The 57,671-nt window shown below is 39.0% G+C and carries 53 protein-coding genes (2 of these 53 running past the window's edge); 41 read left to right on the forward strand and 12 right to left on the reverse strand.

Annotated features, from left to right (window positions below; all coding sequences use genetic code 11):
- Window positions 1–2,999, forward strand: partial view of an AAA family ATPase gene (locus QOL76_RS07790; protein ID WP_219956993.1) — the 3' portion only. 166 nt of this gene lie to the left of the window's left edge; 2,999 of the gene's 3,165 nt are visible here — the last part of the coding sequence; its start codon lies off the left edge, out of view; the stop codon is at window positions 2,997–2,999.
- 167 nt (window positions 3,000–3,166) lie between these two features.
- Here QOL76_RS07790 and QOL76_RS07795 read toward each other — a convergent pair whose 3' ends face one another.
- From QOL76_RS07795 to QOL76_RS07810, 4 genes are all read right to left on the reverse strand, one after another.
- Complete coding sequence (locus QOL76_RS07795; protein WP_219956992.1) at window positions 3,167–4,765, reverse strand: hypothetical protein; 1,599 nt, start codon at window positions 4,763–4,765, stop codon at window positions 3,167–3,169.
- A gap of 880 nt (window positions 4,766–5,645) precedes the next feature.
- Window positions 5,646–7,025, reverse strand: coding sequence for a Fic family protein (locus QOL76_RS07800; RefSeq protein ID WP_219956991.1), 1,380 nt, complete (start codon window positions 7,023–7,025; stop codon window positions 5,646–5,648).
- A 204-nt stretch (window positions 7,026–7,229) separates the two neighbouring features.
- Window positions 7,230–9,410 carry a TonB-dependent receptor family protein gene (locus QOL76_RS07805; protein ID WP_219956990.1) on the reverse strand — a complete coding sequence of 727 codons (2,181 nt, stop codon included), beginning with the start codon at window positions 9,408–9,410 and terminating at the stop codon, window positions 7,230–7,232.
- Between the two features lie 55 nt (window positions 9,411–9,465).
- Window positions 9,466–10,029: a hypothetical protein gene (locus QOL76_RS07810; RefSeq protein WP_219956989.1), complete on the reverse strand. Its 564-nt coding sequence runs from the start codon at window positions 10,027–10,029 to the stop codon at window positions 9,466–9,468.
- 1,208 nt (window positions 10,030–11,237) lie between these two features.
- Between QOL76_RS07810 and QOL76_RS07815 the strand changes: the two genes are divergently transcribed.
- The 7 genes from QOL76_RS07815 (at window position 11,238) to QOL76_RS07845 (ending at window position 20,769) form a co-directional block, all read left to right on the forward strand.
- Window positions 11,238–12,167, forward strand: a complete 930-nt coding sequence (locus QOL76_RS07815) for a phage integrase SAM-like domain-containing protein (protein WP_283412421.1) — start codon at window positions 11,238–11,240, stop codon at window positions 12,165–12,167.
- Between the two features lie 6 nt (window positions 12,168–12,173).
- Entirely contained in the window at window positions 12,174–12,494 is a 321-nt protein-coding gene (locus QOL76_RS07820; protein ID WP_283412422.1) for a tyrosine-type recombinase/integrase, read from the forward strand.
- A gap of 2 nt (window positions 12,495–12,496) precedes the next feature.
- The gene (locus tag QOL76_RS07825) at window positions 12,497–13,177 is read left to right on the forward strand and encodes a hypothetical protein (RefSeq protein ID WP_184495497.1); all 681 of its coding nucleotides are present in this window, start codon (window positions 12,497–12,499) and stop codon (window positions 13,175–13,177) included.
- 75 nt (window positions 13,178–13,252) lie between these two features.
- On the forward strand, window positions 13,253–13,561 hold the full coding sequence (locus QOL76_RS07830; protein WP_184495498.1) for a hypothetical protein: 309 nt from the start codon (window positions 13,253–13,255) through the stop codon (window positions 13,559–13,561).
- A 268-nt stretch (window positions 13,562–13,829) separates the two neighbouring features.
- The gene (locus QOL76_RS07835; protein ID WP_283412423.1) at window positions 13,830–14,852 is read left to right on the forward strand and encodes an AAA family ATPase; all 1,023 of its coding nucleotides are present in this window, start codon (window positions 13,830–13,832) and stop codon (window positions 14,850–14,852) included.
- 199 nt (window positions 14,853–15,051) lie between these two features.
- Window positions 15,052–16,074: a toprim domain-containing protein gene (locus QOL76_RS07840; RefSeq protein WP_184495500.1), complete on the forward strand. Its 1,023-nt coding sequence runs from the start codon at window positions 15,052–15,054 to the stop codon at window positions 16,072–16,074.
- A gap of 351 nt (window positions 16,075–16,425) precedes the next feature.
- Window positions 16,426–20,769 carry an NACHT domain-containing protein gene (locus tag QOL76_RS07845; RefSeq protein ID WP_184495502.1) on the forward strand — a complete coding sequence of 1,448 codons (4,344 nt, stop codon included), beginning with the start codon at window positions 16,426–16,428 and terminating at the stop codon, window positions 20,767–20,769.
- A 259-nt stretch (window positions 20,770–21,028) separates the two neighbouring features.
- Here QOL76_RS07845 and QOL76_RS07850 read toward each other — a convergent pair whose 3' ends face one another.
- Complete coding sequence (locus QOL76_RS07850; RefSeq protein WP_184495503.1) at window positions 21,029–21,415, reverse strand: helix-turn-helix domain-containing protein; 387 nt, start codon at window positions 21,413–21,415, stop codon at window positions 21,029–21,031.
- Between the two features lie 623 nt (window positions 21,416–22,038).
- On the opposite strand from QOL76_RS07850, the gene QOL76_RS07855 reads away from it, so the two are divergent.
- The 26 genes from QOL76_RS07855 to QOL76_RS07980 all read left to right on the forward strand — a co-directional run bounded on the left by QOL76_RS07855 (window position 22,039) and on the right by QOL76_RS07980 (window position 42,418).
- Window positions 22,039–22,608 carry a GNAT family N-acetyltransferase gene (locus QOL76_RS07855; protein WP_184495504.1) on the forward strand — a complete coding sequence of 190 codons (570 nt, stop codon included), beginning with the start codon at window positions 22,039–22,041 and terminating at the stop codon, window positions 22,606–22,608.
- Window positions 22,605–23,525 carry a helix-turn-helix domain-containing protein gene (locus QOL76_RS07860; RefSeq protein WP_184495505.1) on the forward strand — a complete coding sequence of 307 codons (921 nt, stop codon included), beginning with the start codon at window positions 22,605–22,607 and terminating at the stop codon, window positions 23,523–23,525. Before QOL76_RS07855 ends, QOL76_RS07860 begins: the two co-directional genes overlap by 4 nt.
- 152 nt (window positions 23,526–23,677) lie before the next feature.
- Window positions 23,678–24,043 (forward strand): plasmid mobilization relaxosome protein MobC, encoded by a 366-nt coding sequence (locus QOL76_RS07865; RefSeq protein ID WP_184495506.1) that lies wholly within the window; start codon window positions 23,678–23,680, stop codon window positions 24,041–24,043.
- Window positions 24,040–25,359 (forward strand): relaxase/mobilization nuclease domain-containing protein, encoded by a 1,320-nt coding sequence (locus QOL76_RS07870; RefSeq protein WP_184495507.1) that lies wholly within the window; start codon window positions 24,040–24,042, stop codon window positions 25,357–25,359. Before QOL76_RS07865 ends, QOL76_RS07870 begins: the two co-directional genes overlap by 4 nt.
- Before the next feature lie 10 nt (window positions 25,360–25,369).
- Entirely contained in the window at window positions 25,370–26,017 is a 648-nt protein-coding gene (locus tag QOL76_RS07875; RefSeq protein WP_184495508.1) for a ParA family protein, read from the forward strand.
- A complete protein-coding gene (locus tag QOL76_RS07880) occupies window positions 25,996–26,346 on the forward strand; it encodes a hypothetical protein (protein WP_283412424.1) in 351 nt (116 codons plus the stop codon). Before QOL76_RS07875 ends, QOL76_RS07880 begins: the two co-directional genes overlap by 22 nt.
- The gene (locus QOL76_RS07885; protein ID WP_184495510.1) at window positions 26,343–26,714 is read left to right on the forward strand and encodes a hypothetical protein; all 372 of its coding nucleotides are present in this window, start codon (window positions 26,343–26,345) and stop codon (window positions 26,712–26,714) included. Before QOL76_RS07880 ends, QOL76_RS07885 begins: the two co-directional genes overlap by 4 nt.
- On the forward strand, window positions 26,711–27,031 hold the full coding sequence (locus QOL76_RS07890; protein ID WP_184495511.1) for a DUF4134 family protein: 321 nt from the start codon (window positions 26,711–26,713) through the stop codon (window positions 27,029–27,031). Before QOL76_RS07885 ends, QOL76_RS07890 begins: the two co-directional genes overlap by 4 nt.
- A gap of 27 nt (window positions 27,032–27,058) precedes the next feature.
- Window positions 27,059–27,397: a DUF4134 domain-containing protein gene (locus tag QOL76_RS07895; RefSeq protein WP_283412425.1), complete on the forward strand. Its 339-nt coding sequence runs from the start codon at window positions 27,059–27,061 to the stop codon at window positions 27,395–27,397.
- Window positions 27,397–27,681, forward strand: a complete 285-nt coding sequence (locus QOL76_RS07900; RefSeq protein WP_184495513.1) for a DUF4133 domain-containing protein — start codon at window positions 27,397–27,399, stop codon at window positions 27,679–27,681. The genes QOL76_RS07895 and QOL76_RS07900 overlap by 1 nt, the downstream gene beginning before the upstream one ends.
- Complete coding sequence (locus QOL76_RS07905) at window positions 27,678–30,185, forward strand: TraG family conjugative transposon ATPase (protein ID WP_221444496.1); 2,508 nt, start codon at window positions 27,678–27,680, stop codon at window positions 30,183–30,185. Before QOL76_RS07900 ends, QOL76_RS07905 begins: the two co-directional genes overlap by 4 nt.
- On the forward strand, window positions 30,182–30,847 hold the full coding sequence (locus tag QOL76_RS07910; protein WP_246388425.1) for a hypothetical protein: 666 nt from the start codon (window positions 30,182–30,184) through the stop codon (window positions 30,845–30,847). Before QOL76_RS07905 ends, QOL76_RS07910 begins: the two co-directional genes overlap by 4 nt.
- On the forward strand, window positions 30,844–31,497 hold the full coding sequence (locus QOL76_RS07915) for a hypothetical protein (RefSeq protein ID WP_184495514.1): 654 nt from the start codon (window positions 30,844–30,846) through the stop codon (window positions 31,495–31,497). The genes QOL76_RS07910 and QOL76_RS07915 overlap by 4 nt, the downstream gene beginning before the upstream one ends.
- Window positions 31,494–32,162, forward strand: coding sequence for a hypothetical protein (locus QOL76_RS07920; RefSeq protein ID WP_184495515.1), 669 nt, complete (start codon window positions 31,494–31,496; stop codon window positions 32,160–32,162). The genes QOL76_RS07915 and QOL76_RS07920 overlap by 4 nt, the downstream gene beginning before the upstream one ends.
- The gene (locus QOL76_RS07925) at window positions 32,159–32,941 is read left to right on the forward strand and encodes a TroA family protein (protein ID WP_184495516.1); all 783 of its coding nucleotides are present in this window, start codon (window positions 32,159–32,161) and stop codon (window positions 32,939–32,941) included. Before QOL76_RS07920 ends, QOL76_RS07925 begins: the two co-directional genes overlap by 4 nt.
- Window positions 32,938–34,092: a TraJ family protein gene (locus QOL76_RS07930; protein WP_091692301.1), complete on the forward strand. Its 1,155-nt coding sequence runs from the start codon at window positions 32,938–32,940 to the stop codon at window positions 34,090–34,092. The genes QOL76_RS07925 and QOL76_RS07930 overlap by 4 nt, the downstream gene beginning before the upstream one ends.
- A 2-nt stretch (window positions 34,093–34,094) precedes the next feature.
- Window positions 34,095–34,703: a conjugative transposon protein TraK gene (traK, locus tag QOL76_RS07935; protein WP_184495517.1), complete on the forward strand. Its 609-nt coding sequence runs from the start codon at window positions 34,095–34,097 to the stop codon at window positions 34,701–34,703.
- Complete coding sequence (locus QOL76_RS07940; RefSeq protein WP_139235862.1) at window positions 34,681–35,118, forward strand: hypothetical protein; 438 nt, start codon at window positions 34,681–34,683, stop codon at window positions 35,116–35,118. The genes traK and QOL76_RS07940 overlap by 23 nt, the downstream gene beginning before the upstream one ends.
- The gene (traM, locus tag QOL76_RS07945) at window positions 35,108–36,331 is read left to right on the forward strand and encodes a conjugative transposon protein TraM (RefSeq protein ID WP_283412426.1); all 1,224 of its coding nucleotides are present in this window, start codon (window positions 35,108–35,110) and stop codon (window positions 36,329–36,331) included. The genes QOL76_RS07940 and traM overlap by 11 nt, the downstream gene beginning before the upstream one ends.
- Before the next feature lie 6 nt (window positions 36,332–36,337).
- Window positions 36,338–37,174, forward strand: a complete 837-nt coding sequence (gene traN, locus QOL76_RS07950) for a conjugative transposon protein TraN (protein ID WP_283412427.1) — start codon at window positions 36,338–36,340, stop codon at window positions 37,172–37,174.
- Between the two features lie 9 nt (window positions 37,175–37,183).
- Window positions 37,184–39,175 carry a type IV secretory system conjugative DNA transfer family protein gene (locus QOL76_RS07955; RefSeq protein ID WP_283412428.1) on the forward strand — a complete coding sequence of 664 codons (1,992 nt, stop codon included), beginning with the start codon at window positions 37,184–37,186 and terminating at the stop codon, window positions 39,173–39,175.
- A gap of 11 nt (window positions 39,176–39,186) precedes the next feature.
- Window positions 39,187–39,816, forward strand: a complete 630-nt coding sequence (locus tag QOL76_RS07960; protein ID WP_283412429.1) for a M23 family metallopeptidase — start codon at window positions 39,187–39,189, stop codon at window positions 39,814–39,816.
- A gap of 7 nt (window positions 39,817–39,823) precedes the next feature.
- The gene (locus tag QOL76_RS07965; protein ID WP_283412430.1) at window positions 39,824–40,753 is read left to right on the forward strand and encodes a DUF4099 domain-containing protein; all 930 of its coding nucleotides are present in this window, start codon (window positions 39,824–39,826) and stop codon (window positions 40,751–40,753) included.
- Window positions 40,719–41,390 carry a hypothetical protein gene (locus tag QOL76_RS07970; protein WP_283412431.1) on the forward strand — a complete coding sequence of 224 codons (672 nt, stop codon included), beginning with the start codon at window positions 40,719–40,721 and terminating at the stop codon, window positions 41,388–41,390. Before QOL76_RS07965 ends, QOL76_RS07970 begins: the two co-directional genes overlap by 35 nt.
- A 57-nt stretch (window positions 41,391–41,447) precedes the next feature.
- A complete protein-coding gene (locus tag QOL76_RS07975; protein WP_283412432.1) occupies window positions 41,448–41,942 on the forward strand; it encodes a hypothetical protein in 495 nt (164 codons plus the stop codon).
- A gap of 254 nt (window positions 41,943–42,196) precedes the next feature.
- Window positions 42,197–42,418 carry a hypothetical protein gene (locus QOL76_RS07980; RefSeq protein WP_283412433.1) on the forward strand — a complete coding sequence of 74 codons (222 nt, stop codon included), beginning with the start codon at window positions 42,197–42,199 and terminating at the stop codon, window positions 42,416–42,418.
- 139 nt (window positions 42,419–42,557) lie between these two features.
- Here QOL76_RS07980 and QOL76_RS07985 read toward each other — a convergent pair whose 3' ends face one another.
- Genes QOL76_RS07985 through QOL76_RS08000 form a run of 4 tightly spaced genes read right to left on the reverse strand, consistent with a single transcriptional unit; the run spans window position 42,558 to window position 45,559 of the window.
- Entirely contained in the window at window positions 42,558–43,622 is a 1,065-nt protein-coding gene (locus tag QOL76_RS07985) for a hypothetical protein (RefSeq protein WP_283412434.1), read from the reverse strand.
- A 17-nt stretch (window positions 43,623–43,639) separates the two neighbouring features.
- Window positions 43,640–44,290 (reverse strand): hypothetical protein, encoded by a 651-nt coding sequence (locus tag QOL76_RS07990; RefSeq protein WP_283412435.1) that lies wholly within the window; start codon window positions 44,288–44,290, stop codon window positions 43,640–43,642.
- Window positions 44,283–45,215, reverse strand: coding sequence for an ATP-grasp domain-containing protein (locus QOL76_RS07995; protein ID WP_283412436.1), 933 nt, complete (start codon window positions 45,213–45,215; stop codon window positions 44,283–44,285). Before QOL76_RS07995 ends, QOL76_RS07990 begins: the two co-directional genes overlap by 8 nt.
- Window positions 45,212–45,559 carry a hypothetical protein gene (locus QOL76_RS08000; protein ID WP_283412437.1) on the reverse strand — a complete coding sequence of 116 codons (348 nt, stop codon included), beginning with the start codon at window positions 45,557–45,559 and terminating at the stop codon, window positions 45,212–45,214. The genes QOL76_RS07995 and QOL76_RS08000 overlap by 4 nt, the downstream gene beginning before the upstream one ends.
- 459 nt (window positions 45,560–46,018) lie before the next feature.
- On the opposite strand from QOL76_RS08000, the gene QOL76_RS08005 reads away from it, so the two are divergent.
- Window positions 46,019–46,489, forward strand: a complete 471-nt coding sequence (locus QOL76_RS08005) for a JAB domain-containing protein (protein WP_283412438.1) — start codon at window positions 46,019–46,021, stop codon at window positions 46,487–46,489.
- Window positions 46,490–46,562: 73 nt separating this feature from the next.
- Here the strand turns inward: QOL76_RS08005 and QOL76_RS08010 are convergent, their stop codons facing one another.
- Window positions 46,563–47,129 carry a DUF6933 domain-containing protein gene (locus tag QOL76_RS08010; protein WP_283412439.1) on the reverse strand — a complete coding sequence of 189 codons (567 nt, stop codon included), beginning with the start codon at window positions 47,127–47,129 and terminating at the stop codon, window positions 46,563–46,565.
- Between the two features lie 796 nt (window positions 47,130–47,925).
- On the opposite strand from QOL76_RS08010, the gene QOL76_RS08015 reads away from it, so the two are divergent.
- On the forward strand, window positions 47,926–48,834 hold the full coding sequence (locus tag QOL76_RS08015) for an ArdC family protein (protein WP_283412440.1): 909 nt from the start codon (window positions 47,926–47,928) through the stop codon (window positions 48,832–48,834).
- A 253-nt stretch (window positions 48,835–49,087) separates the two neighbouring features.
- Here QOL76_RS08015 and QOL76_RS08020 read toward each other — a convergent pair whose 3' ends face one another.
- Window positions 49,088–49,288, reverse strand: a complete 201-nt coding sequence (locus tag QOL76_RS08020) for a hypothetical protein (protein WP_139235860.1) — start codon at window positions 49,286–49,288, stop codon at window positions 49,088–49,090.
- Between the two features lie 103 nt (window positions 49,289–49,391).
- Window positions 49,392–50,159: a hypothetical protein gene (locus QOL76_RS08025; protein WP_283412441.1), complete on the reverse strand. Its 768-nt coding sequence runs from the start codon at window positions 50,157–50,159 to the stop codon at window positions 49,392–49,394.
- A gap of 289 nt (window positions 50,160–50,448) precedes the next feature.
- On the opposite strand from QOL76_RS08025, the gene QOL76_RS08030 reads away from it, so the two are divergent.
- The 5 genes in view from QOL76_RS08030 to QOL76_RS08050 are tightly spaced (at most 24 nt apart) and all read left to right on the forward strand, a layout consistent with a single transcriptional unit that may run on beyond the window.
- Entirely contained in the window at window positions 50,449–50,658 is a 210-nt protein-coding gene (locus tag QOL76_RS08030; protein WP_091692286.1) for a helix-turn-helix transcriptional regulator, read from the forward strand.
- A 24-nt stretch (window positions 50,659–50,682) separates the two neighbouring features.
- Window positions 50,683–52,668, forward strand: a complete 1,986-nt coding sequence (locus tag QOL76_RS08035) for a site-specific DNA-methyltransferase (RefSeq protein ID WP_283412442.1) — start codon at window positions 50,683–50,685, stop codon at window positions 52,666–52,668.
- Between the two features lie 3 nt (window positions 52,669–52,671).
- On the forward strand, window positions 52,672–53,685 hold the full coding sequence (locus QOL76_RS08040) for a PDDEXK nuclease domain-containing protein (protein WP_091692285.1): 1,014 nt from the start codon (window positions 52,672–52,674) through the stop codon (window positions 53,683–53,685).
- Window positions 53,682–56,336, forward strand: coding sequence for a restriction endonuclease (locus tag QOL76_RS08045; protein ID WP_283412443.1), 2,655 nt, complete (start codon window positions 53,682–53,684; stop codon window positions 56,334–56,336). The genes QOL76_RS08040 and QOL76_RS08045 overlap by 4 nt, the downstream gene beginning before the upstream one ends.
- A 24-nt stretch (window positions 56,337–56,360) precedes the next feature.
- Window positions 56,361–57,671, forward strand: partial view of a hypothetical protein gene (locus QOL76_RS08050; RefSeq protein ID WP_283412444.1) — the 5' portion only. The gene runs 342 nt beyond the window's last position; only the first 1,311 of its 1,653 coding nucleotides appear in the window; the start codon lies at window positions 56,361–56,363; its stop codon lies off the right edge, out of view.

The raw sequence follows: 57,671 nt of genomic DNA on the forward strand, positions 1-57,671 counted from the left end.
ATACCAGCAATATCCACCGTTTCCTGAGAAAGCAGAAATTCAACCAGGAAAGCAGCAAGTCTCAAAAAAACATTAACAGCGAGGAAGGTAGCCCTGAGCACAAAAGCAAGTACCAGATTCTGCGCAACCACAATGCCGACGATGCCACCCAAGGATATGTAAAGCTCTTTACCACAAATTCTGATAAACCAACCGTCCGCAACATCCCCATACCCCGGAGTGGTATGGTCGATTATAAGTTCGACAGCAAGGAAACAGAAAACGATTTTTTCCAGAAAGTTATCCTTTCCCAGGAATGGATTGATGCATTTTTAAAAGAAGATGATGCAGCAGAACGTTACAAAACCTTTATTAGCTATTTTGGCAACCAGCAGCTCGATAAGTACTATACTTCGATAGTCAGCCTGATCAAAACCACAGATGCGAAGATCAAGCAGTTAACCACAGATCTTAAAGGTGTCCAAAAAGAAATCCAGTTCAACGGCGACCATGAAATCCTGAAAAAGGTCAACGATAAAATCACCGGCCTTAGAAGCATTTATAGTGAGCTAACGCTGATCGATTCTGACTTTAGCGATAAAGATTTTGTGCACTATGATAGCCAGTTGATCGAATTACAGCACGCCCTAGTCTTCCAGCTCAACAAAAATAACGGCGTCCTGAATGTGATAAAACTTGCTTTTCAAGGTAACGAAGAGGTATTAGGCCTGAACCAATACGAGGCCCAGCAGGCAAGAATGCCGGAAGTACGAAAACTATACGAAACCTACAAATCCCGCCTGAATAGTCTCGACGACTTGAGCAAATTGAATGACGAGCTGAACGTCCTGCTTGATCAGGTGGCAGAAATCCAGAAGAGCCAGGCAGAAGTAAAGGAAATCCAGCGCATTTTTCCTGGATACGTCCAGACCCAAAAAGAAATTGATGCAGAAAAAACCAATGCCCGAAATGCAGCGGATCAACGTGATAAGGCTGAGGCTTCGCTTGCTGAAGCGAATAATGCAATCCTAAAGGCTGCAGAAGCGGAAAACAATAAACTGAACCAGATTTCCGCGACTCTGAACCGAAAAAAAGATGCCCAGTCTATCGAGCAAAAAGTAAAACAGGATCAGTCAGAGGAAACTAAGCTGTTCAACCAAAAAAGCAATGAGCAGGACAAGTTAACGGAGATCGGTCAAAAAATCGTTACCACGCAGCAACACATTAAACGTGTCGAGGATAATTTAACCGGCCTTTCCATCGGAAAATACCCAAATACCGCGGATCAACAATACGCCAGTTTTGTAGAACGTATTGAAAAAGCCGAACAAGAGCAGAAACGAGACGATCAAATCCGCGCACAACTCATCAACCTGGACACGCAGATCCAAAGCAGGGAAGAATTCAACAGTGAAATTGAAAGACTGGTAGCCTTGGGATCACAGATCGTTAACAGAACCCAGACCAGCGAATGCCCGTTGTGCAACCATGATTTCAAAACTTATTCTGATCTAGCCAGCAACATTGCCGGAAATACACTGCTAGCTAAAGACCTCCAGATAATGCTGGAACAGCGTACCATTCTTCAGCAGCAGCAAAACCAGACGCTCGAAACGATCAATCAGCTGCGTCAAGAAATGGAAGCTGATTTCAGGAATGAATTGGACGGCTTTGACGATAAACTGAAAAAACAGCTTGCCGAAGAGTCTTCGATGAAAAGAGACTTGGAAACTATCGATAGAGCTCTTGCGGAGATCAACCAGACCAAGCTTGATTTTAAAGGACTTTTAAACAATAACACATACACTGACTACCTGTCCGAATTAGATCGCCAAATCGGACAACAGGAAAAAGAACTGACAACAGCCAAGGAAAATACGATTGAGGCTAAAGCCAAGGCAGACCTGGCCAGAGAAAAATTCGAAACCACAAAAAAACAGATCGAGCTCTTTGTAAGCCGCCAGGAAGAATTGGCCGAGCGGCAGGACTATCTCCGTGTACTGGAATATTCCTTAAAAAACCTAGAGCTAGGAACTCCAGACCCGGAAGAGTTAGAAGCCTTTTCAACAAAACTCGACCATGCAAAAGATGATCTGGAAAAACAGCGAGCAGAAAAAGCTCTAATGGTAGCAGAAACCTCTGCACCCATCATTGGCATGAACCGGGAAGACGTGGACGCACAGGTGCGACAGGCAAGAAAATCTTTAAACCAGGCAGAAGAAGCCATTAGTTCCTTCGAATCCTTCCTAATTAGGGAATTCAGTTACTTTCCAGATGAACCAAATACTGCAAAAGATTTTCTTCTGGAATTCGACAGACGCCTGAAAAGCGATATAGAAAAAGACCAAAGGACACAGCTAGATCTCCAGGTGCTAAAAGAGCAGCTCAAAGCAGTATTGCCATATTTGAAATATCAGATGTCCGTACGGGAAGAGCGGGATCTCAGGGAACAGCTCGGATTTCTGAAAGATACCGTCAGAAAAAGGCTAAACACCGAAAAGAATAAAGTAGCAACACACCTGGACAAAGAGATCAGTTCATTCTTCTACCAGGACCTGATCAACGACCTGTACGAAAAGATCGATCCGCATCCAACTTACCGCAAAATCCGCTTCCTGTGTGATTTTAAGGACGATAAGCCCAAGCTCAATGTTTGCGTAGTTGGAGATACCGGAGAAGAAATGCTCATCCCGAACCTCTATTTCAGTACCGCCCAGTTGAATATTCTCAGCCTGAGCATATTTTTAGCCAAAGCGCTAAACGTAACCGATAAGAGTGGCAAGTACGTGGACTGTATTTTTATCGATGATCCCATCCAGAGCATGGACAGCATTAATATTTTATCTACAATCGATTTGCTCCGAAGCCTGGTTCACAATAATAAAAAACAAATCATTCTGTCAACACACGATGAGAATTTCCATAATCTATTGCAGAAAAAAATACCGACAAATCTCTTTGATTCCAAATTCATAGAACTAGAAACCTTCGGTAAGGTGAAACGAGATGAAATTTATTAGAAAAATTTTAATAATGTCGATAGGTCTCAGTTCGCAGAAGACCTAGTGTGATTAAGCCTGTATTCATAGCAATTATGGAATCCGAAAAAAAACGGATTATGTCATTGGGCTGATCCTAGTTCGCTTCGCCAAGTTGACTTTCGTCAAATCTCGCAAAATACCATTCTTCAGTCTTCCCAATTTTTGAAATGTTTTTCCTTAAAGCTGTCAAAAGCTGCTCGCGCTCTTTTAAGTTGAGCTGTACTTGTTTCGAGATCATGGAGTGATTTCCATCCTTGAATAGTTGGGTTATTGCTTGAGGATAAGAGTTCAGATCTTTCGAATTCTTCAGAATCCATTCTTTTAATAAGGTCTCTTCTTCTTGTTTCAAATTCTCTTCCAATTTGTTCCTCAAACTCCCTTGTGCTTTTAATGATTCCATTTCTTCGTTCGTCAATTGACTCCTCTTCATTTTTAAACTGCTTGCTAATTGATTTAAAGTCGCAGAGTTCTCTTGCTTTATTTTGCTCAAACTCATTTGGAAGCTCTTCTCTTCTTTTAGTATAGTTTTTAATAAGGTTTCTTTCTCCGTCGATATCTTTTGATACTCGTTCTGTAGTTCTGTTATTTTCAGATCTTCTTCCTTCAATGCTAAGTCGACTTTGTTCTTCTGCTCCGAAAAGATTTCTTGATTCTTCATCAACTTTTCTTTGCTCGTCATCAATTTTGCCTCTTTTTGTATAATATCTTGTGACCAAGTCTTCAGATTTTTTTCTAAAGTCTCGTTCTTCTCTCTTAAATTTTGCCTCTTCAGTTTTAATTCTCTCCAGTTCGACGCTATTTCTTGATTCCCAATCTGCTCTACTGAAACTTCGATATTCTTCTTGTTCTGATTTAATTCGCTCTGTAGAACTCTCAACCCTTTGTATTTCCGATTCAAGGTGTTGTTTAACTGTTCTATATTGTTCTGATTCCAAGCAGACTCCAATTCTCCGTATAAGGTCTCTAATTTGCGCTGCTCTACACTTAAAAGATTCTTTGAAAAAGTAATCCGGGATTTCATCAGTAGATAATATTCCCGTTCCATTTGATGGGGGTAGTTGTATATACTCGCTTTTTTGCTCGACATGATTATAGACCCATTTAATGTATTTGATATGTTTATTGAAATTTCTAATGTCCTCTATAGATGCTTTTGGGATTACAACTTGAACCGTGTCGATTCCTAATCTCTGAAGTTTTAAAAATTTCTCTTCATCAATTTTATGGGTTGCGACGATTTCTATTAGTAAAGTAGGCTTTCCCTCTTTGTCAAAAAATGAAATGTCAGGTTTGATTAAAAGATTTTTTTCTTTAACATTTTCATTTTTGCCCCATCTTATCTCGCAATTTTCATCTTCGTAAAATGTCAGTTCTGTTTTTGCGATTTCTGCGGAAATTACATGAGATGCCTCAATCAGGTTTGGAGGAGAGTTTATTCCAATAGGAGGATGCTTTAGGATATCTGGAACTTTGATTTGTTTTTCAATTTGAAGTATGTCTTTGGCTAGCTTATGCCTGAAAGTTTCATCTTTGTAGGTGCATTTTGGTAGTCCTTTACTCGCGCTGGCATCATGCCTAAAATAGGGAAAAAATGTCCCTTTCTTAGATTTTACTGCTTGCATAACTCTATTGCAACCCATACAGAAATACCCATTTCGTCCACTTTCCGCGTCTGGAGCAAAAACAATATCTCCTTTTACATTGAATGCAAATACGTTTTCATTTTCCTTGAGCCAATTATTCATAGTTGAATATAAGTATTCCTCTATTTTGAGGTATTACAAAGAACTTGATTAATTGAGAAAGTGACACATAATGTCGGTAATGCAAGGAGGAGAGGTCGAAAAATTCTGTGCAATGCCGATTTTTGAAACCTCCTAATGATTTTTCCTAGGCGAAGAAAATGGGTCGAGGATTGAAGGAGTCAGATAAATAAGAGGATAGGAAAATCAATCCCTTACTTAGGTTCTATTGACAAACGATATCAATAATGGTGAGAAAAATGAGCTAGTGATTCGTACACCTCGTACGCTTCGTACCTCTCGTACCATACGAATTGTTCGAGGATTGAAATTCGAAATCATACAAATCTGTTAAAACCATAGTACCCAAAATTTGACTTACCGCGGAAAGAATCAAAAATGAATGTTCGATTTTGGCAAAAGGTTAGCAGAAGTCTTTAGGTTTCCAGTCCTTATCACCAAAACGAAAAAAACCGTCCAACTTTCTAGCCTTTAGAATGGCTTAGGGATCTTAGTTTTAGAAAGAATTCGATAGCATGATTGAAATAAGTTTAAATGAATTTGAAATTTTTTGACCAAAATGAACCTGTTCCCCTATTTGTCTCGCCTGAAATATAAGATTCAGTAAATCAACAATTTACAACAGTACTGCTCAAACTAATAAACAGGTGATCGTTCTGTGGTCAACTTTTTGGTTTTTTTAGGGATTTTGATCCAGCTTGTAATTTCAAATCGATTCCATTTGATTTAAATTGTCCCCAAATCTGTCCTACGATTTGTCCCGCTTTTTCCTTTTTTGGATCTCATAACTTTATATTTAAAATGATTTAGCGGTTGGGAATTAGAATTTCTATGGGTTACGATTTCGACTTGACTGCTTTTTTTAAGAATCCCATTTCATTTTCCAAGCAGTAAATTCGGAAGGTCTGATTCGGTAGCGGACAAAATTTCCTTCATGTAATCCCAAGAGTTCTGTTTCTACTACTTCGGAGAGCCTGGATTGGTCTGGTTCTGGTAATTTTTTGACTTCGGATTTTATTGCTTCGGATGCTGCTTCTTTATCCATTGCATTGCTTACAATTTGGCTGACGATCCCGCGTATTTCTTCTCGGTATTTTAAGCGAAAAGGATCCGGCTCGCCAAGAGATTGACGAATGGCTGCATACCTTAGGGCTGACCGCTCATAGGCCCACAAAAAAACATCCTTGAATAATTCGATGCGGTTTAATTCATAAATGCCTAGCATTCCTTTGATATAGCTTTCTTCCGGTACGTCTATAAATGAAAGAGGAGCAAGGTTGTGTCGGTTCAAAGGAATATTGGCAGCCAATCTGGATACTCGCTTATTGACATCATCAAATGGTTGGAGATAGGGAAGCTGAACCAATACAAAAAAAGCCTGCTCAAATGGATTTTGGATTTGGCTTGCCTTTGCTAGTATTAGGTCAAAAGATTCTTCGATGAGTTGTGGAATTCCCAACGGAGTAAATACCGAATTGGTGATTCCCACGCCAAATGTTCTAAGCCTGCCGGATGCAGCCGGATTTGGCAACAGGTTGTTTGAAAGCAGGGCATGGAGATTAAGAAAAGTGTAGCGATTGAAGCCCACCTCATCAGACGATTCTACCAAAAACTCGATAGCCTCCTTGTGATTGAGAATCATCTGGGTTTCCATCGGAGACTTGTTCGAGGGGGTTTTCCCGTTATGGATTAACAGCTCTGTATCCAACAAGGAATAGGTGTTCCCTTCCAGTCTGCTTGAATTCCAAGAAAGGTCGATCAAAAGGCGATTTAATATTTCTCTGGCATAGGTCCCTGCTGGCTGTTCTCCATTCCTAGTATTTCCCCATTCAGCCAGTTTTTGTTTTTCTTCTTTGCTGAGAAAGCTGTCGATGTTGGGACGGTAATTTTCCAAGAAACTTCGTTCGTATCCGACAGGTTTCCTTTGTGCAACAAGACGTGAGACCAAGGCCCAAACGTCTTTGCCTTCTTGTGAAAGCGGAATGGTCGATTGTAGCTCCTCTTCTGATTTTATCTTTCCAGAATCCTGAGTTTGTTCAGGGACATTTGTATAATACTTTGTTGATCGAGCTTCTCCTTTTATTAGAATCAGATTCTTTTCTCTGAGGCTTTTTAGTCGTCTTTGAAGTGCTCTCTTTTCAATTTGAAATGGGAGCAACCTAAGAAGTTGTTCTATTCCTAAGCCATCAGATGATGATGCAATTATTTCTTTAATCAGTTGTAGCTCATCTCGATTTTCCATTTTCAATCCCATTTGTATCGCGACAATAATAGCATAAAAATGACGCAATAAAAAGAATCGTGTCACGATAATTGACGCAATATTTAAATCGCGTCATTCTTTGGAAAGAATGTCGATTCTCTATTTCTCCGCTTTTGTCGAGTCGTTTTGAAGAATTGTCTCTGAGTTTAATCCCTAAGTTATAATATAAGAAGGTGGAATTGATCAGATTCTAAAACCAAGGGAAATAACCAAACTTCTTCCATCAGACGACCATATGCCTGGTCCCGGATACATTTGAGGTCTTTTTGTGAAATAGGAGTTGTCGAAAATATTCTGAAAACTTGCCCGCAAAGTCAGGTTTTCATAGGTATAAATTCCCTGAAGATCCCAAATGTGATAAGAAGGAACCAAACCCACTGCACCTGATGGAGGTGGACTTTTTGTATTGAGTGCGTCGGAAAAAGATTCGCTTACAAACTGATGCTGTAGAGCCAATTGTAAAGAACCATAGGAAGCGGTTAGCCCGTTTCTGCTGATCCACTCGGGAACAGCCTCGACATGATTTCCCTCGATTTCTTCATTTCCTTCCGAACCAGCCACAAACCCGTTTAGATATCTTGCCCGCATCCAACTTGATGAGGTATAGAATGAGAGTGCAAAGCGATCTTTTTTCAAGAATTCCCAATCCCAAAGGAGCTCAACCCCGGCCGTTCCGCTGTCTCCGATATTGCTTTTTTGAATCAGGGTATTATCATCTTGCTCCACTAAAATACTGCCGATGCGTTTGCCTATAAATGTGTAAAACAGGGTAGCGTTTAAATGCATCGATTCCTTGGGGCTGAGTTCCCAGCCTATTTCCGAATTGTATCCAAAGCTGTGGGTAAGGTTTGGGTTGATTATAGTTAGAGGATTTCCGGGAATTATATCCTGAAACAGAACCGGTCTGTTGGCTTGGGAAATTCCTGCATAGAGGCGATTGGAAGGCGAAAACTGATAATTGGCGTTGATCCCCAACGTCACAAAATCATATTCAATTTCCTGAGGCACTTGCTCTGCTTCCACATAACTGATAGTTCCGCTCATTGCTGAACTTCCATTCTCTATCCGTAATCCAGGTGAAATTGAAAATCGGTCATTTAAGTGAAATTGGTTTTCCAGTGATGCTGCAATGCTTTGACTTTTCAAGTTGATATCTCTGGGAAAATCTCCTACAACAGACAGGTCGTAGTCTGTGCCAGTCGTCCCTTTACCCCTTTGCCTGCGATCAAAGGAATTATTGAAATATCGAACTGAAATTGAGAGATCATTTTTAACAGAACCTAATGTATATCCATGTAAAATTCTAGCCTCAAAAGTCCGGGTATGGTAATTATCAATATCCACATTTCTAGGAGCGTACTCAGAAGTTGCACTATTGATGGTGTCGGGCACGTTTGCAAGTGCATCAAAAGTGACTGAACTTCTCTGACCAAATATCCCGCTTCCCACCAAACTGAAACTTGTATTAGCTGCCAATCTGCCTTCCAGTGTCAATACCGGTACCCAGATTTCAGGACTGTAATAATTGCGTGACCGGGTGGCTTGTGTTGGATCCTCCTTAAACTGGGCGTCAGTGAGTGGACCCGGAATTCGGTAAAGAAAGATACTCCGACTCAGTTCTGCTTTAGCTTTCAGGCGGTCGTTAATCTGATAGGAAATTTCCGCATGCTGGGCATCAGATTCGGATTTTCCGCCATCCCGATATCCGTTGGAATTCCTCTTTTGATAGTATCCAAAGTAGCTGAACTTGCCAATCGTGCCTCCCACCGAAGTGTAGTTGGACAACAGTCCAAAAGACCCTACTGAACTGATGTTTTCAAGACTGAACTTTTTAATTGGATCGGGCTTTTTGAGCACATAATTCAGCATCCCACCAAACTGCTGACCATACTGTAGCGCTGCAGTTCCACGAATCAGCTCGATCCGTTCCACTGCTTCCATGGGCATGGAATAGTGGCTGGCAGGATATCCATAGATATCTGTATTGATCATGACCCCATTTTGCCTGACATTGAATTCCCAACTGCGATGCCCATCCAATCCCCTCACAGAGACGTTGATTTGGTTTCCGGTACCATCCATGTCATAAATGAATGCTGAGGGAATTTTTGCAAACAGGCTTCGGCCTGTCTTTTCTGCAAGATTCGTAGCTAATCCACTCAGGGAAATCACTTCCGATTTCCTTCCCCCGACTACCATCAATCCATGCGTCGACGGAAGACTGGTGACAGGGTTTTGAAGTCGAAAATTCTGGATTTTAATCTCTTCGAGAGTAAGTGTTTTAACAGTGTCTTGCTGCGCAAATGCATGGTTTGATAGCCAGTAAAAGCCCATAAGCAAGTAGATATAATACTTGTATTTCATAGAAAGAAGTCATAATTAATGGGGAAATTCAGGGATTATTTCCCTGAAAAAAGATTCAGGACAACTGGAGTCCTTGGGGAGGAAGCAGTATGATATCCTTGATTCCCATCGGAATGGTGATTAAAAAAGGAGAAGAATGCCGGATTAATATTTCGGAAAGTTTTGGTGCAAAGGAGAAATCGTGAATGCGTAGGACAAAGTCTTTTACGAAAGATTTTAAAAGTACTTTCTGTAAAGGCGGACCCTCAAAATCTCCCTGATCAGATGCGAGAGAAACTATCCAGAGTTTCACCTGTTCATTAAGTTTCGTTTGGAGCTCATCCTTCACCACGACTACCTCTAGGTGATCTTCAAAATACCGTTGTTTTATTACTCGGTTCATTTTTCCCTCAATTTCCATTTGGAAATTCACCGTTTGAAAGTTTTCCTGATTCTGTCCATACGGCATGGCAAAAGGAATTCGGATCAGTTTACCCTCAAGAAAGTCTTCGTCATTTTCCCAAATCTGATTTTCCCAATGTTGATGTATTGCCATAGGCATAAGGAACTGCACCGCAAAAAATCCCAGGTGATACAGTCCAAAGCACGTAAGGAGAAAAATGGCAGCTGATTTTCTCATGATTAAAGGCTAAAGTAAAGTTAAAAAAGAATGGAAATGAACTTAATATCCCAAGGATAAAAAATAATGATTTAACGCCATTGGAATTGATGGGTGGAAAATTATGAGGTTGACATTAAATTGAGTTTAGTAGAATTGTCTTTTAAAAATTGAACAGTTTACATGTTCCCTCTTATAGAGAAATCCTTTTTTTGTTCTTTCTCCGTGGCATCGATCTAAATTAGCCAACTGGAAATGATTAATTTTTCCGGTTGGATTGGGCTATCGGATCAAATCATTTGAAAATTGAGTTTGACTTTTCAACTGAGACACTAAAAGACATAGATAAGTAACCCAATCGTGTCAAGGAAGGCCATCCACTGTTGATGCTCAGTAACGAATTATAAACTGATCTATTCCAAGATAGTAGAAGAAATAAAGATTTTGGATATTAAAATTTAATTTAGAGGAACCTTTCTTGAAAAGGGAGAGCAGCCACTTTTCATAAAAATCCTGCTTCATAGCCTTTTCATGAATTATACCTCAATGGAAACTTTGGAATTTACTTTGTGAACACAGATTGTGCACAAAGTGATTGGTGAAGCGCAAAAACAATCAGTGGTGTTTTTGCCACAAAGAAAGATTCTCAAACAGCAAAAAGAAAAAAGGCTTAATTCGTACGGTTCGTACACTTCGCACACCTCGTACAGTACGAATTATTCGAGGGCTGAAATTAAAATCAATTCAAATGAATTTAAATTTCGAATAAAAAATGAAGATTCGATTTCTGATTAGCCTAGCTGAAGCCTTGGACGTTTTTTGTTCTTAACATCAAAAAGAAAAAAATATCATTCAAAACTGAACCCCCTCATACAGACCAAAAACCCAGATTTTGCAAAAAATCCGAGATTTAGACAAAAATCAATTCAAATGAATTTAATTTTTTTGGTACAAAATGAACCTGTCCCCCGATTTGTCCTCTTTAAGTCGTAAACTATTAGTAAACAGTAATTTAAAATAGTCCTGTTCCCGCTACTTGGTAACTCCGGACAATGTAAAAATTGTTCGGAGTTTTTTGTTTTTCAGGGGTTTAGCATTATTTCGAATCTATTTGATTCTGTTAAATTCGGATGATTTTGTCCCAGTTTTTGTCCCAGATATTGTCCCAGTTTTTGTCCCAGTTTTTTATAATCTTTTTGCTTCGCTCTTTATTGTGACTATTTTGGGGCATGATTGACATCAAAATTTCTGCTGTGTTGAATCCTAAAGCGATTCCCTCTTCAGGTGGACAGGGGATTTATTTGTGCATAAATTGGAAAGTTCGACATTACATTAATCTCAAACTTGAGAAAATTCCTAAAAATGCTTGGTCAGGCAAACCAACCAAATGGGTGAATAGCCAATATCAGTATGCTGAGTTTCACAATAGGGTAATCGCTCGGGAGATTCATAGACTCAAAGGGATTATCCAGGATTTTTATAAACGAAACGAAGTACTGACTGCGGAAAAGTTGAAGAATATTTATCTGGTAAAATATCAAGGGAAAAAGTTGAAGGGTGTGAATGGTGTTCATGCTCCTGGTGCTAGTGATAAAGTTTCCGAATTCATTGATTATTCGATCAACTTTGGAGCTACTTCCAAAAAGGTAGCTGGAACAAAGAAAGTATATGTAACTCTGAGAAAACTTATTGAATCTTACAAAAAGACCTCTGTCATGGCAGATGTTGACGAAAACTATGTGTTGGAGTTTGTGGATTTCATGAGAAGTGATCAGACAGAAATCAATTCAGATACCACGTTGGCGAAGTATGTAGATCGCTTGAAGGTTATCTATCGAGAATACTGTGACCAGTATGCAATCCCGTTTAGAAAGAGAATTTTTGAAGGAATTGATATAGATTCCAATAAAAGACCTGAAAAGATCATCTATGTGAATGACGAGCAGTATAAGAAGCTGTTAGAGTTGAAATTCGACCGAAAAGAAAGAAGGCTTGAAATCACCAGAGATATTTTCATTTTGCTGTGTAATACCGCTCTCTATTACAATGATTTGATCGCAATTAGTAATGAAAAGGGATTTGACCGTAATTTGCTGAAGGAAAATCCCAACCACCTTGTGCTTCAGGGTGAGCGAAAGAAAAACGGTGAGGAATTCTAGATCCCTTTGAATGACACTGCTAAGAAGATCGTCAAAAAGTATTCTGTCGAGGATGATGAAATGATTTTCCCAAAGAGTGTTGCAATATCTGAACAGAAGTTCAACCAGCATTTAAAAGTCCTGGCAGAAATGATTGGCTTTACAGATGTGCTTTCCAATAAAGTAGGAAGGAAGACCTTTGGTACCTGGACTGATCGATTGGGAATGGATGATAATGATATTAGGATGATTTTTGGTCACTCGCCGGGATCGGTTTTAAAAAAGTATTATACTGAAAGAAGGACGGTTGAATCCTACAACAGAATTCTTTCTTTGATTCAAAGGTGATTATGCAAAAGAAGAGCAAGCTGGCTATCAAACATTATCATGGTAATGAGCTGGAAAAGATAGGCAAATCTGCCACCGGATTTCCGCTGTACGTCATGGTTCGATACAAGAATGTCAAAACCAAATTTGCTTCTAGAATCGGGATGAAATTTGTAAAGGATCATGATGGTGATCTTAGTGCTTTAGATCGAGAAGTATCCAGAATCATTGAGGAGGAAGTTAAGTATATTGAGATGCTTCGGGATTACTTTGAGGATTCTTTGGAAGTAGAATTTACGCCGTCTATGATAGTGAATGAAGCCTATGAAAAGGTCACCTTGGAAAGGGTCGTTGACTATTTTGATTCCATTTTTGAGGATAGAGAGGTAAAGGAGATCCTTTGGAATATCAATCAGGATTTAGCTGAGTTGTATGAAGTGGCTGGTCCCGTTCGGTTCTTGTCTGCTTTACGTCATTTGGATTCGGAGCTTTTTAGTAGGATTATGAATATCCCAGAGGTTAAGGAGGTCTTTGACTATTATTTGGAGTACAAGTCCCTTAATTGGCCAGAGGTGACTAGGCTGCAAGTCAGGATGGCAGATGAAGAAGGAGAAAGAGTTTCTTCTAAATTGAGAAAATGGCTAGATGAGAAATTTGATGCAGAAATGCACCATTTCTATCATTTGAAGCCTATAAATATTTAAATGTTAAAAAATCGGACACTAGTGACCGATTTTATATTTTTTGCTTATATTTGAGTAAATCAAACTCAAATCAAGATGAATCAAGACACTTTTATTCCGTTTTCAGCTGTTAGCCAAAAATGGCTTGAAGAGAAGTTCAACAAGCTGGAAGAGAAAATTGCAAATATGAGTTCGGGGACTTCCGATAAGTCCATAAAAAACGAATGGCTCTCACTTCAGGAATTCATGGAGGCAACAGGTGTGAAATCCCATTACTCCATTTCCAAAATGGAGTCCGTTTCTGAATCTAGGGGAGAGGAATTCCGCTCCATGTTCAGAGGGAAAAGACGCTTTATCCACCAAAGAGAGGTGGAAAGATTTTATGCTGGAGAGTTTGAAAATTAAAAAGGAAAGGACAGCCATCCTTTCCTTTTGTTGAAAAAGCCAGTGGGCAGTTCCAAGTTGTCTTTTAACCTTCTGTTATTAAAAGTGTGTACTAAATTGGTAAAACTTTCAATCAAAGTCAACTTAGGCAAGACTGATCTCCCAACTTTTTCATCTCTCCCGACTCAGCACCAACTCTTGGTGATCAACTGATCTAATCAATTTATTCTTAAACAATTAATTGCAGCATTGGATAATAATGTTGCCTGGAATTTTAATGCCAAAAAGTATGACTTTATTAAATCAAGAATCTAATTCTAATGCACCCAGAAATGGTGAATTTTTAACCATCAAATCCGCTAACCAGTGGATTGATGAGGCCAAAAGTAAACCAATCCCCAAAAAGATATTTGGCCCATTTTGGTATGAAGAAGAGCTATGTATCCTCTTTGCCGATACGAATCAGGGTAAATCTCTGCTTGCTGTTCAGATCATCGACAGTGTGACAAAAGGAACTTCGACGCTAGGCCTGGAAATGGAGCTTCCTAAGTCCAAGGTAATTTACTTTGACCTGGAATTGACGGCCAAGCAATTTGAAATGCGATATGCACAACACGATAAGGATAAAGACATCCTGTTTGACCATTTCGAATTCAGTGAACAATTTTTAAGAGCTGAAATCAATCCCTATGGCTATGATGTATCGGTAGAAGATTACGAATCCTTTCTCTTTCGTGAGATTGAAAGCCAAACCACTGAGTCCAAGGCAAAAATTCTGGTGATCGATAATCTGTCCTGTGTCATTTCTGATAATGAAAAAGCAAAGAATACTACTCCGTTTTTGATTCGGCTTAACAACCTAAAGAAGATGTATGGCTGGTCGATCTTATTGATAGCACATACTCCCAAGAGGAATTTATTTGCTCCCATCAGTAGAAATGACATTCAGGGAAGCAAGAGCTTTATCAATCTTATCGATTCTTGCTTCGCAGTAGGGGAGAGTCAAAAAGATCCATCGATTAAATACCTGAAACAAATCAAAGTCCGGTATGGAGCATTTCAATTTCCTTCTGAGAATGTAGTGGTATGCAAAATCGGTAAGGAGACTAATTTCAGCTCCTTCAAATTTTTAGAATATGGAAAAGAGTCAGAGCATCTCAAGCACTTCGATGCAGCTGATAAGGTCCAGGTAAAGAATAAAGCTTTTGAACTGAAAAAGAGTGGCTATTCGAATGTGAAAATCGCTCTGGAATTAGGAGTGTCAGAAGGAGCCGTGCGAAAGTGGCTGAAACAGGCTGAAATCGAGGATTAGTCGGACTCGAACGAATCGTACTGTACGAGGGGTACGAGGTGTACGAACCGTACGAATTCCTATACCTCCTACCCTTCTTTTTCTTTTTGATGTATTTCTATCAAATGTCAGCAAAAGAGAAAAATAGCTACTGATTTCAAGTGGCTGTAAATCAACTGTCTTTTTTAATTAGTGAAAACACTTTAACACAAAACCAACCATGAATTATACTGATTTAAAACATGAAGCGAGTCGAATCAAAAGGGACTTCTCTATAATAGATTATTTCCAGGGCTTAGTGAGTGTTGGAGCACTGAAATATGAAGGTATGCAAGGGAAGGAGCATTTCTTTGGGTTTCTCTCACAGCGGACTGGTTCCATCGCAGTGGATCATAGAACCAATGTGTGGTATGACCATGCTGCAGGAAGAGGAGGGGATGTTTTAGAAGCTGTCCAGGTTTTCGAAAATAAAACCTTTGCCCAGTCAGTTGAGCAACTTTCTGATTTTCCAACAGAGAGAACCGTGATACCAACGAATAAGCCAAAGGCCGCACCGAAGATTAAGATTGAAAGTGTAAAGAGGGTTTCTCATCCGGCTTTGGTGAATTATATACGAACCAGGGGGCTAGAGCCTAATGAGATTTCGGATTTCGCTAAGGAAGTACATTGGGGAAATAAAGGGAGGAAGTACTTCGCTGTTGGTTTTCCCAACGAGTCTGGTGGATGGGTGCTTAGATCTTCCATTTTCAAAGGGAATATTCTAGGAGGAGGTATTTCTATCCAGGTACTTGGAACTCCTGAAAGAATAAAAATCTTCGAAGGCTGGTTTGACTTTCTGAGTTATCTGAAGTTGTCAGGAGCAACCGATTTAAAAGCAATTATTTTGAACAGTACTGCCAATCTGAAATTAAGCCTGATCCTGGATGTTTTGGCAGAATGTGAGGTGGTAGATCTTTACCTGGATAACGATGCTACCGGTGATAAGTACACGGGCTTTTTCATGAAAGCAGCCCAGCTTTACCACTATTGTCGAAGGAATTCAATTTCTACTGATTGGGATTTGAAGATGCTAAAGGGTTGCCGTGATAAATTTGAGAAGCTCATTTCAACTCTCAAAATCAGCTCTAGAGATGTTGAAGGAATATGGAGATTTCAAACTGAAGTGACCGATCAAAGGTATCGATATAAGGGATTTGAGGATTTTAATGAGCTTTTGAAGCCTCATGTTGTCACTAGAAATTAGAAACATGTTAGGAAGTGACATATTCAGTTTTTTTCATTTTATACACAAAAATACCCAGTACAGGGTATTTTTTTTGTTTGGGTTAATCCTTTTCTTGGCAGCACCATTTATTCAAAACGCATCCTCAGAGCCAAAGTGTGATAAGTATGAGTGTCAAATAAATGGGAAATATCACCAACTACTTAAGGGGATTTGCCTTATTTTGGGAAATAACACCAATTGAGGATGTTCAATCGTTGTATGCCATGCTGAAAAAATCCACCGCACAAATAACTCATTCGATTTTGCCGACTCACAAGCCAAACGCAAAAAACCAAAAGAGCTATTTATTGCCAAAGCACAATGAAATAAATGACAGGAATTGAAAACATAGATTTTGGTAAGCTGAAACCTTATGATGGAAAAGTAACCCAGTGCTTTGAACAGCTTTGTTATCAAATTGCATTAAAAGAATATGGCCATCTTGGAAAATTCACTCCTATCGATGGTAGCGGTGGTGATGGAGGCGTTGAATTCTACTTGAAACACAATAATGGGGAGACTTGGGGTTGGCAATGTAAATTTTTTGGTGACAATGGCAGATTGAATGTAAGTTCAAGAGATACAGCAATTGAAAATTCCTTAGAAACAGCTTGTAGAAATCATATGAATTTGACTAAGTGGTTTCTCTGTTTAAAAACAGACTTAACTACTGATAGTCTTTCAAGTAAAGGAAAGTTTAGTAAGGGAGAGCGCAGCTGGTTCAATAACGAACTTCCTAAGAAGATTCCCACTTCCAGAATAATTAATCTTGAACTTTGGGGTAAATCGGACTTTGTATCATTTCTGAATAGTGCAAAACTTCTTGGGATTAGAAGTTTCTTTTTTGGTGAACTTGAATTTAACGATGGATGGTTCAATCGTAGATTTGAAGAAAACTACCAAAAGGTTAAGGACAAATTCGATCCAGATCTTCACAGTATAGATCAATACACTCAAACAATCATTGACTTCTCTCTTCTTAATACGGGTTATTTAAAACACTTAGAGGGTTTAAAAAAGGAGCTTCTCGATAAAGCCAATCAAATAAAATCTGCCATTGTAGATTTCCGTGACGAAAAAAATATCTCCAAAAAGGAGGAAAGTATCAGAGGTGCTTACCTTATCGTTTGTCAAGATTTTCAAAAGCATATTTCGTTAGTGTTTGAAAAGATCGACTCTTTAAAGAATTGTTTTGTTTCCTTTAAAGGAACAGAACTTTCATCTTTTCAAATAGAAGATTTGAGAAAGGACTTTTTCAAATACCTCGATAAGATTGATTATTCATCCTTTGAAGAAAAGTCAAGGGCAGCAAGAGATGCATATTCAATTTCCTATCTCATATCCGAATTTGGTGAAATTTATGAACGTTTCTTCAGGAATTACTTTCACCAGTCTCAAAGGACTATTCATTTTATCTCAGACGCAGGTAAAGGAAAAACTCATCTTTCGTGTGACATCGCATTTAAGAGAATTCAGCAGAATGAACCAGCTATTTTTCTCACAGCTGACAAGTTTTCAGGGGAAAAGTCTATTTCTGAGGCGATAAGAAAAATCCTTGACGTTGAGAATAAATTCACAGAAGATGAATTCCTTGATGCTCTGGATATTTACGGTTCGATAGTTAAGAAAAAAGTTCCAATAATCATTGATGGACTGAATGAAACAATAGAAAACAGGTACTTTTCCCCTATTTGGAAAAACCACCTTAGCAGTTTTGAAACTAAAACTAATGAACGTGACAATTTAGTACTAATTACTACCTGCCGTAATTCTTACAAGAATAGGGTTTGGGCTGATTCGAATGCCAACTTTCACTACTTGAATGGATTTGACGACTATGAAACTATTCAGGAGGCGGTCAACAAATATTTCAGCAAATACCTGTTAAAAGCAGACCTATTTTTTGCACGATTAGAAAAATTTCGAGAGCCAATTTTTTTAAAAATTTTCTGTGAAATTAAAAATCCGAATTGGAGAAGTGGAGACCCTGTAGAAGTCAATATTGAGGAGGAGTCTACCTATGATATCTTTAAAGAATATCTGGATCAAGTCAATCGTAGGGTAACAAATAGCAACCATCTTTTAAGGTCTAATGAACCTTTCATTAATAACAGCCTATCAGTTCTATCTGAGTTCTTATGGGAAAATGATCTACGGGAAATTCCAATAGATAAGTTCTACACCTTAATTGATGGTGATAAAGAGTATGACAAAGACAACTCAAAAGCGGATATATTAATCAGTGAGGGATTGGTAATGACCCGCGATATAAGAGAGAAAATAGAATTTGTCAGTTTCACCTACGATATGCTCGCAGGGTTCCTAATTGGTGTTAGATTAATAGAGCGTACTAATAATTTGAAGTATTTCACAAGCACAGAATTCATTAACAAGATAATTCGAGAGAAAGGTCAGCATCCCTTGTATGAAGATGTACTATATGCATTGTGCATGTTATTGCCACAGGTGAAAAATGTTGCAATGCACGAATTGCTTAAAACCAATTGGAAATTACGATTTACCAAAAAGTCAATTTTTAAGAAGCTGCCAAAGTTTGTCAAGAAACAATTTAAAGAGAGTATTTCATTCTCAAATTACTGCTTTAGTCAGTCAGTTGTTACACTGTTTAGCTTGCCAGCACAATTTGTTCAAGATACCGACCGAGAATTAGTAAGGTCACTATTCAACCGTTCAATTGAAAATCATAAACCACTACTTGACCTTTTCTTTAAAACAGTCAGTGATACTAAACACCCTTTAAACTCTAACTTTTTTTCTCAGCTTCTTGCCTCTTTAGAAATGAATGCAAGAGATCTAAGTTGGACAGAGTACATTAGAAAAAGAGCCTATGATTTAGAAGAGTTTGTTGAAGAATTTGAGCAACAATGTAAATTGAATAATAGAGAGTCGGAGATTTTAATTAGGAAACAACACCTTCTTGCAAAATTCATCTTATGGTTTCTGACGAGTACAAACCGTAACCTTCGAGATAAGTCCACAAGAGCACTTTATTACTATGGGAGGAAATTTCCTTCTTCGTTTTCTAAGCTAGTTTTTGAATCATTGAAAATTAATGACCCTTATGTATGGGAGCGTAGTTTAGCATGTTTATATGGGGTTTCAATGGGAAATCATAACTCCATAAGTTCGGATAAGTTTCGAAAAGAAACTCTTCCTGAAATTGGGAAATCGTTACATGATCTAATGTTCAAAAATGACGCTCCATTTTCAACAACCCATATTTTAGCCAGAGATTACGCCAGAAGAACAATTGAAATATGTTTGATTCATCACCCTAACCTATTAACATCAAGCGAAATAGAAGAAATTCGACCTCCGTATTCTTATGGCGGTATTAGGGATTTAGGTGAACGCAATCATGAAGAAATTGAATTTGGCTACTCTGGCCCTATTCACATGGATTTCAGCAATTATACGATAGGAAGAATTGTGAAAGATGGAGGATCTTATGCTAATCCACCTGAAAAGGTTAAAGTTCGGAAGCAAATTCTGTGGCGGATTCACGACTTGGGTTGGAACGAAGAACTGTTCAAAGAAGCTGAGACTTCACTCGGCAATGACAACTATTATAGCGGCCGTACAGAAAGAGCTAAAGTCGAGCGGTACGGGAAGAAGTATTCTTGGATTGCATTTTTTGAGAATGCAGGTTTAAGGAATGATTTAGGCCTTTTGGAAAAGGAATGGGACAGATACAGACTATCAGATGCAGACATAGACCCCAGCTTTCCACAGAAACCACCAAATGAGCTATTTGTAACTCATGATTTATTAGGTGACAGAAACTCTCCATTAGAAAAATGGTATGAAGAAGGTGGGATGCCGCATATTGAAGACTACCTAACTCAAACGGCTTTAAAAGGGCGGGACGGAGAATGGATTTGCTTAGATGGATTTATTGTTCAAGAAGATGTTCCTGCAGAACGGGAGCGATTCTCATTTATAAGGAGTTTCTTAGTTGAAGAGAAAGACTATAGTAAAGTGATGGATTTGCTAAACAAGCAAAATCTTGGCGGGCGCTGGTTGCCAGAGAAGCATGAAAACTACTATACATATGGGGGTGAACTGTACATATTTGACGAAGCTACATATGACAACTATACAGAATTAGAATTTGTTGTAGGTAAAAGAAAAGAGAAAGTTAAACCTGGAGACCCTGGTTATTATCCATCAATATTCTTGGACATTGATAAAGAAGACATTGAAATCAATAAAGAGTTTCCAGAAGAAATAGAAATTGAAGTATCAGAATTGGAAAAATTCGAAGCGCTAATGCCTGTAATGAAATACAACTGGGAAAGTTATCATTCTTCCGTAAACAAAGATGGTCACGTCACAGTTGTTGCGAAAGAACTCGCTAATCAATTAGGATTAGTTAGCCAGCCTCAAACTTTCGACCTACTAGACCAAGATGGTACAGCGGCTTCAATTAATGTTTATTTCCACAATGAGTACAATAACAATCATTCCCTTGTTTATCTCAGAAAGGACTTATTAGACAAATATTTGAAGGATAAGAAAATGAAGTTTGTGTGGGCTATTTGGGGAGAAAGGCAGTTGACCTTTAAAACAAATGAAAGAAGAACTGAATTCTTTACGGCTCATCCGTTCAAAGACCATCAAGTTTTTCAAAAGGTAATTGAATATGAAAAGTAGATTAATCCTCAACATCCATACACATTGCCAAGTCGCTAAATCCAGCGGCACAAGCCAAAACTTGCGAAAGGGTATGGCAGCCCCAACGCTGACAGAAAAGAAAATGAAAAAGCACGGGCAACATTGTGTTAAGCAATAGCGGGTTCAGTGCTTTTTTGAAGGTAAAACTAAAAATCTAAGGTCGGTGCTATTTGACAGATTTGAGGGTTGAAGTCCACTACTGCTCATCCACTCACCGTTATCGTAAATTATGATCCCTCTATTCCTTCCCAAACCTCTCCTCCAAAGTCGCTATCATCTTGAGCTTGGAATCCAGGAGATCACGGTAAAGTTTGTTTTCAGCGTTTAGCCGGTCGATTTCTAATTTTAGGTTTTCGATCTGTTTTTGGTCGTCGGCTAACTTTTCTGGACTCCATCCCTTAGTTGGGATGAAAGTGTCTATCATTTCTCCATCGCCGCTTTCCAGCCAGGCCAAGTTCACCTGGTGTACCTGCTTCAGCATGATTTTTATTTTGCCGGAGACATTGTTTTTGCCTCTTTCTATATCTGAATATCCAGCCTGAGTCAATCCTATGGATGCACCAAAATCCACTTGGGTCATACCTAAAAATTTTCGGATGATTTTTATTCGCTGATTTTCAGTCACTAGTAGTCAGTTTTTACTTTTTTTAAAGCTATATAATTTTCAAAAATATCGCAAAACCATATATTTGTATATGTAGATATATTCACAAGGAATAGTTAAGTCTGCATCTACAAATTATCCAATTTCTGTGATTTATCATGATCAGAATCTATTTGAAATTGGAGAAAAGAATAAGTTTTCTTTCTTCCTGGGAGTTTTCGAAATGGCATTATTTGACAAATATATGCTTATAAGTGTATTTCAAAACTGTTTTACTGTATTTCTGAGATTTGGTATATCTGGATATACAGATATATATCCAGATATAGGAATATCTAGATATGTCATGAAAGAAGTGCAAAGCTTCAAGTCATCAATCTTAAAAGTTGGAATTCAATTTTAAACTTTTATGGTTTTGCGATACGGCAACAGCTTTTGAACCGTTGAAATAGTAACTGGATTTTTGTAGAAAATGAGCGTTAAGGCATCCTTTGCGTGTGCCATGCAAGTTGTGTATTTGTGACACAAATTCTGGCGAATTTTTCTCCCAAACACGCACTTGCCCTTTTAGAGATTCTTAGCAGAATCATCCAAAATGGAGGGATTTCACCTCGCAACTCGGTTAAATTTTAAGAGACTAAAACATGAGAAAATACTTAGAAGCAGATAGGGAAAAAATCATAAAAATTTTGGTAGACTCATTCAAAGGGAATAAATCCGTGGACTTTGTAGTCAGGAAAACCGAAAAAGGAAGGAAAGTTCTTATGGAGTACAGTTTAGAAAACTGTTTGGAGAATGGGGAAGTATTTGTTTCTGATTCCGGTAATTCTTGTGCTTTGATTAAATATTCAGATCAGAAGAGTAAGCCTTTTAAATTATGGGTTTGGGATTTGAAATTGGCCCTTCAAGGAATTGGAATACCTAGAATCCCCCAAGTGCTAAAACGGGAATCAAGCATTGAAGAGACTCAGCCTAAAGAACCTTTCCTCTATGTTTGGTTTATTGGTGTAGATCCAGAAAGCCAGGGAAAAGGAGAGGGCACCAATCTCATGAAGTCAATTCTGAACATGGCCGAAGCAAGGAATCTACCAGTCTGTTTGGAAACATCAACTGAGCGCAATTTCAAGTGGTATGAGGAATTGGGATTTTCAGTTTATTCCTCTTCAAATCAATTTGGCTTCTTGTTTAACTTTTATAGAAAGGATTTGATATGACCGTATTCGGCACAGATATGCATATTGTGACGTTTATTTTCGTCGTATGCGAGGTATTGTTTTTCGTATCGCAATTGGTCTTTTACCTCCAAAATCCTGCTGATAAGAATCGTAAATATTACCTGATTTTGTTGGGGTTATTGATAATCTATAATGTCACTGGAGGATTGTATCCTGATCCTAATTTGGCATTTTCTGAAAAGGTACAATTGAATCTGGCCTATGGGTCAGGCTTTGTAATGGGAGCTTTTTTTCCATACTATTTCTACCGGGTTTTTGGATTGGATGAATTGAAATGGGATTCCAAAGTAGGCATATGGATTTTCCTTATAGCTCCTTTCGTTTTATTCTTTTTGATAGGTCTTCCTTTGCTTGATGATCTGCCTTTCACCATTTGGTACGGCTTGGCAATTCCATTGGCCTATGCCATTTACCTGGATGTCAAAATATTTCTTTGTATAAGGAAAAAGTTCAAGGGGACACAAAATCCTGTTGAAGCGGTTCTGACTTATATGGCTATGTGTCCTTGGGTATTGCTACCAGTATTTAGCTACGTAGATGCATCTCAACTTTTTGAGGTTTTATGCACTAATATTGGTTTTATCATCATTACCTTTTTGTTTATCAGAAATAAAATTTACGAAAACAGAAAGGCTTTTGAAAAATTGAATGGATTTGATCTAAAGACTCAAATTGATCAAAGTGCTTTTTTCAACCAAAGATGCACGGAACTAGGCTTGACCAAAAGAGAATGCGAAGTTGCAGAACAGGCAGCCTTAGGTCTGACCAGTAAAGAGATCGCTGAAGTACTTTTTATCTCAGAAAGAACAGTCAACAAGCACCTTCAGACTATTTACAAAAAGTCTGAGAGTAAAAACCGGGTAGAACTGATTAACTCGCTAAACGCTTATTCATAATTCAAATATTTGGGTGTAAACCCGCGCTCTAGGCATATATGCGTATATATATTTCTATATACGCATATATGCCTATTTGTCATTTTTGCGCATTTCTAGGTATTTTTTTTCACCGCACAATTCCAATTCTTTACTCCTGCTAATACGCAGCCATGAAAGAGAAAAGAGAGAATCTTTCTTGGGTATCTGTCAGGTTAAAACCGGAGATCTATACCCGATTGAAAGAGGAAAGTCAGTCATTAAAGATGTCACTGAGTCAATTGATCAGGATGAAGCTGAGCAGTGAAGAAACCAAAATCATTGATCTCAACGGACTCCTGAATTCCATTGAAAAACTAGTCTCTGAACAGGCTCGGGTGAACAACAATATCAACCAATTGGCAAAACATGCCAATACCTATAGGGACAAAATTTCTCCCTCTGTTTTTAAAGATCATACCATGCTAATGTCAAAGCATATCGAGCACCGAGATTTTATGAACAAGCTTTTGAAACAAATCTATCAAGCAATCAGATGAGGGCAAAAATTCTTTCCAGTACGAGCAGTTTCAAGGGCGTGACTTACAACACTAACAAAACCCAAAATGAAAAAGGGGAGCTGATGAGGTTGCGCAATTTTGGGTATCTCCAGGACACTAAAGAGATAGGTCCAAACGAGGTGAAGAACTTTTTGATTGCTCACTCTAATCGAAATTCCATAGTCAGAGACAAGCAGTTTCATGCCATGATCAGCTGCAAGGAAAGAGAATATACAAAAGAGGAGCTGACTGATATTGCTCATGAGTGGGTGGATAAAATGGGCTATGGGCAGAATCCATTCTTGATAGTTTTTCACAAGGATACGTCCAATAACCATGTCCATATAGTGTCCTCAAGAATTGATAAGGGAGGAAAGAAGATCAATGATTCTTTTGAAAAAATAAGAGCTCAGGAAGCGATCAACGAGATCATGAGGTTGAATCCAAAACAGGAGGCCAATAGAGCAACTGAAACGCTTCAAGAATTCAGAATCAGTACCAAGGCTCAGGGAATGATGCTCTTAGAGAATCTTGGATACAAGCTTTTGAAAAAGGATCAACAGCTGGAATTGATCAAATATGGATCAGTTCAGGGGCGAATCCCTATTTCTGAAATTAATGAAAAGCTCCAATCCTATGAATTGGATAAGACTAGAGCTAATCAGCTAAAAGCAATTCTGAATAAGTATTCCAAAATCTACAAAACTGACCCAATTCCATTATTTGAACCGAAACACGGGAGTGTATCAGATAAGCATCTCGGTTATCGCTCGGATTTAGGGGATTTCCTTTCAGCCAAGTTTGGCGTTCAATTGATTTTTCATGGGAAGGATGCAAAGACACCTTACGGCTATTCCCTGATTGACAATGCCAATAAGATTGTATTCAAAGGAAGTGAAGTGTTTCCAATCAAGCGCTTGCTTGAAGCGGGAGGGAAGCAGCAAGCATATCAAACGGACAAGTCTAAGACAATTGATGTCATTGAAGGTAAGGTAAAGCTAAGGTCAGTATTCAACGACTTTTCTACTATCCCGCAAGGATTAGAGCATCATTCATTAAGGTTTGAGCGAAAGGAAGGAGATACTTACTTGAAGACCTCACAAGGATTTGTTTCCACCAAGGATATTCTTCAGCCAAAGCAACTACAGGCTTTGGAAGATTATTTAGACCTATCCGAGGAGCATTCTATAAGACAAAGCCAGGACGAATTTGACTTGATACCCATACTACATGTAGCCAATGACGAAGATGATGAAGCTACCCATGGAAGGAAAAGAAGGAAAAAACGCAATAGAGACAATGAAATCACCAGATAAAAAAATAACCATGATCATTCTATTTGCCAATCAGAAAGGAGGCGTCGGTAAAAGTACCTTGGCAGTGCTCTTTTCCAACTTTTCAGTCCAAAAGAAGAATAGGAGGGTGAAAGTCATCGATATGGATTTTCAGCAGTCTTTGTATAACAAGCACCTTAATTCTGACCTGTTGGAAAATGAGAAGCTGTATGAAGTAGAGCTATCGAAAATTTCAGGTTTCCGGAATATCAGCAAGGTAGCAACTCGGAATCCAAACCTGCTTACTGTCATTGATCTGGCAGGGACGATGGATGATGACAATCTGGTACAGGTTTTTAAAGATTCAGGGTTGATCATATGTCCCTTTTGTTACGATGAATACAGCGTGACAAGCACTTTTGAATTTTGCTATGTGGTCAAAAAGATAAACCCGGAGAGCAAAATCATTTTGATCCCAAACCGAGTGAAAACTTCGGTAAAATATGAGACACTGGACAGTGTCAATCAGGCACTGAGCAAGTTTGGGGAATTGACCTCACCGGTTTCAGATAGGATTGATTTTCAAAGAATAACTACATCCTACTCTCCAAAAACATTGGATCCAATTCTCGATCCAATTTTCAATAAAATATTCAACGACTACATAGACGAATCCTCATGGGAAGTGGAAACTATATAAACAAACTAGTACAAGGAGTTCGAGGCAAAATCCCTACGCCTGGGGAAGAAAAAATGCCAGAATCCATCAACAGTGGAAAGGTAGAAAAGGAGGAGAGGAATCCAGAAGTGGATGAGCTATTAGAGCGAATTCGGGACTATAAAGTAAATGGAGAAAATCGCAGACTGATACGAATGGATTCTAAAATAGAGGATGTCTTCAAACACGTGAATTACCTGTTTGGGATCAAGGTCACCTCTCTCGTGAACTATGTATGCTGGGATTTTCTGGAAAACAATCCTGAGCTGGTCAACGAAATCAAAAAATCACTAAACCAACTAAAGCTATGAATTGGACAGATTTCTTTCTATACCTAGCCCTTTTCTATGTAGTGTACTATGCGGTCAACGTCGTCATTGATGTGTTAAGGACACCGCATCGTGCCAAATCTCAGGAAAGGCCTTCTTATGCATTCCAGTCAGATCTATCAGAATTTGACGAAAAGCCAATGGTCGTTGAGGAGGAAGATTTTGTCAACAAATCAACTCCAAAATCTGAAAAACCCGCTTCAACTAACGCAGAGGGTAAAGAGGAGAAAATGGAATTCAAGGAGACAAATCCTGTCAAGTCAACGGGCGGGGTGACTAACCTAGATTCCTTGTTTGCTCTGGCAAAAGAGAACTCAATCGAAATGAAAAAGAAAGTAGTGTTCTCATGAAGGTAAGTCATTTTCTCATTTGCTCCCTGCTAATTCTCTCTTTGCCTAGCATGGAATTATTGGCGCAGACTCCTCCGGGCGTGGAAGAATTCCAAGAGGTAGAATCAGATATGGAATCTTTCTACGTCGCATTATCAAGACTATCTCTTGTTACCGGTGCCATCTCAGGGTTACTGGGAGGCCTGAGGGTTTACAACAATTGGCAGATGGGCCGACATCATATTGATGTAGAGGTAATCAGCTGGTTCGGAGCATGCTTGTTTCTCGCAACTGTCAGCTTTTTTCTTAGCGGACTTTACGGAGTTCCACTTACCTAAAACTTTACAACCAATTCAATATAGTCCATGAAATATTTTCTTACTAAAACCACAAATATCATGTTCAACAGAACTACAAAAAAGATCTCATGTGCCTTAGCAATGGCCATTGTTTCAATTTCTTCACATGCCCAGGGAGTACAGGGAATTACTGCTGCTGAATCCTCGCTATTAACCTACGTGGATCCTGTCGCAAGTCTTTGCCTGGTGATCGGTGCAGTGGTCGGGATTATAGGAGGTTTCCGAGTGTACAGCAAGTGGAATCAAGGCGATCAGGATATCAACAAAGAGTTGATGGGATGGCTGGGTTCCTGCATTTTCCTAGTACTGGTGAGTGTGGTCATCAAAGCATTTTTCGGTGTCTAATGGCTAAGCAATTTCCAATATATAAGGGGCTTCAAAAGCCCCTTATATATCGTGGATTTCAAGGAAAATTTATCGGATGGGGAATTTCCTCATTGATTATCGGAGTCGTGCTGGGTGGAGTTATCGGAAGTTTGACCAGCATGATTGCAGGAGGTGTAATCACAATTTCAGCAATCGTAATTGGTCTATTGGTTACTTCTCAGCAACAAAAAAAAGGGCTGCATAGCAAAACAAGGCATGTAGGAGTATTCCAAATCGCAACATCCTTAAAACCTAAAAAATGATATTGAAGAATAAAAGGAATGAATTTAAGTTGCCCTATGCAGGTATAGAAACTGAATTCAAAGGATTCCATCTACTTTTTAATCTAAATGGGGATTTCGGATTAATTCTGAAACTTGAAAACCCTGTAGTCCAATATTCAGCAGATCCTTCCAGGTACGACTTTTTTCACCAGCAATATACGAACGTCATCAAAATATTAGGTGAAGGTCATTTGATCCAAAAGCAGGATGTTTTTTCCACTGAAAGCTATCATGAGGATAATTCAAAGGAGTACCTGCAGAGGAAATATGATGAACATTTTCAGGGTAGAGAATATGTTTCTCACAATACTTATTTGATTATCACCAAGCGGTCAAAAGGAAGGTATAGTGAAAAATCAGTGAATGATTTTATTCAATCCATCGGAAAAGTTACAGACCTTTTTGAGCGATCAGGGATTAAATCTAATGCTCTGAATAAAACAGAGATTGACCGCTATGTGAAAAGGATTCTCAGTATGAATTTCTACCAGGATAGAATTGTACTGGACAATTTGTTACCGGTGGAAAAACAAGTGGAAAGTGGCGATAGGGCATTCCGATCTATTTCGCTGGTTGACACCGATAAGGTAGAGCTTCCCGAAACGATAGCATCCCATTCAGAAAGAAGTGACAAGGATAGCCTCAAAGGATTTCCAGTTGATAACATGGGTTTTCTATTTGATGTCCCAAACTTCCAAACCATTGTTTACAATCAAGTCATCGAGATCGTAGAGCAAAGACCAACCCAACACAAACTTGAGGTCAAGCGAAAGCGACATTCAGGAATACCAGATCCTGCCAATGATATGTGTGTCCAGGACATTAACAGGTTATTGGAGGATGTGACAAGGAACAATCAGCTTTTGGTCAATTGTCATTTCAATGTTTTGGTTTCGGCTCAGAAAGAACATATCCAGGGAGCTTGTAACTATGTAGAATCGTCCTTATTTCAGCAGGGGATTATTGCCAACAAAAATTCTTACAACCAATTGGAGTTGTTCAGGACTGTCCTTCCATGCAATACAGCTGAACTGAAAGTTTACGATTATTTTTTGACCACTGCAGATGCTGCATTGTGCTTTTTCTTTAAAGAATCACTGAATCAAGATGAAAAAAGTGGTTTTCAGATTCGATTCACCGATAGACAGGGAATCCCCTTGAAAATTGATCCCTCAGATTTGCCCATGCAGACTAATCGGATCAACAATAGAAACAAATTTGTATTGGGGCCTTCCGGGTCGGGCAAATCATTCTTTATGAATGCGCTGGTGGAGCAGTATTGCATGTGGAACAAGCAGCCTGATCCTAAGTGGTTGATGGATGTGGTGATCGTGGATACGGGACATTCCTATTCAGGACTGTGTCAATATTACAATGGCAAATACATTACCTACACCGAAGAAAAGCCCATTACCACCAATCCTTTTGCCATTGCTGAAGAGGAATACAACATCGAGAAAAAAGACTATCTCCTGACGCTTGTTTCACTTCTATGGAAGACAGCTGAAGGTACCGTTTCACAGGTGGAAGCCGATGTGATCTCGTACACCATTTCAGCTTATTATTCTTCATTTTTCTCTGATAAAGGCAAAATTGATCGGCTTTGCTTCAATAGCTTTTATGACTTTGCCCTAGAGACAATTCCGGAAATTATGGAGCGTGAGCGAATCACATTTGAACTGGATGAATTCCGATTTGTGCTCAAAAAATTCTACCAAGGAGGAGAGTTTGAAAATCTGCTAAACGAAGAGGTTGACCAATCCTTATTCACCGAATCCTTTGTGGTTTTTGAAATTGACAGCATCAAGGAGCATAAGGTTCTATTTCCAATAGTGACGCTCATCATCATGGATGTATTTATCCAGAAAATGAGATTTCGAACCAAGTACCGAAAAGCTCTGATCATTGAAGAGGCATGGAAGGCCATCGCTTCTCCTTTGATGGCTGGGTATATTCTGTATCTGTATAAAACGGTTCGGAAGTTTTGGGGTGAGGCGATTGTAGTAACTCAGGAACTTGGAGATATCATTGGGAATGAAGTGGTGAAGGATAGTATCATCAACAATTCTGATACGATTTGCTTGCTAGACCAAACCAAGTTCAAAGACAACTATTCACAGATTGCTTCTTTGCTTTCCATCAGTGAGAAGGAGCGAAGGAAGATTTTTACCATCAACCAGCTGGACAACCAAGAAGGGCGTGGCAGATTCAAGGAAGTTTACATCAGAAGAGGGGCTACAGGCGAGGTATATGGAGTTGAGGTTTCTCTGTTCCAATACCTAACCTACACCACGGAAAAGCCAGAAAAATCGGCAGTAGAAATTTATGCCAATGCATTTGGAGGCTATAAAATGGGTTTGGACGCATTTGTAGAGGATTATACTACTTCTAATCTGAGTCTTCATAGTTTTTTCGAAAAGGTCAACAAAGAAGGATCTCCGCTCACTGATACATTTCTTTCACCGAATTACCGCATAGCATGATGAGGCATCTTCAACTGCTCATATTGCTGCTTTTCTCAGGGTCAACATTTAGTCAGACCGTTTATGTGGACCCGGCTGTTTCGGCTGCCACCGCCGCCCATGCTTTAGTTATAGACTCACAGCTTGAGGCGACTAATGAAAGGATGACTTTGATTGAGCGGGGCCAGCTGGCAATCACTGGAAACCTGACCATTGTCAATACGATGCAGGACAAAATCTACAAAGGACTTTCCGAGGTCAGTTCCATTTTGACCAACCTTTCCAATGTCAAGGAAATCGCACGAATGGCGACTGCCATTTCAGGAGATTTAAATGATGTGATGGAATTGGCGGGTGAGAATCCTGCTTTACTTCTGTTTGCCGAGCGAAACGCTACCATGTTTCAACAACGAGCAACTTCCCTAGCCTTGGAGGTCAGTTCTTTTGTCCTAAAGGGTGGAGAAAATAACCTTATGGATGCCGGAGAAAGATCCAAGTTGATCAACCAAATCTTGAATGAAATGGTAATCCTGAGGTCCTACACCTATGGCATGTATCGATCCATGTACTTTGCCCAGATGAAGGGAGTTTTCAAGGCCTTAAATCCTTTTCAGGGATACATCAATTTGGATATCCAACTCGCACAGGATATCGCCAGAAAAGCCAAAACCCTACAGCCATGAAAACCTTGATTCTAAGTTTAATTATTCTGTTTGCCAATGTCGGGACAAGTCTTGCGCAAACGAATGTAGCCTTACTTCATCAGTTGGTAGAGGAATCTAAGTCCGAGTACAATTTGCAAAAGGAGGCAAAAACAAATCAGGGAAAAAATGCTGTCAATGAGGAGGTCAATAACAACCTAGTTAAATCGGTCAAAGAAAAATACAGAAGGGTTCAGGAACGATTTGCCAAGCTTTCCATTGTCATCGATGCGATTGGAATAGGTACAACTGCTGGACCTTTGGTCAATTCCATCATTGATAACCAACAACAGATCCTGTATTACTGCAAGCAAGATCCTGCTCTCCTCCTTTTTGCAATCGAGACAGAAAAGCTCTTTGTCCAGAAATCCTATTCATTGATGAATTACCTCCTCGGTCTTTCGGCCAGCATAGGGGTGGTCAATCAAATGAAAGTCTCAGACCGAAGGATTCTTTTTCAGCACATTATTGAGGAACTGAGAGAGATCAATGGTATTTCTTACAACGCTTCCCAATCTCTAAAGCATCATTTACAGGGAAACTTAGGAATCAATCCTTATCTGGGATATGTGGCTACAGAAATGGGACTGGTAAACGAAATCATTCAAAACGCCAAAACACTTGCCAGATGAAGAAGCTCCTTTTCTTTTTGCTGTTTATCAATATCGCTCAGGCATATTCTCAATCAGTGACGGTGGTATTTGACAGAAACCATTTTGCGATTGTCAATGCAAATGCCGCTATGAGGAATGTCAGCGAAATAGGATATCACCAAACGTTGGATGTCATCAAGCAAAATACGGATGATATCGTTGTCAATTCATCCAGCCTGGCAATGGTTCAGACGATGATAGTCAAGTCCCTAACTCAGGTCAATGAAGGATTTAAGGATGCGATTCAGGTAAAGATGATTGGTGAGACTGTCTTGGATATCAAATCAATTTCAGCTGAGGCATTTGAGCTTGCCTCTAATAATCCGCTCCTTTTTCTTTTTGTCGAAGAATATACAGCTCAAGCTAAATCTAGAAGCATCAACCTTGCTGCCGAGGTGTCAAGCTTAATCCTAAACGAGGGTGATAATCTGCTGATCAATTACAATGTCCGGGACGAACTTTTAGATACTGTCCAGAAGGAACTGCAGGTAATCCGCGCTCTGATGCTTTCCGCAAAAAACAGCATCTATTGGGCGAAAGCCAATGGAGTAATCCGATCACTTAACCCCTATCAATCCTACGTCAACAAGGATTTAGGGCTGATCAATGAAATTATCATCAAGCAGAAAACTCTTACACGATGAGAACCTTACTTACAATTTCTATCATTTTTTGCATATGTCTCAAGAGTCATGGACAGACTTTAATTAAGGATAAAGCCATTATAGCCCAACAAGAGAGAATGGTTTTCAAGCAATGGGATGAAGACAAGTTTTATCCAAAGCCCATCAAAGTTTTAGGAATCCCTATTAACTACTTGTGGTACTCAACTTGGGCATTGCATCCCAATTATCCAGGCCTAGACAGAAGACCTTTATCAGCCAGCGGAGAGCAGACCCAGAGGCTTGGGTTGGCTGCTGCGATGCAGATCTCTTCCGACTACTATAAACAGCATTCGGATACTGTTAAGAATTTGGCTAGTGCAGAAATAGCTCGAATTTCAGGTGCTCTTTCGGCCTCGGATCCTCTTTATCAACTCTATTATAAGAAGGAACTTAAGCCGTTGGAAGACCCTGTTTCCTCAGCTTTTCAGGGAATTTCTCCAGAGGTAGTGGAGTACATGACCGACCATGGAGCCTATCGATGGTACTTGGACAACATGACATCTCTTTCCGAGCGCTATGGGTTTTCAAAGACCTTAGATATGGAGCGAGGTCAGCGAATCCTGATGTACCACAGGATTATGCTTGAAATGAGAGAAGTCCTTGAAAAATGGCAGTACAAGCTTGATATGTCAACCAATATGCTAGCCTTCCGGAAGCTCCATGAGCGGAAAGCAAATGGGGAGATCACTCTTTCAAATCCGCATGATGAAGAGGACATAGCCAAAAAAATCGCCAATCAAACCCAAGTCCTGAAATGAAGAAGCTTTTCACCGGAATTTTAATGTTCCTGGGCTTTTCGATCACGGGATTTGCCCAGTCTGTCAACCATGACGAGTACAAGGAGACTATCAGCTACTTGCAGGGAAACAGTATTTACGATAGAGGTGTGATGACCTTTTTCGAAGAAATGAGAGATTATGGATTTGCTCATTCCGACCCTTTTATCAGGGATGCGCAGACCTTGGCCTGTATTTTCATGCTGATTTTTTTCAGTCTAAAGTGCTACGAAATGATGGCAGGGGACAAGAGGTTGGAAATCATGCCGCTTTTAAGACCCTTCGCCTTGGTGATCCTGCTCATGTGGTGGCCAATTTTCTGTCAGATCATTGCTTTTCCCACTGATTTAATTGCGGCCAAGACAGAAGCTCTATTCAGTACGCAGAACGACACTAATAATTCTCTTCGTCTTGACCGTGCCGCTTATATGGTGGAGATGGGTGATCAGCTGGTAGAATACCAAGCAGTAACTGAAATGGCTTCGGATCAGGCTGAGGATTCAGATGAGGATTTGGGAACTGTGATCGTGGACGGTGTAAAAGGGTTCTTTTCAGACCAAATCCTTTCACCGATTATGCAAATGCGGATCAGAATGCAAACCAGTCTTCAACTGCTGGTAACTCAGATTATTGAACTGATTGCAATGTGGATTCTGAGGATTTGCGTCTATATCATTTTCATGATCCAGATCATTTATTCTACTGTGCTGGTCATTCTTGGTCCTTTTGCGGTGGTGGTCAGTATCCTACCGGCTTTTCGAGATGCTTTTACTACCTGGATAGCCCGTTTCGTCTCGGTCAATCTTTATGTAGGTGTCGCTTTTTTGATCCTATATATCACTGGAAGGCTCCAGCAATATGCTTTGGAAGTTGAAATCGATAAGTATGAGTATTTACTTTCCACAGGAGGCGGAGTGGATAGGCTTGAAAAGATGGCTTGGTTTGCAGGAAATGGCTTGCTGAGCTTCGGGCTGGTCATCGTCGCTTTTTTCGTCAGTGCCATTGCAATTCTGACAGTTCCCTCCATATCCACTTGGATCATATCTACTTCAGGTATTTCATCAGCTGCAACCACTGCAGGAAGAATGGGATCATCCGCAACCAAAACCATTTCCAGAGCTAAAGTAATCTAAGCATGATCATCAAAAACATAGAATCAAAAATCAGGTTGGCAACCATACTTTCTATTGGAAGTTTTTTGACCTCCATCATCATTTGCGGGTTTGTATCAGCCTATGCCTATCAACAGGTAGCTAACGCGAGACAGTCCATCTATATCCTGGATAACGACATTCCCATTTTGGCGAAGCAGACCAATATGCAAATGAACCGACCAGCAGAGTACAAAGCAGCAGTGGACTTGTTCCACAGCCTCTTTTTTAACCTGACTCCCGATGATAAACACATCGAATATCAGATGGAAAAGGCCATGTACTTTGTGGATGAAACCGGAGTAGGCCAATACAACAACCTGAAAGAGAAAGGTTATTTCAATTCCATCCTTTCATCAAGTTCAGTTTTGTCTATTCAGACAGATTCGATTGTAATTGACCAAAACAGGTTCCGCTATTACGGCAAGCAGAAGATCGACCGAAGAAGCGCAACGATCACCAGATCTATTGTCACTGAGGGTGATTTGATCGATATACCCAGGAGCGAAAACAACAGCCATGGGGTATTGATCACGAACTGGAAAACCATAGAAAATAAAGACCTCTCCAATGTTTCGAAAAATACCTTCTAAAGTAAGAGACACGACCGTGTTCCAAGAATTCAAAAATGAATTCTCGCCACAGGTAAAAGTACTCGAGGGGCTGGCCAGGGCCTTTCTGGACCGGCATGCGAAAGTAATTTTTAGCGTTATGATCCTTCTTATTGTGGCTTCTTTCATTCTGACCTTTTTTGTCCTTAAGCCCACATCGGGCGATCAGTCCCAAGGCAATAAAAAAGGACTGAATGCCATTCCCAGTGATTTGGGCGGTGAACTTTCAGCCCTGCAAGAACTCTCTTCTCGGGCAATTCAGATGAACGAATTGAAGACTCAGATTGAACGGATCATATCCCAGGAATCCATTTCAAAAGAAGATTCCATTTACCTAGAAAAAGCGATTGAACAATTGCAATACTTTAACAATCAACCGAAAGAAGATGAACATTGACTTTAAACAGCCAAAATACATTCTGCCGATTATCATGCTTCCCTTTTTGTGTTTGCTGTTTTACGGCTATAAATCATTCAGCAAGGACAGCCCAAACCAACCCATTCAGGGAACAAGCGGTATCCAGGCTCAGATAGGGAAAGTTTCAGAAAAGATCCAAAACAAACCGATTGACACAAAACTGGATGCGTCGCGGGAAACTTATAAAAGGAAGAATGACGGCTACACTGCCATCAAAGGATTGGAACTCGATATCGAGGAATCCAGTCAGATCAAGAGCCTATACAACGAAGAGGAAAAGAGGCTATTGGATTCCATTGACAATGCCCTAAAAAACTCAAGCTTTTATTCAAACCCATCTAAATCCAGCGACCCGGTTCCACCAGTTTCCCAAGGAAGTTCCAGGCAGAAAAGCTTTTCTGAAGAAGATGAAGAACTGTTGCAGGCTATCAACCAATTGGAGGGAGCAAAAACAACTAGCCCAGCAAATAAATACGAAGACCCAATGGATCTTTTCAGGGCTCAGATGGCCGTGATAGATTCCATTTCAAAAGCGAGTGACCCGGCCTTTCAGGAAAAACAGCAAAAAGAGAAAGAGTCAGAAATACCAAAGCAGGAAACTGAAAGGGATGTTTACCGAGTCCAAAAGACCAATGGTTCGGCAACAATGTTCAATACCATCACCCGAGAGAAAAAGGGGAGGTTTATTGAGGCGATTATTGACCAGGATATCAAGAACGAAACTCTTGGGGCAAGATTGAGAATCCGACTTTTGGATGATATACTGATCGGTAACGCCCTCGTGAGCAAAGGAACTTATCTCTATGCACTTATTTCTGGGTATCAAGCCCAACGGGTGAAGCTTACCATTTCATCGGTGATGGTTGGCGACCAGATTTATCCCATTGAGCTTTCGATTTATGATGTGGACGGGATGGAAGGGCTCTATGTTCCGGCCAGTGCCTTCAGGGAATTTTCCAAAGAACTCGGTAGCAATACCACTGGAGGAATGAGCATCAACATGCAGCAAAACTTGGATGATTTAAGCCAGCTGTATATGTCAGCCCTTCAGAAAATGTTTACCTCAACTTCTCAGGCAGTTTCCAAGACGATCAAAAAGAACAAGGCCAATATCAAATATGGAACCTCAGTCTATCTGATCGATCCCAACGAATTGCAGGAAAACGAAAAAACGATCCAAAACCAAAACTGATCCGCCATGAAACTAAAACTTATATTTCTACTCTTTTGGGCTATTTCTATTTCGGTCAATGCTCAGCAAACTGGAACCTTGTTGAAAACACAGCTTCCCAGAGTTTACATTGACGAGGAAATATCCCTCCATTTCCTTTCTCCGGAACCGATCCAGTATGTAGATATTTCCACAAACGATATGATCGGGGATATTCCCTTGGAAAATGTGTTTCGAGTGAAGGCAGTCCGGGACAGTGTTTCTGATTTGAACGGATATAATAAATCCCTTGGAGTGGTGACCATAATAGGCCAGAAGTTTATTGCCCAATATGATCTTTGGTATTCACATGACGAACGCCAACTGAAAACTCAGATTGAAATCCTTCCTATCAATACGAATCCATTGGAGGTAGGGGAGATTCCCATGAGTGATCAGGAACTTCGATTTTTTGCAACTGAAGCTTTCAAGGATAAAAAAAAGAATAAAATCACTCAAAGCACTCAGTACGGCATCACGGGGAAAGTCAACAAGATCTATACGGTTGATGATTATATCTTTTTGGACATCTCCTTCAAAAACAAAACAAACCTAAAGTTTGACCTGGACCAGCTCAGGTTTAAGATTGAGGATAAGAGAATTCTCAAGGCTACCAATGTTCAGTCCATAGAGATTGAACCCGAATACCAACTGTTTTCGACAGAGAGCTTTGATAAGAAATATCGAAATATCTATGTCTTCAAAAAGGTGACTTTCCCCAATTCCAAGGTGTTTACTATCGAATTGACAGAATCCCAAATCAGTGGGAGATCACTCAAGATGCGGGTCAAATACTCCGATCTTCTAAATGCAGACACACTTTAAAAAATGGGCATGAATGAGAAAAGAGAGTTAAAAAGCCTTCATGGTACATTCCAATTCATCGTTTATCTGATGGTGTTCATGGACATTCTAATGTTTGTCTATGCTCCGAAGCTGATGGAAATGGAAGAGATAGGGAAATTTCTTTTTCCGCTTTTTGATAAACTCCTTAATCTGAAAATCTATCAAAATGTCTTAATTGGGAAGATCGCCATCCTATTTGCGATTTGCCTTGCTACCATCGGTACAAAATCCAAAAAGAACCTGGATCTAAATCCGAAAAACCAAATCATTTTTCCCTTGGTGTTTGGGCTGATCCTTTTTTTTGGATCGGTCTATATCTACATCTTGGAAAACTCTTTTTTGGTAATCGACTATACCTCCATTGAAAATGTCGGTTACATCTTGAGTACATTCATTGGGGCTGTCCTAATTCATACATCTTTGGACAATGTGTCCAAAATGATCAAATCCGGACTGGGCAAGGATGAATGGAATATCGAGGGAGAATCCTTTATGCAGGATAAAAAGAAGATCGAAAATCCCTATTCGGTCAATATCCCCATGAAATTCTATTACAAGGGAAAAGTCCGTAACGGTTGGATCAATTTAGTCAATCCATTCCGTGGAACCTTTGTGATCGGAACACCTGGTTCCGGAAAGTCTTTTGGGGTGATCAATCCCTTTATCCGACAGATGATCGGAAAAGGATTTACGATGTGTCTGTATGATTTCAAGTTTCCTGATTTGGCGCAGATCGCTTATTTCCATTACCTGAAAACTCAAGACAAAAAGAGAAATTCAAATTTCAAATTCCATGTAATTAACCTGGATGAGGTAGAGTATTCCAGACGGATCAATCCAATCAATAGACGTTATCTGAAAACAGTTGCCAATGCATCCGAAACTGCAGAGGCAATTTTCCAGTCCCTTCAAAAATCCGATTCCTCGGGAGGAGCTGACAAATTCTTTGAACAATCGGCGATCAACTTTCTTTCCGCTTGTATATTCTTTGTGTCCAGGTATGAGGAAGGAAAGTACTCGACGTTTGCCCATGTGCTGGATTTCCTCAATAGGGACTATGAGGATATTTTCGACTGCCTAACCAAATACCCAGAGCTCAGGTCAATGATTTCTCCTTTTCGAAGTGCCTACGAAAAGAAGGTTTTCAAGCAACTGGAAGGTCAGGTCGGAACCCTTAAAATTTTCCTGTCCAGACTTAACACCAAGGAAACAGCCTGGGTATTCAGTGGAGATGATTTTGACCTCAAAATCTCAGACCCCAACTCACCATCTATTTTGGTCCTGGCCAATAGCACCGAGACACAAAGTATTACCGGGACATGCTATTCGGTTGTAATTAATAGACTCACTCGTTTGATCAACACCAAAGGGAATTTGCCAACTGCCCTGATTGCGGATGAGGCACCGACCTTTTACATCCACAAAATCGAAAATCTGATTTCAACTGCCAGAAGTAATAAAGTAGCTGTTTTGCTGGGGCTCCAAGAATTGCCTCAGTTAAACCAGTTACAGGGGAAAGAAACGGCTTCTACCATGACTTCGGTGATCGGAAATGTCCTTTGTGGTTCGGTCCGACACAAGGATACTTTGTCCTGGTTGGAAATGATGTTTGGCAAGCGAAAGCAATTAGGGCAGAGCGTTTCCATTGATCGAGAAAGAACTTCGGTGTCCTATAGCGAAAGGTACGAGTCACTTATTCCTGCGGGTAAAATTGCCTCCATGCATACAGGGGAGATTGCAGGGATAATCGCTACAGAGGGAACTGAATTCGACGGAAAATATAAAACCTCCAACGTGCATTGTCGGGTCAATCTTGACATGAAGGAAATAAAGCAGGAGGAAAGCTCTTATCGAACTACTCCGAAATACTATGATTTCAAAGGGAAAAAGGAAGAGATCCTTACCAAGCATTTTGAAAAAATACACCGGCAAGTAACTGAGATTATCGAAAAGCATCGAGAAATGGCACCGGTTGAATAGATTCCATTACTATGAGAAAATTAACCACAATCATCTTTTTTCTTTTTGTAGCTCAGGAGGCTTTTTCTCAATTCAACTCTGTTGAGTTTCAAAAGGGATTGCCATCTGTGAAGGTGGTTGAAACTAGGGAGGTCCATTCAGTTTCGGAAAAATTTGGACCAAAGCTTTTTTCCGAATTGGCTAAGCCAACTAAAGAGGAAAGAACTTTTTTGCTTGTTGCATTACCCTTGGAGAATTTTTTAATGACTTCGAATTATGGTTATCGAACAGATCCATTTTCGGGGGAAAGAAAATTCCATCGAGGGATTGATTTGAAAACCAATCGTTCCAAAATTCTTTCCATGTTACATGGAAAAGTAATTGGGGTGGGCAGCGATACCCTGCTAGGGAATTTTGTCAAAGTCCGACATGGAAATTATGAGGCTTTGTACGGGCATCTTTCTCAATTCAAAGTTGCAAAAGGTGATCATGTTTTACCTGGTTCACTGCTTGGGATTTCTGGAAGTTCAGGCAAGGCAACAGGGGATCATCTCCATTTGACTATCAGGAAGGGCAAAGAATACATCAATCCCAGCCTGTTCATTCGGATGCTATCCAAGCTATCTACCAAGGAGGATCTAATTCATTATTTATCAAATTAACAAAGCTATGAGAAACCAAAACGTACTACCCATGAAGGATTTGGAGATTTTCGGAGTCGTCAAAAATGGAAAATTCACCATCCCGGAAAAGGAAATCCATGCTCTGAAAAATGGGAGAATGACCAATATCGTCGAATTGAATGGTCTTAAAGGAAAAGGTGTCCAAATCGATAAATTACCGGCAAGGCTTTCCATTGTGAGAGGAGAGGATGGGAATCCTGCTTTGCGGATTGATCCAGTATATAAAGAGCCACGCATCCATCCAGATCTAAGTGAAGTGGAACGAAATCAACTTATCAAGAAGGAATTGGCGAATATTAAAAAAGGCTATGTGGACAAGGAAGGGAACATTCAGTCGGAAATCATCGAGTACGATCATCGAACCAATCAATTTCTTTCCTACAATCCGCGAGATATCAAAGCCCCTCAATTGGTCAATGGTGAAGAGTTAACGCCTCAGCAAAAGAAGAAATACAAAGAAGGGGAAACTGTCCAGCTTGCCGATGGTACTGAGTTTCAGCTTTCCCCATCTTCACCTAAAGGGATCAGATCAAATAGCGCAGGTTTAGTCCTTTCGGTAATGACGGATGGAGGATTGTCATACCTATTGATCACTGGGATAAAAAAAATGCTAGGAAAGGAAAGTCAGGAGGAAAAAGCCTACAGTAAAGGATATCTCCAAGCCATCAAAGAAGTTCAGAAGCAAGCAGAACGAAGAATAGCCAGAAATCCAAATGATAAGGATGCAGTCCATGATTTGAACAATATCAAAGAGGAATACTCTAAAATTTCTGCAGACCCTTCTTTATCCAAAGAGGTTCGGGAAGATTTTGATATCCATAAAATTAAAGGGTTGAACAGCATCGATACCCAAGAGGGAGGAAATCCAAGGAAACGCTCGGATGAACAGGACAATGACGTTGAGAGAGAAGTTTGATATTCTGACCTATAAGGGCGTGGATAAAGATATCCAACGCCTATTTTCCAAATATGCTTCCCAGGACAATAAAGGGCAAATCGTATTTGATTTTTTTGATCATCAAGGACATCGATGCGATACCGAGATACTAAGTCTTCACCGGAATAAGCAGGCTTCTTTTGGAATTTCTGCGCTTAACCTTTCGGATAATATACGTTCCGTTTTTGCCTCCGATTCCTATGCTTCTTTGATCTACTTTGCCAACCAGTTCAAAGGAAGAATTTCTTTTGAGAAAGCTGGTTTTTTGGTTATTGGTGCTGAGTTTGATTCTAATCTATTGAAAAAGTCCATTGAAAAATTGCCTAGAAAAGCCAAGATCAATACGATGTTCAGTTCATCGGTTTTGGGTAGAGTGATGGATTGCAAAGTTCAGGACTTAATCCATGATCGATATTGTTCCTACCGTTTAGGCAATGATCTTGTTCAGTTCGAAAATGCAAAGAAAGTATCATCAGAACCCATTCAATCATTTTCGCTTCGAACCTACTGCATTACGCAAGGTGTATTGCAAACAGTACGTACTTTCAAACCCAAAAAGAAAGCATTTGAGTCATTTTACGAACTCAATCAACAGGCTTGGGACGTGTTTAAATAATATGGTTTTGCTATATTTATCACTAAATATCCTTTCAATGACTAAACCAAATCCACAATGAAAAAAATGAAGTCCCTTTTACTTTTTGTTTTTGCCAGTTTATTTATCGCTTGTTCCTCTGAAGATGAAGAACCCAAATTGGTGGAAAAAGAAGTGACCATCGAAGTTGAAATGGCAGGAGACTATTCTGATTACCTAGTGACTTTTACAGTTCATAGCATGCTAAGTGGCAAGTCCACTTTTGTCACTCCACAGTTGGTTGAACCTACTTCATTAGAGTGGACTCAGATAATTGAACAAGGGAATTCTTACACCGTTACATATGAACCTTCAGCGAGTTCTCTTGAGGTTCAATCCACTTCCGATATCCACAGCTTGGGATTTGTATTTAATGCTGTTCCATTGGATAGAAATACTGATGATACGTTTGATCTGATGTCTGCTAGTATTCGAGTTTTGGCAGATGGAGAAGTATATAGAGAATACGATTATGAGGCATTGCCCTCAGATCAGACTTCTGTTCCTTTGGCAGATGAGATCAATATTGATTGATTTAGCTACGAGTCATATTTTCCATTCAACTGCCTTTCATGTCGATGAATTCTAATGCCCCATTCCGGTTTTATCCAATTGTATGCACAAAGGTCGAACCGCCTGTCAGTTTCAAAAAATTGGAGCTTCTAGCAGAATTTTTCGAAAAACAGGGTTTCCTACGGACTACCTCCCAGTTTTTAAATTCTAATTTTTGATCACTTTCCAGACCGTCCTAAATGACCTGCATAAATTTTAACTAAAACCAAAATACTATGGCATTCTCAAAAAAGTACATCGGAAAAGGCAAGCAAGTCGAAAACATGGAAATCGTCGAAGTAAGCCTCAACATGGCAGAGCTCCAAAACCACAGCTTCGAATACGAAGGCGAAACTTACGTCAAGTTCAATGTCGCCAAACTGAAAGAACCAGATCAGTACGGTAAAACTCACACAGTTTATTTTTCTGTCAAAGAGTCTGAATCGGATGAATCTTGACTAAAAAGCCCTTAGGGGCTTTTTTATAGTCAAAAGCAAGGTGGTTTTCATTATTCTACCCATCTATTAATTCGTACATGCTTTTACACAATAGATTTATACAATACTCATTAACTTGATGTGCTCACGTTTTTAGTGATTATAGCCCAATCCTATATGAGATAGATATTTCGCCAGGTATTTTGGTTCGAAACTCACAAAAATTTTTTTGATCTAACCTTTCTATTTTATTTTGAATTTCAAGATTTTTAAAATTTTTCGGGTTATATCTGACAGTTACTAAATGATTTACTTGGTCAGTAAATTCCAGACTTTCATTCTCTATAAATTTTTTTGCAGAATCAAGAATTTTCGTGGGGGCTTCGATGTAGTTGTCTAATGCACCATCATTTTTTAGTTTTCTTACAATATCCAAATGGTTTTTTAAAAGGTAATAGAAGTCTTTATTGAAAATTTCTGGAAGCCCTACTGAGCCACCAAAAGTATAGTGTAATTTTTCAGTTAGATAAACTCCTTCAATTGGATCTATTGTTTCTACAAACCGTTTCAAAAGATCATGGGCTTTTTCCAATTCAATAATTGATTCAAAAGCTTTCAATTTTTGCTCTTTGAATATTTCCGGAATTTTCCCTTCATTATATTCAATTTGTTCGGAATATTCGGGTAATATGCCTTCAAAATCAGGATTGACAGATTCTAGATTAGTGAAAATATATGCTCTGTTCCGATAAAAATCTGCTGATTTTATCGAATTTTCAATTCTCAAAAGTGCTAACTCTTTATTGCAAACTTCAAACTCATCAGTTAATACCTTCATTGCTAAGCAGGTTACATAGTTTTCTTTACCCCTTGAAAAAATTCTTTTAATGTCACTGGAAAATAATAGAAATAATTTGTGTTCGTTTGAATTCCCTGTGTTGACTAGTAAGGAAAAGTCCAATCTTGGATTTCCATGATTATCCAAAAAGTAGCTTTTCTTTATCCTAATTGGAGTGTTTCCATCTTGGACAAACTTTGCTTGAACCCTACCAAAACGAATATCAGTATTTAAAATATCTGTTTCAGTCAATTTTAATTGAACAATAAAATCAGCACCATCAATATCAACAGATCGTTCTAATATCCAAAATCGATCTATTAGGAATGCTTTTGTTCTAGCTTCTCCAATAGAGGCATTTTGCATTCGTTTTATTGTGGAATCCATTACTTATCGCTTTTTATTCAACAAACCGTACCTACTGGTTTTTCTATTTTGGTTCCGGAGTCGGATTGTTTTTTTGTAATAGGAATAAAAAATATCATAATAATTATAACTATCGTCAAGATTCCGAATCCAATATTAGCTATCTGAAAGCAACGAGCTGCATAAAGCAAATTGTCTCCTTTTTTATTGTCGAGTTCAGCTGATCTGTCAACGATAACAACTAGATCATTTATCTCTTCATTGATAAAATCAATTTCTTTTTTTCTGCCTTTTATTGTCTCAGTACTTCTGTTAGGATACTGGTAGCGATTTATTTCTAGTGTCTTGGTGGCATGTATAACTGCGAATAAATAATGAATTAAGACAATTAGAAATGCTAGAGATAAAACCACTCTATAAAAAAAGGGGATTTCAGAAAAACTCTCTAATAGTAAGGAAATGAACAAGAAGAAAACAGAAGAGACAATACTTGCTTGCCCAATCAGCTGCGAGTTTTTTGTTTCTATTGTATTTCTTCTTTCAATGTGATTAGCTTCCATTTCTTTGAGGTAACCCAATTTTCTTTCAGCAATTGAAATCTTTTTCTCCCTTTTGAACTCATATTTAATTGGAGGGGTTTTTACTGAATTCTTCCAGAATCCTATATATCTTAAATAGTTTTTAATCATCTCCATTAGTAAAAAGAAGAGAAATTATGGCATCTGATATGGGTAAACCTGTTTCCAGTTCAATCCAAGCCCATTGCCCGTTCGGGTTTATTTCTAAAAATATATACCTTCCATCGATATCATAAATCATATCAATAGCACCAAAAGAAAGCCCCAATTTTTTAACAAGCTCGATACATTTGAACTCAATTTCAGCTGGTAAAGTAATTGGAATTAATAATGACTTTCCTTTTCTCCAATCAACAGAAGTATTTTGATTAGACTGGGAGTTTATTTTAACCGTAAAAACCTTATCATTTACAACTGTAATTCTTAATTCATATTGTTTCAGAATATGTTTTTGGAAAATACATGGAGTTAGATCAAAGTCGTGAATACTTTCAATCGTATCAGCGTGTATAATATTTGTAAAAATATTTTTGAATCCATCGACCATTTCCACCCTTCCTTGCCTAATTGGCTTTATTATTACATTTTTATCTTGATCGTTGAAAAAATTCTGAAGTTCCTGATGATTGTTCGTGATTAGTGTTTCAGGAACATGAAATCCTAGATTTATTGCTTCAGTTAATTGAAGGAGTTTATTTTCCGCTCGATATATTTTGTCTGGTTTGCTTATCCAAACTTTTGGAGATAGAACTTCAAAAATATTACTGAATAGTGTTTCAAAATCCTGGAGTAAAAAAAGACGTTCTTTTGATTCAACTTTTTCTAGTAAAGGAAGCTTAAATCTCCTGAACCATACCGAGTCAAATTTCGAATGTCCGTCAATACTTAAAGGGTTATCTGAAGTTGGATTAATCGAATAGCTTTTTGAAAAAATATCCTCGCAATTTAATCTGTAGTATCTAATTTTCTTTCTATTTAGCTTTTCAATTAAAAAATCAGCCGTATAATCTTCCTTATGTGTAAAAATAAGTATCATCTGTCTGAATCGCTGGATTCAATGGTTTTAGTATTTGTGTTTGTGTCAAGTAGGTTTATAAGTTTCCCTAGATCAAAATCGCTGTCGGTAATTTCTGAATTTGACAAGCTTTTGGTGCTTGTATGGAGAATTGAATTTAAACGATGGTGTCTATCAAAATCAGAGTCTGTTCCCTCACCTGAAACTCTTGTGTTAGTTTGAGTTCCAAGGTTTACTTGAGAAATTGCCGGAATGTTCGTGCCCTTTAGTACAGATAAATTTTGATTTTTTGAATACTCTATAATAGAGTAATCTAGATCTTCTTTCCCATTATTTTCAGCAAAGTTTAGTATCAATGGTTTCATGAGGTTATATTTTTTTAAGCCTATAAACGTGTCCAAACGAATTAAGTGGGGATTGAATGTAAGTTGTTGCCTGCAAAATGATCCGATCGGAGTCTAAAAATTATTGATTTGTTAGGAAGTATACAAATTGATCTAATTTGTTGATACTCAAATCGCCCCCAACTCCCAATTACCTCAAAAATTCGTTTCTGTTTTTTGAGCTGCTTCAATTCTGTTATCACAATGGAAGAGAACTTCCTTAGTTCAATATAGAAAGGTATTTTGAAAAGTTACATTTAGATGTTTCTTTTTACCACTGAATTCCTCGCCAAGTTAGTCCTTTGGGCTCTGGGCGACCGTAAGCTTCCGGCATAAAGCCGCTTGCTGCGCTGCGCTTTTTATTCCTTTTCCTTTCGGTCTTTGTCGCCCACGGCCTGATGATGCTTCATAATTCATTGTTCCACAAAAACGAAAAAGATTATGGAGACTTCCGAAAGAAAAATTGATTTGTTTGAAGTAGCTGAGATAAAGTTGAGCTACAGTACAAAAGTTAAAAACTCACTTCGTCCGAAGGTGGGAACATCAAGACAAGTATATGATGTGTTTGCCCAAGCCTGGGAAGATGATAGGATAGAATTTGTTGAGGATTTTAAAGTAATGCTGCTATCCAGAGCCAATCGAGTGCTGGGAATTGTAACCATTAGCTCTGGAGGAACAGCCGGAACAGTAGTAGATGTAAAACTGGTCTATGCAGCTGCTATTAAAAGTGCTGCCCAATCAATCGTGCTTGCCCACAATCATCCCTCTGGAAATTTACTGCCATCAGAACAGGATAAAAGATTGACTCAGAGAATCAAGCAAGCTGGAAATATTCTGGATATTCCAGTGTTGGATCATTTGATCATGACATCAGAAGGATATTATTCCTTTGCAGATGAGGGAGAGCTTTAGGGCTCTCTTTTTATTTCGTAATTGGGCTGATTTTTAGTTAGAACGTCCTATGAATGATACTGGAAATAACCAATCAATCCAAAAGACCAGGATCAATGGGCTTTTCCAAACTTGAGGCTAGATAGTTTTTTAGAATTTTTTCCATTTCCTTCCTCGGTTTGGTTATGTTGGTGTATTTGGAGACACCGTCCAGACTGAAGATACTGTCGTTTAGGTAGGCGTTAATTTGGGCTAGGCTTCGATAGAATGCTCCGTCCAGATGGCATTCAAGAGTGAACATAATCTGGTTCATGTATCCCAAGGCACTGCGATCTCCATCTGTGGAGTGGAATCTAATTTCGTCCAAGAGCCAATTGACTTGTTCTTGAGTTGCATTGATTCCATCGACCGTTAGCTGTAGTTGAAGCTCTTGGCTGATTTTCTCACGAATGTTTGGAAGATCTTTGGCAGTGAGGTTTTCCAGTATCAGAGAATAGTGGGTTTTGGGGTTGTATAGCAACCAGTTTTTCCTTCGATTGACATAAAATACCGTAGCATTCCATTTTCCCAAGATCGCTGTATTCTCATCACCAACCGAAGGCGTGATATCCTTTTGGATCAATTTCTCTAGCTTTTTGCTGACGTGGATAGGAGTGGACATGGTTATGAATTTGAAGTGTAAAGGTGGGGATTTTTAAGAATACTATCGATTTATAGGGGCTTCCTTTCGGTCAGGCTATCCGCTCTCAATCTTTCTATGTGAGCCCCAGGCTTTCGGCGAGAAAGGATTTTTGCTACTATCCCTAAGCCATTTCCCCGTTTCGCTCACTCTCTCTATTGAGATTCATTCGCGCCATTTTTTAAATGAATGCTCCTTCCTTCTCATTTCCGGAGAGAGCTTTCACTCCCCACGGCTACCGCTTTACTTCACTTAGCCTTTACCCATTTCCCGACAAGCTGGGAATCGGGAAGGCCGTTCCGAAAAGCCGTATCCAGAGCCTCCTCAGGGGGGCAAGCCATTTTCCGCTTTTCTTTTCGAACGTCAGGGAGCGTTTTTCTTCCAAGCGGGTTGTCTGATCCGTTCCGGGTTTTTACTGGCATTAAGTCCGCCCAATCAAGCAAAAGTGAAAACCAGAACCTGGGATCGTCAAAAATTCACTTCGCCCTGAAGTGAAAAAGACGGTTTCCTACGGACTGCCTCCGACTTTTTCATTCAGGTTATTGCCTTGCCCAGAACCCAATTTTCTATAGACGCTTGTCGGTCGGAACCTCAACACCAGTGGAAAAAAAAATGTCACTTCTCAGTCAAATATCCCCGCTCTCCCAGAAAAACAATGCTCTCCTGACTATCGGGAAAAGCTCAGTAGTAGTCGGGTCAAGTTTCCTAACATCCTTGGATATAAGTGTGGATGCTTTGGCCAGGACAAATTCCTTTTTATCACTTAAACTTTATGAGAATGAAAGCTTGGGAAAATTTCAATAAACTAGCGGAAACTGTCACCAATGAAATCATCGAGGGAATCCAAAATGAAAACCTCACTTGGGAAAAAGTTTGGAATCCCAGAAATGCACCTAAAAATTATGCTTCAGACAGAGTTTATACAGGTTTTAATGCACTGTGGCTTGCCTGGGTGACAACTTCAAAGAAATTTAGTACTCCTTATTTCCTAACCTTCAAACAAGCAAAGCAATTGGGTGGAAATGTAAAAAAGGATGAAAAAGGAACAAAGGTTGTATTCTGGAAGATCTCCAAGTTTGTCAAGGAAAAGACGAAAAATGAAGAAGGTGAAAACGAGGATGTTTTTGGAAGAAAATTTACTCCTTTCATCTGGACGGTTTTCAACATCGATCAAATAGAAGGAATCGATTTTATAATACAAAACACCGAGGAGGAGCGAGTTTTTTCGCCAATCGAAAGCTGCGAGGCTATTATTTCAGGTTACAGTGATTGCCCAAATATCGTTTATCAAGGCGATGAAGCATATTACAGCCCGGTCAATGATTATATCAATATGCCTGAAAAGGAATCTTTCAAAGGAGTTGGACAATTTTATTCTGTTCTTTTTCATGAAATTTGTCACAGCACAGGTCATGCAAGTAGATTAGGCAGATTTTCAGAAAGACCTGCTTTGGTTGGGTACCAATCTGCTGAATATTCTAAAGAAGAATTAGTTGCGGAAATGGGAGCAAGCTTTCTAAATGCTTACGCTGGAATTAAGGAAGTCAATTTTAAAAATTCCTTGGCTTACCTCAAAGGATGGCTCAAGCCTCTAAAAGATGATCCAAAAATGCTGATCTATGCAGCACAAAAGGCACACCAAGCAGCCAATTACATACTTGGAATTCAAGCTGAGGGGGAGGAGTAATTTCCCCTCTTTTTCTTATGCTTCGGTTTTTACTAACTTAACTTTACTTAGGTCAAATCACTTAAACCAATTTGTCGGAACCACTCCTAATCGTGATATTATTTCTTGGAACTGGATTTGCCCTTTCCCTGATCCAAGATGCACACCTAAAAAAGCTCTTTCTTTCCAGAATGGGCTTTACATTGGTTAGCGTTGGTTCGTTTTGTTTTTTTCTGTTGGGATCTTTCGCTTCTTTGAAATTCCTTTTTGGATTCTAGAGTTTATCCAGAATTTCTCTGATTAGCCTTTCTCTGTCTAGTTCCTTTTTTCTTTTTGCTCGTAGGCTCAGGATATAAAGGATCCACACTCCCCAGGCAACTGCAAAAAGTGGAAATGGATTTTCTGCTCCCAATGCCCCAATCATTGCAATGAAGCTGATGAATAATGTACCTAAAAATTTTATTATTGGCCACATAATCAGATGGTTTACTTGATGGTCTATAATACTAGTTTACGATTAATTTTCACAGAGAGTTCTTAAAAATGTAAATAAGTAAAGATGTTTTTATATAAAAATATTATTCATTGTGCTGATATAAATATTTCGTCATATTTGCTTCTTTAGCAAGGTTGTTCCACCTTTTCTCCAGAGTCCAATATTTATCTCCAGGCTGGGCGTAAATCATATTTCTTAGATCATTTTCATCGTTTCCATCCGCCTTCATCCTAGAAAACATCATTTTTCTCTTATAGGATGCCCCAATTGAGGTATAGAATTCAAATTGCTCCCAAGGAAATGTGTCAACGGAATATGTGCCCAATTCCCTTTCGTTCAATTTGTGTATAAACCACTTTTTAAAATCAAGTAAATGCCGATTCGCATCTGAATATTTTTTTAGAGCCCTTTTTACATCATTGTCGAGATTATTTAGGTCATTCAAGAAATGAGCCCATTCGCCAAAATTCTTTCTTCGAATAGAGGCTATATTTTCAAGTTTATCTTTAAAGCTATTCGAGATCAATCCTTCTTTTGGATGATTAAGCAGAACTCTTAGGAAACCCATTGTCAAATCTTCCTCAATTTTAAAAGCAGATTCAAAATCCTTATCAATTAATGAGGTAGCATGATCCCAAGGGTAATGCAAAATGATTTGTGGTTTAACTTTAACAATTTCTCGTATTGCCGCTTGTACCTCTGCTAGTTTTATTAGGTTATTTGGCGAAAATGCCAATTCCATTAATGAAAGCTTTGTGCATACAAGGGTATATTGATTTGGGTCGGGAACCTGAATTGTATTTTTGCTCAATTCATACCAAATCATGGTATCACAAATAATTCTTGTCATTGAGAGGAAGTTTTAGGGTCAATAAAATGTGAATATTTCAAATCGGCTAAAATTAACTTATTTCTTCTTTTCTCAGATTCCCAGATACTTACCTCTAACAGATATTTTTGAAAGGATGACACAATTTGTCAGTTTAAAGAGTGTATAAGTCAATCAGATCTTTGCTCACTAATTCTCTTGAACCGATTCTTAGTACTCATTAAATATGAAGTTTGTAATAAAAGGCCTATCTCAAAAAATGAGATAATTGGTTTTTTTCTCTATTTTTAGTTTCGGACTTATTAAAGAGATGAACAGGATTAAAGAAGTGCTTGAGGAAAAGGGTATTACCCAAACTTGGCTGGCAGAGCAGCTGGGGAAAAGCTACAATATGGTCAATAGCTACGTCCAAAACCGTCAACAGCCCCGTTTGGAAATTCTTTTTGAAATCGCCAAAATCCTCCAAGTAAGCGCCAAAGATCTCCTGGTGGATCAAAATCCTGCAAATCAGTCCAATTGAAAAACAGCAAAAGATAAAAGACTAATGTCAGATCATACTACACAAGAAATGGATGGAAAGAGCCTTTCACCCACTGAAGAAAAATTGAAGGCTTTGAGGGAAGTGCTTCCTGAGGTTTTTACCGAAAATCAGATCGATTGGGAAAAGCTCAAAGCCACTTTAGGTGAGAACATCAATTTTTCAAATGAACGCTATGTGCTCAATTGGGCGGGAAAAAGTGATGCTTTTAAAATTCTGCAAATCCCATCCACTAAAACTCTGGTTCCTGCCAAAGATGAAAGTGAAAATTTTGATGAAACCCAAAACATCTTCATCGAAGGGGAGAACTTGGAAGTGCTGAAGGTGCTCCAGAAGAGCTACTTTGGGAAGGTCAAAATGATCTACATCGACCCTCCCTATAATACCGGTAATGACTCTTTCATCTACCCTGACAAGTTTTCAGAAACTAAAGCTGAATATGAGAAGCGGGTAGGCGATAAGGACGAGGATGGTTACATGACGAAGGATGGTATGTTCAAAAAGAACAGCAAGGAAAATGGGCAGTATCATAGCAACTGGCTCAATATGATGATGCCGAGGCTCTATCTGGCCAAAAACCTACTTCGCCAAGATGGGGTGATCTTCGTTTCCATCGATGACAACGAAGTCCATAACCTCCGCCTTTTGATGGATGAGGTTTTTGGAGAGGAGAATTTTGTTGGACAGTTCATATGGCAATCGAAAAAAGGGGGAGGAAGTGATTCAACTACAGTAGTTCAAGATCACGAGTATGTAATTTGTTATTCAAAGTATATGCATTTTTTAAAAATTGGAATGGTTGAAATTATTTCCGAACCACTTGATAAGAAAGATGACATTGGGGCATATAGACGGGGAAGAGAGCTGAATAAGTGGGGATCCAATTCGAGAAGAGTCGATAGGCCTACTATGTGGTTTCCTGTCCCTGGTCCGAAAGGTGAAGAAGTTTACCCAATAAAGAATGATGGAAGTGAAGGATGTTGGAGATTCGGTAAAGAAAACATGATGAATTTTGTCAAAAATGGAAATGTTGAGTTTGTAAAAAGAGATGATGGATCTTACGTTGTGTATGAAAAAATCAGGTCTGAAGAAAGTAGATTTAAGCCATATAGGACACTTTTAAAGGATGTTAATGCTACCTCTGAAGGATCAATGACTGTTAGGGATCTTTTTGACGGGGAAAAAGTGTTTTCGTTTCCAAAGCCACATTCTTTACTTAAGAACCTGTTTAGTATTGGTACAACAAGTTCGAAAGGGGAAATTATATTGGACTTTTTTGCTGGGAGTTCAAGCACAGCTCATGCAATTATGGATCTAAATAAAAGTGACGGAGGTCATCGAAAACACATCTGTGTGCAACTTCCAGAACTATGTGAGGAGAAAAGTGAGGCCTTTAGGGCAGGATATTCTACCATCGCGGATATTTCCAAGGAACGAATTCGCAGAGCGGCTAAAAAGATTCAAGGTGAAATTGATGAGGAAGTCAATTCGCTTAGCCAAAAAATCAAAAAGCTGGAAGGAGAGATTCCGACTGACGAGGCCAAAACAGAAATTGCAAGCCTCCAAGCACATATTCAATCGCTTCAATCCCAGGATCTGGGTTTTAAGGTACTTAAGTTGGACGATAGCAATTTCAAGCAATGGAAGCAGCTTTCCGGTCACAGTGCCCAGGCTTTGGCCGAGCAGATCAAGCTCTTTGTTGATCCCGTAGCTGAGTCTGCCACTGAAGAAAGCATGGTCTATGAGCTCCTCCTTAAGAGCGGGAAAGATCTCAATAGCCAAATTGAGAAAAGATCAGATGCCTACTGGATCAATGGAAAAGAGCTAATCTTGATCTTGGACAAAGTTCCCGAAGACACGATCAAAGAAGTGATCGATGCAAAGCCCTCCAAGGTCATTGCTTTGGATAGGATCTTTAAGGAGAATGATCAGCTGAAAACCAATACTGTCCTGCAAATGAGAGATGCGGGGATAGAATTCAAGACGATTTAATACATGGAGTTACTTGCTTATCAGTCACTTTTTAGTGACATCAAACAAAAAATCCAAAGATCTCAGGTCAAGGCAGCTGTAGCAGTCAATTCTGAGATGATTCTATTGTATTGGGAGATTGGTAAATCCATCGCTGAAAAGCAAAGCCAAGAGGGTTGGTCTGCCGGTGTGATACCTCAATTGTCCAAAGACTTGCAAAAGGATCTTCCCGGCACCAAGGGTTTTTCGGAAAGAAACTTAGGTAGGATGTTGGCCTTTTACAGGGAATATCCAGAAGCTTCAATTTTGCCACAGCTTGTGGCAAAATTGCCTTGGGGTCACAATATCCTCCTGATCGAGAAAATCAAAGAAAAGGAACTCCGGTTTTGGTATGCGGAACAATGCATCGCCAACAATTGGAGCAGAGATATATTGGATACCCAGGTCAAAACCAATTTGTTTGGTCGGATAGGTAATTCAGTCAATAACTTTGAAGAAACCTTGCCTGCGCCACTTTCAGATCTTGCAAATCAAACACTGAAAGATCCCTATATTTTTGATTTTCTTACACTGGACGCACAACATCGAGAGCGGGATATTGAAAAACAATTGATCCAGCATATCACCCAATTCCTATTGGAGCTTGGGAAGGGTTTTGCCTTCATAGGAAACCAGTATCACTTAAAAGTTGCCGAAAGTGATTACTATCTGGACCTGCTTTTTTATCATACCCGCCTAAAATGCTATGTGGTAATAGAGCTGAAAAACACACGATTTATCCCTGAATATGCAGGAAAGTTAAATTTCTATTTGTCGGCAGTAGATAGCTTGGTCAAGGATGTTGCAGACAATCCTACAATCGGGATATTGCTATGCAAAGACAAAAGTAACATTGAGGTGGAATTTGCCCTCAGAGACATCAACAAGCCCATGGGAGTGAGTGAGCTTAAATTGGTCGAAAACTTACCGGATAATCTCAAGAGCAGTCTTCCGACTATTGAAGAAATTGAAGTGGAATTTGATAAGATGAAGAAATGAAGCTAAGCTTTGAGTCAAACCTAGAACATCAGCTAAAAGCTGTCAAGTCCATTACCGATATTTTTGAGGGGCAGCCTTTGGAGGATTCATTAGTAGAGTTCAATCTCAAGGAAGAAGGAACACTGAACTTGATCAATGGGGTCAGCAATAACCTTGTTCTTTCCGAAGAGCAAATTCTGGCTAATCTGAAACAAGTACAATCAGAGAATGACTTGCCTCTCTCTACGAGGTTGGACGGCATGCACTTTTCCGTGGAAATGGAGACAGGAACGGGTAAAACATACGTTTATCTGAGATCTATTTATGAATTGAACAAACTATACGGTTTCAAGAAATTCGTCATCGTGGTGCCCTCTGTGCCAATCAGAGAAGGAGTTTTGAAAAATCTGGAAATTACCCACGAACATTTTCAAACGCTCTATGACAATACTCCGCTCAATTTCCAAGTTTATGATAGCTCTAAGGTTTCATCCTTGAGAGGCTTTGCGACCACAAACACAATTGAAGTTCTGGTGATCAATATTGATTCCTTTTCAAAGGATGAGAACATCATCAATAAGCCCAATGACAAGTTGAATGGCCAAAAACCATTGGAGTTTATCCAATCAACTCATCCAGTGGTGATTGTAGATGAGCCACAAAATATGGAGACAGAGAAAAGAACTGTAGCAATTGAAAATTTGCAAGGTTTGTGTACGCTCAGATATTCTGCTACCCATCGAAATCAATACAATCTTTGCTATAGTTTAAACCCTGTGAAAGCCTATGATTTGGGATTAGTGAAGCAAATCGAAGTTGATTCAGTGATGGAAGAAAATGCCTTTAATAATGCATTTATATCCGTAGAAGCGGTCAAAGCAACCAAAACAAAAGTCACTGCAAAGCTTGCTATAAATAGCAATGAAAAAGGCGGAGTGAGAAAGAAATCTGTAACTGTCGCAGTAGGAGATGATTTATACGAGCTTTCTAATGAGAGAGAGGTTTACGCTGATGGATATCTGATTGAAGAAATAGATGCAGCGAATAACTGTATCACAATTTCCAATGGGAATATCATTTATAAAGGAGATAGCCAGGGTGGTTTGACTGAAGAAGTGATGAAGTTCCAAATCCGTAAAACTGTTGAAGAGCATCTAAAAAAGGAGAAGCTTCTCAACAAGCAGGGCATCAAAGTGCTCTCACTATTTTTTATTGATAAAGTTGCTAACTATAGGCAGTATGATGCTTCCGGTATTCCTACCCAAGGAAAGTTTGCACAATGGTTTGAGGAGATCTATTTGGATTTTATGACTAAGCCTACATTTAAAGAGTTGGATAAATTTCCACTGAAGGATGTGCATAATGGCTACTTTTCCCAAGACAATAAGGGAAGGATAAAGGATACCTCGGGTGAAACCAAAGCGGATGATGATACCTACAGTCTGATCATGAAGGACAAGGAAAAATTGCTTGGACTGACCAATCCGCTTCGATTTATTTTCTCACATTCTGCTTTGAGGGAAGGTTGGGACAATCCCAATGTATTTCAGATATGTACCTTAAATGAAACAAAATCCGAAATCAAGAAGCGCCAGGAAATCGGAAGAGGTCTCAGACTTGCTGTAGATCAGGACGGAAAAAGAACCTATGACCGGAATATCAATAGACTGACGGTAATTGCGAATGAATCCTATGAAGATTTTGCCAATAGTCTTCAACAGGAAATCGAGGATGAATGCGGTGTGTCATTTGCCGGACGAGTCAAGAACAAACAAACCCGCATGGCAATCAAATACAGGAAGGGCTTTGAGGCGGATCCGGCATTTTTGGATATCTGGGAAAAGCTCAAAAAACGCACCACGTACAAAGTGGATTATAAAACGGAGGATCTGATTGACAAAGCAGCAAAGCAACTTAAAGACCTTCCAAAAATCAACGCCCCATCTATTCGATCTACTAAAGTTAGGATCAATATGGGTACAGCGGGAGTAGAAACAGAATATGCTGGTGACAAACTGGAATCATATGGTGGTTATTCCTGGAAGATTCCAGATGTTTTGGGCTATATCCAAAGTAAAACTGAACTGACAAGAACCACTATTGAGCAAATCCTGGTTCAGTCTGGAAGGATAGAAGATATCTTGATTAATCCGCAATTGTTTTTGGATTTATCCATTCAGACTATCAAGAGGGTTCTACATTACCTGATGATAGATGGAATTAAATATCAAAAGATTGGTACCAAGGAATATGAAATGTCCCTTTTTGAATCTCAGGAACTGGAAATATATTTGAATACCTTTTCCTACAAGGTAAAGGACTCTTCAAAAACCATTTATGAAGAATATATCCCTCTGGATTCAGGTGTTGAGAGTCAATTTGCCCAGGATTGCGAAAGCAGCGAACAAGTAAAGTTTTATTTCAAATTGCCTAACTGGTTCAAAATCCCAACGCCAATAGGAAATTATAATCCAGACTGGGCGGTAGTATTTGAAAATGAGGAAAAGATCTATTTCGTCGCCGAAACCAAGGATACAGGAACGCCTGTCGTTGATGTTTATAGATTAAGTCCCGATGAACAAATGAAAATTAAATGCGGCAAAGCTCATTTCGAAGAATTTAAAGATCTGGAATATAGGGTAGTCAGTAGAGTGGGGCAGTTGGTGGATTAGGGATTAATGATAATTCAATATTGAATGACAAGATTAGCTCCAATGGCTACCGAAATTCTACAATACTCTTCCTTTTTCAATGAAGATCCTCCATCTCGTATTTCTTTATTAGAAGGGTTATCGAAAGATGCAATTTTGTATGAATTGGCATATCTCAACCATCTTATAAAACCCAAAAACAGAATTTTCTTTGATACTAGTTTCGATACGCAAAAGGAGATATTAAAACACCTTTTGAAATCTGATGTACTCTATACGCTTTACTTTAGGGATTTTGTAAATCACTTTCATGGGAAATCATCTCCAATAATTTTTTTTAGAGGGACCTTTTTATATGCAATTGAAGAGATTTATCAAAGTGATGAAGTTAATTCAATCGATGGATTTAAATTTGAAAATGTAGGTCAGTGGGAAAGGCTTTTTAAATATTTATTAGCGGTAAATACAGAGCTACTTAAATTAAAATCCAAATCAAAAGAAGCGGATGAGAATCCAACTTTTGAAAATTTGAACCCAGCAACATTGCCAATAAATGAGTTATTGTTGGAAATAAACCCTGTATTTACGGTCTATCGGAGTTTTTCCATGTTTGATTTTTTCCTAAAGACCGAAAAGTATTCGGAAAACTTGATTCAATATTTTAACAAAACCTATGGATGCATGCCGAAAGAATTTGTTCAAAGAATTCAAAGCGTAATCATGCACGAATCTTATGAAGATAAGAAGTTTGGTTTCTGGTACCCCTCAAATGGAGAAGATCCATTTTTAGAGACTTTAAGTAGAAAGACAAAAAGTAAAGTTATCCTTAAGTTTATTGGGATTAGAAAATCTCCATTGATTAAAGTAAGCAATAATGAATATTTACTTTCAGATTCTATTCTTTTGATAGAAAAATGCTGTTCTCAATTTTTGAATGACTTTTGGTTTGATTTCTTAAAAAGGAACTACAAAGAAATTGACGAGCAAAATAGGGCAATAGAAGAATTTTCCGGGTATTTTGGGAGGTTCTTTGAACAATACTGTTGTGGGATTTTGAGAAGGATATTTGAAGAATATGAGCATTCAATTTTTTTATCTCTCGATCAACTAGCTATTCCAGATTCAAAGGGAGGAAGCGAATTTTCGGATTTTTATTTTCGCTATAATAACAAAATTATTGTGGGTCAAATTAAGAGCGGGAGCCTCAATGACAAGTCTAAATATGGTGGGGATATTGAAAGTTTATATCAAAAAGGAAGAGAGGAGTTTTTCAGCCGTTTTGGGGTGGACCAATTGGCGAAGTCTGTCTCAACTTTATTGGAAAAGGCACCTTTGTTTGACAAAGGATTTCCGGTA

The organism is Algoriphagus winogradskyi (assembly GCF_900182815.1).
GTDB classification, from domain to species: Bacteria; Bacteroidota; Bacteroidia; order Cytophagales; family Cyclobacteriaceae; genus Algoriphagus; species Algoriphagus winogradskyi.

What these genes read in the sequence shown, in the direction of transcription:
- QOL76_RS07845 (WP_184495502.1), top strand. Translation starts at nt 16,426, where the DNA reads ATGACAGGAATTGAAAACATAGATTTTGGTAAGCTGAAACCTTATGAT.
- QOL76_RS07795 (WP_219956992.1), bottom strand. Translation starts at nt 4,765, where the DNA reads ATGAATAATTGGCTCAAGGAAAATGAAAACGTATTTGCATTCAATGTA.
- QOL76_RS07955 (WP_283412428.1), top strand. Translation starts at nt 37,184, where the DNA reads ATGAATGAGAAAAGAGAGTTAAAAAGCCTTCATGGTACATTCCAATTC.
- QOL76_RS07965 (WP_283412430.1), top strand. Translation starts at nt 39,824, where the DNA reads ATGAGAAACCAAAACGTACTACCCATGAAGGATTTGGAGATTTTCGGA.
- QOL76_RS07865 (WP_184495506.1), top strand. Translation starts at nt 23,678, where the DNA reads ATGAAAGAGAAAAGAGAGAATCTTTCTTGGGTATCTGTCAGGTTAAAA.
- QOL76_RS08035 (WP_283412442.1), top strand. Translation starts at nt 50,683, where the DNA reads ATGTCAGATCATACTACACAAGAAATGGATGGAAAGAGCCTTTCACCC.
- QOL76_RS08000 (WP_283412437.1), bottom strand. Translation starts at nt 45,559, where the DNA reads ATGAAACCATTGATACTAAACTTTGCTGAAAATAATGGGAAAGAAGAT.
- QOL76_RS07940 (WP_139235862.1), top strand. Translation starts at nt 34,681, where the DNA reads ATGTTTCGAAAAATACCTTCTAAAGTAAGAGACACGACCGTGTTCCAA.
- QOL76_RS07960 (WP_283412429.1), top strand. Translation starts at nt 39,187, where the DNA reads ATGAGAAAATTAACCACAATCATCTTTTTTCTTTTTGTAGCTCAGGAG.
- QOL76_RS08040 (WP_091692285.1), top strand. Translation starts at nt 52,672, where the DNA reads ATGGAGTTACTTGCTTATCAGTCACTTTTTAGTGACATCAAACAAAAA.
- QOL76_RS07930 (WP_091692301.1), top strand. Translation starts at nt 32,938, where the DNA reads ATGAAGAAGCTTTTCACCGGAATTTTAATGTTCCTGGGCTTTTCGATC.
- QOL76_RS07810 (WP_219956989.1), bottom strand. Translation starts at nt 10,029, where the DNA reads ATGAGAAAATCAGCTGCCATTTTTCTCCTTACGTGCTTTGGACTGTAT.
- traN (WP_283412427.1), top strand. Translation starts at nt 36,338, where the DNA reads ATGAAACTAAAACTTATATTTCTACTCTTTTGGGCTATTTCTATTTCG.
- QOL76_RS07875 (WP_184495508.1), top strand. Translation starts at nt 25,370, where the DNA reads ATGATCATTCTATTTGCCAATCAGAAAGGAGGCGTCGGTAAAAGTACC.
- QOL76_RS07980 (WP_283412433.1), top strand. Translation starts at nt 42,197, where the DNA reads ATGGCATTCTCAAAAAAGTACATCGGAAAAGGCAAGCAAGTCGAAAAC.
- QOL76_RS07970 (WP_283412431.1), top strand. Translation starts at nt 40,719, where the DNA reads ATGAACAGGACAATGACGTTGAGAGAGAAGTTTGATATTCTGACCTAT.
- QOL76_RS07835 (WP_283412423.1), top strand. Translation starts at nt 13,830, where the DNA reads ATGACTTTATTAAATCAAGAATCTAATTCTAATGCACCCAGAAATGGT.
- QOL76_RS07830 (WP_184495498.1), top strand. Translation starts at nt 13,253, where the DNA reads ATGAATCAAGACACTTTTATTCCGTTTTCAGCTGTTAGCCAAAAATGG.
- QOL76_RS07905 (WP_221444496.1), top strand. Translation starts at nt 27,678, where the DNA reads ATGATATTGAAGAATAAAAGGAATGAATTTAAGTTGCCCTATGCAGGT.
- QOL76_RS07840 (WP_184495500.1), top strand. Translation starts at nt 15,052, where the DNA reads ATGAATTATACTGATTTAAAACATGAAGCGAGTCGAATCAAAAGGGAC.
- QOL76_RS08010 (WP_283412439.1), bottom strand. Translation starts at nt 47,129, where the DNA reads ATGTCCACTCCTATCCACGTCAGCAAAAAGCTAGAGAAATTGATCCAA.
- QOL76_RS07910 (WP_246388425.1), top strand. Translation starts at nt 30,182, where the DNA reads ATGATGAGGCATCTTCAACTGCTCATATTGCTGCTTTTCTCAGGGTCA.
- QOL76_RS08045 (WP_283412443.1), top strand. Translation starts at nt 53,682, where the DNA reads ATGAAGCTAAGCTTTGAGTCAAACCTAGAACATCAGCTAAAAGCTGTC.
- QOL76_RS07815 (WP_283412421.1), top strand. Translation starts at nt 11,238, where the DNA reads ATGATTGACATCAAAATTTCTGCTGTGTTGAATCCTAAAGCGATTCCC.
- QOL76_RS07975 (WP_283412432.1), top strand. Translation starts at nt 41,448, where the DNA reads ATGAAAAAAATGAAGTCCCTTTTACTTTTTGTTTTTGCCAGTTTATTT.
- QOL76_RS07800 (WP_219956991.1), bottom strand. Translation starts at nt 7,025, where the DNA reads ATGGAAAATCGAGATGAGCTACAACTGATTAAAGAAATAATTGCATCA.
- QOL76_RS07900 (WP_184495513.1), top strand. Translation starts at nt 27,397, where the DNA reads ATGGCTAAGCAATTTCCAATATATAAGGGGCTTCAAAAGCCCCTTATA.
- QOL76_RS07915 (WP_184495514.1), top strand. Translation starts at nt 30,844, where the DNA reads ATGAAAACCTTGATTCTAAGTTTAATTATTCTGTTTGCCAATGTCGGG.
- traM (WP_283412426.1), top strand. Translation starts at nt 35,108, where the DNA reads ATGAACATTGACTTTAAACAGCCAAAATACATTCTGCCGATTATCATG.
- QOL76_RS08005 (WP_283412438.1), top strand. Translation starts at nt 46,019, where the DNA reads ATGGAGACTTCCGAAAGAAAAATTGATTTGTTTGAAGTAGCTGAGATA.
- QOL76_RS07855 (WP_184495504.1), top strand. Translation starts at nt 22,039, where the DNA reads ATGAGAAAATACTTAGAAGCAGATAGGGAAAAAATCATAAAAATTTTG.
- QOL76_RS07890 (WP_184495511.1), top strand. Translation starts at nt 26,711, where the DNA reads ATGAAGGTAAGTCATTTTCTCATTTGCTCCCTGCTAATTCTCTCTTTG.
- QOL76_RS07925 (WP_184495516.1), top strand. Translation starts at nt 32,159, where the DNA reads ATGAGAACCTTACTTACAATTTCTATCATTTTTTGCATATGTCTCAAG.
- QOL76_RS08030 (WP_091692286.1), top strand. Translation starts at nt 50,449, where the DNA reads ATGAACAGGATTAAAGAAGTGCTTGAGGAAAAGGGTATTACCCAAACT.
- QOL76_RS07860 (WP_184495505.1), top strand. Translation starts at nt 22,605, where the DNA reads ATGACCGTATTCGGCACAGATATGCATATTGTGACGTTTATTTTCGTC.
- QOL76_RS07990 (WP_283412435.1), bottom strand. Translation starts at nt 44,290, where the DNA reads ATGATTAAAAACTATTTAAGATATATAGGATTCTGGAAGAATTCAGTA.
- QOL76_RS07825 (WP_184495497.1), top strand. Translation starts at nt 12,497, where the DNA reads ATGCAAAAGAAGAGCAAGCTGGCTATCAAACATTATCATGGTAATGAG.
- QOL76_RS08015 (WP_283412440.1), top strand. Translation starts at nt 47,926, where the DNA reads ATGAAAGCTTGGGAAAATTTCAATAAACTAGCGGAAACTGTCACCAAT.
- QOL76_RS07880 (WP_283412424.1), top strand. Translation starts at nt 25,996, where the DNA reads ATGGGAAGTGGAAACTATATAAACAAACTAGTACAAGGAGTTCGAGGC.
- QOL76_RS07895 (WP_283412425.1), top strand. Translation starts at nt 27,059, where the DNA reads ATGAAATATTTTCTTACTAAAACCACAAATATCATGTTCAACAGAACT.
- QOL76_RS07885 (WP_184495510.1), top strand. Translation starts at nt 26,343, where the DNA reads ATGAATTGGACAGATTTCTTTCTATACCTAGCCCTTTTCTATGTAGTG.
- QOL76_RS07870 (WP_184495507.1), top strand. Translation starts at nt 24,040, where the DNA reads ATGAGGGCAAAAATTCTTTCCAGTACGAGCAGTTTCAAGGGCGTGACT.
- QOL76_RS07995 (WP_283412436.1), bottom strand. Translation starts at nt 45,215, where the DNA reads ATGATACTTATTTTTACACATAAGGAAGATTATACGGCTGATTTTTTA.
- traK (WP_184495517.1), top strand. Translation starts at nt 34,095, where the DNA reads ATGATCATCAAAAACATAGAATCAAAAATCAGGTTGGCAACCATACTT.
- QOL76_RS08025 (WP_283412441.1), bottom strand. Translation starts at nt 50,159, where the DNA reads ATGACAAGAATTATTTGTGATACCATGATTTGGTATGAATTGAGCAAA.
- QOL76_RS07985 (WP_283412434.1), bottom strand. Translation starts at nt 43,622, where the DNA reads ATGGATTCCACAATAAAACGAATGCAAAATGCCTCTATTGGAGAAGCT.
- QOL76_RS07920 (WP_184495515.1), top strand. Translation starts at nt 31,494, where the DNA reads ATGAAGAAGCTCCTTTTCTTTTTGCTGTTTATCAATATCGCTCAGGCA.
- QOL76_RS08020 (WP_139235860.1), bottom strand. Translation starts at nt 49,288, where the DNA reads ATGTGGCCAATAATAAAATTTTTAGGTACATTATTCATCAGCTTCATT.
- QOL76_RS07805 (WP_219956990.1), bottom strand. Translation starts at nt 9,410, where the DNA reads ATGAAATACAAGTATTATATCTACTTGCTTATGGGCTTTTACTGGCTA.